The sequence below is a fragment of the Nitrosopumilus sp. S4 genome (assembly GCF_054515835.1).
The window spans coordinates 230,686-288,356 of sequence record NZ_CM137258.1 but is presented as its reverse complement, the minus strand read 5'-3'; the positions used below and the strand labels follow the sequence as shown (position 1 = coordinate 288,356).

The 57,671-nt window shown below is 33.1% G+C and carries 45 protein-coding genes and 1 tRNA gene (2 of these 46 only partly in view); 10 read left to right on the top strand and 36 right to left on the bottom strand.

The window, feature by feature from the left end; genetic code table 11:
* Positions 1–333, bottom strand: the 5' portion of a protein-coding gene (locus tag ACX119_RS01450) for a redox-regulated ATPase YchF (protein WP_459351387.1). 855 nt of this gene lie to the left of the window's left edge; only the first 333 of its 1,188 coding nucleotides appear in the window; its start codon is at positions 331–333; the stop codon falls past the left edge of the window.
* A 73-nt stretch (positions 334–406) separates the two neighbouring features.
* On the opposite strand from ACX119_RS01450, the gene ACX119_RS01445 reads away from it, so the two are divergent.
* Positions 407–955, top strand: coding sequence for an adenylate kinase family protein (locus ACX119_RS01445; protein WP_459351386.1), 549 nt, complete (start codon positions 407–409; stop codon positions 953–955).
* Between the two features lie 31 nt (positions 956–986).
* Positions 987–2,498, top strand: a complete 1,512-nt coding sequence (tgtA, locus tag ACX119_RS01440; protein ID WP_459351385.1) for a tRNA guanosine(15) transglycosylase TgtA — start codon at positions 987–989, stop codon at positions 2,496–2,498.
* Between the two features lie 38 nt (positions 2,499–2,536).
* On the opposite strand, the gene ACX119_RS01435 is transcribed toward tgtA, so the two are convergent.
* Positions 2,537–2,839, bottom strand: coding sequence for an ATP-binding protein (locus tag ACX119_RS01435; protein ID WP_007403030.1), 303 nt, complete (start codon positions 2,837–2,839; stop codon positions 2,537–2,539).
* Between the two features lie 140 nt (positions 2,840–2,979).
* The gene (locus ACX119_RS01430; protein ID WP_459351384.1) at positions 2,980–3,192 is read right to left on the bottom strand and encodes a hypothetical protein; all 213 of its coding nucleotides are present in this window, start codon (positions 3,190–3,192) and stop codon (positions 2,980–2,982) included.
* Between the two features lie 113 nt (positions 3,193–3,305).
* Here ACX119_RS01430 and ACX119_RS01425 point away from each other — a divergent pair, with 113 nt between their 5' ends.
* The 4 genes from ACX119_RS01425 to ACX119_RS01410 all read left to right on the top strand — a co-directional run bounded on the left by ACX119_RS01425 (position 3,306) and on the right by ACX119_RS01410 (position 5,914).
* Complete coding sequence (locus tag ACX119_RS01425) at positions 3,306–4,571, top strand: MBL fold metallo-hydrolase (RefSeq protein ID WP_459351383.1); 1,266 nt, start codon at positions 3,306–3,308, stop codon at positions 4,569–4,571.
* 1 nt (position 4,572) lies between these two features.
* Positions 4,573–5,415, top strand: a complete 843-nt coding sequence (locus ACX119_RS01420; protein ID WP_459351382.1) for a DNA-3-methyladenine glycosylase 2 — start codon at positions 4,573–4,575, stop codon at positions 5,413–5,415.
* 33 nt (positions 5,416–5,448) lie between these two features.
* Positions 5,449–5,523: transfer RNA gene (locus tag ACX119_RS01415), tRNA-Arg, on the top strand.
* A gap of 40 nt (positions 5,524–5,563) precedes the next feature.
* Entirely contained in the window at positions 5,564–5,914 is a 351-nt protein-coding gene (locus tag ACX119_RS01410; protein WP_459351381.1) for a hypothetical protein, read from the top strand.
* On the opposite strand, the gene ACX119_RS01405 is transcribed toward ACX119_RS01410, so the two are convergent.
* The 6 genes from ACX119_RS01405 to ACX119_RS01380 form a co-directional block, all read right to left on the bottom strand.
* Positions 5,911–6,372 (bottom strand): cupredoxin domain-containing protein, encoded by a 462-nt coding sequence (locus ACX119_RS01405; RefSeq protein WP_459351380.1) that lies wholly within the window; start codon positions 6,370–6,372, stop codon positions 5,911–5,913. The genes ACX119_RS01410 and ACX119_RS01405 overlap by 4 nt on opposite strands.
* 51 nt (positions 6,373–6,423) lie before the next feature.
* Positions 6,424–8,010: a cytochrome b gene (locus ACX119_RS01400; protein WP_459351379.1), complete on the bottom strand. Its 1,587-nt coding sequence runs from the start codon at positions 8,008–8,010 to the stop codon at positions 6,424–6,426.
* Positions 7,994–8,599 (bottom strand): twin-arginine translocation signal domain-containing protein, encoded by a 606-nt coding sequence (locus ACX119_RS01395; protein ID WP_459351378.1) that lies wholly within the window; start codon positions 8,597–8,599, stop codon positions 7,994–7,996. Before ACX119_RS01395 ends, ACX119_RS01400 begins: the two co-directional genes overlap by 17 nt.
* 46 nt (positions 8,600–8,645) lie before the next feature.
* The gene (locus ACX119_RS01390) at positions 8,646–12,440 is read right to left on the bottom strand and encodes a S8 family serine peptidase (protein WP_459351377.1); all 3,795 of its coding nucleotides are present in this window, start codon (positions 12,438–12,440) and stop codon (positions 8,646–8,648) included.
* A 31-nt stretch (positions 12,441–12,471) separates the two neighbouring features.
* A complete protein-coding gene (locus ACX119_RS01385) occupies positions 12,472–13,440 on the bottom strand; it encodes a methyl-accepting chemotaxis protein (RefSeq protein WP_459351376.1) in 969 nt (322 codons plus the stop codon).
* A 108-nt stretch (positions 13,441–13,548) separates the two neighbouring features.
* A complete protein-coding gene (locus ACX119_RS01380; protein ID WP_459351375.1) occupies positions 13,549–18,630 on the bottom strand; it encodes a hypothetical protein in 5,082 nt (1,693 codons plus the stop codon).
* Between the two features lie 281 nt (positions 18,631–18,911).
* Here ACX119_RS01380 and ACX119_RS01375 point away from each other — a divergent pair, with 281 nt between their 5' ends.
* A complete protein-coding gene (locus tag ACX119_RS01375; RefSeq protein ID WP_459351374.1) occupies positions 18,912–19,799 on the top strand; it encodes an NAD-dependent epimerase/dehydratase family protein in 888 nt (295 codons plus the stop codon).
* Here ACX119_RS01375 and ACX119_RS01370 read toward each other — a convergent pair.
* On the bottom strand, positions 19,783–20,673 hold the full coding sequence (locus tag ACX119_RS01370) for a glycosyltransferase family 2 protein (RefSeq protein WP_459351373.1): 891 nt from the start codon (positions 20,671–20,673) through the stop codon (positions 19,783–19,785). The genes ACX119_RS01375 and ACX119_RS01370 overlap by 17 nt on opposite strands.
* Before the next feature lie 123 nt (positions 20,674–20,796).
* Here ACX119_RS01370 and ACX119_RS01365 point away from each other — a divergent pair, with 123 nt between their 5' ends.
* Positions 20,797–21,312, top strand: coding sequence for a stage II sporulation protein M (locus ACX119_RS01365; protein ID WP_459351372.1), 516 nt, complete (start codon positions 20,797–20,799; stop codon positions 21,310–21,312).
* A gap of 5 nt (positions 21,313–21,317) precedes the next feature.
* Here the strand turns inward: ACX119_RS01365 and ACX119_RS01360 are convergent, their stop codons facing one another.
* The 20 genes from ACX119_RS01360 to ACX119_RS01265 form a co-directional block, all read right to left on the bottom strand.
* On the bottom strand, positions 21,318–21,662 hold the full coding sequence (locus ACX119_RS01360; protein WP_459351371.1) for a P-II family nitrogen regulator: 345 nt from the start codon (positions 21,660–21,662) through the stop codon (positions 21,318–21,320).
* A gap of 55 nt (positions 21,663–21,717) precedes the next feature.
* Positions 21,718–22,521, bottom strand: a complete 804-nt coding sequence (locus ACX119_RS01355; RefSeq protein ID WP_459351370.1) for a helix-turn-helix transcriptional regulator — start codon at positions 22,519–22,521, stop codon at positions 21,718–21,720.
* A gap of 42 nt (positions 22,522–22,563) precedes the next feature.
* Positions 22,564–23,172, bottom strand: coding sequence for an adenylate/guanylate cyclase domain-containing protein (locus tag ACX119_RS01350; RefSeq protein ID WP_459351369.1), 609 nt, complete (start codon positions 23,170–23,172; stop codon positions 22,564–22,566).
* 331 nt (positions 23,173–23,503) lie between these two features.
* Positions 23,504–24,085: a hypothetical protein gene (locus tag ACX119_RS01345; protein WP_459351368.1), complete on the bottom strand. Its 582-nt coding sequence runs from the start codon at positions 24,083–24,085 to the stop codon at positions 23,504–23,506.
* 100 nt (positions 24,086–24,185) lie between these two features.
* Positions 24,186–25,628, bottom strand: coding sequence for a nucleotidyl cyclase domain-containing protein (locus tag ACX119_RS01340; protein WP_459351367.1), 1,443 nt, complete (start codon positions 25,626–25,628; stop codon positions 24,186–24,188).
* A gap of 78 nt (positions 25,629–25,706) precedes the next feature.
* Positions 25,707–26,822, bottom strand: coding sequence for a hypothetical protein (locus ACX119_RS01335; RefSeq protein ID WP_459351366.1), 1,116 nt, complete (start codon positions 26,820–26,822; stop codon positions 25,707–25,709).
* Positions 26,815–28,596: a hypothetical protein gene (locus ACX119_RS01330; RefSeq protein ID WP_459351365.1), complete on the bottom strand. Its 1,782-nt coding sequence runs from the start codon at positions 28,594–28,596 to the stop codon at positions 26,815–26,817. Before ACX119_RS01330 ends, ACX119_RS01335 begins: the two co-directional genes overlap by 8 nt.
* A gap of 93 nt (positions 28,597–28,689) precedes the next feature.
* Entirely contained in the window at positions 28,690–29,325 is a 636-nt protein-coding gene (locus ACX119_RS01325; RefSeq protein WP_459351364.1) for a hypothetical protein, read from the bottom strand.
* Between the two features lie 10 nt (positions 29,326–29,335).
* A complete protein-coding gene (locus tag ACX119_RS01320; RefSeq protein WP_459351363.1) occupies positions 29,336–36,346 on the bottom strand; it encodes a LamG-like jellyroll fold domain-containing protein in 7,011 nt (2,336 codons plus the stop codon).
* A gap of 193 nt (positions 36,347–36,539) precedes the next feature.
* Positions 36,540–37,613: a glucose-1-phosphate thymidylyltransferase gene (locus ACX119_RS01315; protein WP_459351362.1), complete on the bottom strand. Its 1,074-nt coding sequence runs from the start codon at positions 37,611–37,613 to the stop codon at positions 36,540–36,542.
* A 347-nt stretch (positions 37,614–37,960) separates the two neighbouring features.
* The gene (gene rfbB / locus ACX119_RS01310) at positions 37,961–38,962 is read right to left on the bottom strand and encodes a dTDP-glucose 4,6-dehydratase (protein WP_459351361.1); all 1,002 of its coding nucleotides are present in this window, start codon (positions 38,960–38,962) and stop codon (positions 37,961–37,963) included.
* A gap of 58 nt (positions 38,963–39,020) precedes the next feature.
* On the bottom strand, positions 39,021–40,271 hold the full coding sequence (locus tag ACX119_RS01305) for a class I SAM-dependent methyltransferase (protein WP_459351360.1): 1,251 nt from the start codon (positions 40,269–40,271) through the stop codon (positions 39,021–39,023).
* Positions 40,272–40,347: 76 nt separating this feature from the next.
* Positions 40,348–41,055, bottom strand: coding sequence for a sugar nucleotide-binding protein (locus ACX119_RS01300; RefSeq protein WP_459351359.1), 708 nt, complete (start codon positions 41,053–41,055; stop codon positions 40,348–40,350).
* A 45-nt stretch (positions 41,056–41,100) separates the two neighbouring features.
* Positions 41,101–41,655 carry a dTDP-4-dehydrorhamnose 3,5-epimerase gene (gene rfbC, locus ACX119_RS01295; protein WP_459351358.1) on the bottom strand — a complete coding sequence of 185 codons (555 nt, stop codon included), beginning with the start codon at positions 41,653–41,655 and terminating at the stop codon, positions 41,101–41,103.
* Between the two features lie 201 nt (positions 41,656–41,856).
* The gene (locus ACX119_RS01290; protein ID WP_459351357.1) at positions 41,857–43,209 is read right to left on the bottom strand and encodes an ABC transporter ATP-binding protein; all 1,353 of its coding nucleotides are present in this window, start codon (positions 43,207–43,209) and stop codon (positions 41,857–41,859) included.
* A 1-nt stretch (position 43,210) separates the two neighbouring features.
* Complete coding sequence (locus ACX119_RS01285) at positions 43,211–43,987, bottom strand: ABC transporter permease (RefSeq protein ID WP_459351356.1); 777 nt, start codon at positions 43,985–43,987, stop codon at positions 43,211–43,213.
* 24 nt (positions 43,988–44,011) lie between these two features.
* Entirely contained in the window at positions 44,012–46,828 is a 2,817-nt protein-coding gene (locus ACX119_RS01280) for a glycosyltransferase (protein WP_459351355.1), read from the bottom strand.
* Positions 46,829–47,196: 368 nt separating this feature from the next.
* Entirely contained in the window at positions 47,197–48,927 is a 1,731-nt protein-coding gene (locus ACX119_RS01275) for an ArnT family glycosyltransferase (protein ID WP_459351354.1), read from the bottom strand.
* Between the two features lie 96 nt (positions 48,928–49,023).
* The gene (locus ACX119_RS01270) at positions 49,024–49,986 is read right to left on the bottom strand and encodes a lysylphosphatidylglycerol synthase transmembrane domain-containing protein (protein ID WP_459351353.1); all 963 of its coding nucleotides are present in this window, start codon (positions 49,984–49,986) and stop codon (positions 49,024–49,026) included.
* Positions 49,987–50,000: 14 nt separating this feature from the next.
* On the bottom strand, positions 50,001–50,927 hold the full coding sequence (locus tag ACX119_RS01265; protein ID WP_459351352.1) for a glycosyltransferase family 2 protein: 927 nt from the start codon (positions 50,925–50,927) through the stop codon (positions 50,001–50,003).
* A 73-nt stretch (positions 50,928–51,000) separates the two neighbouring features.
* Between ACX119_RS01265 and ACX119_RS01260 the strand changes: the two genes are divergently transcribed.
* The gene (locus tag ACX119_RS01260; protein ID WP_459351351.1) at positions 51,001–51,894 is read left to right on the top strand and encodes an SDR family oxidoreductase; all 894 of its coding nucleotides are present in this window, start codon (positions 51,001–51,003) and stop codon (positions 51,892–51,894) included.
* Here ACX119_RS01260 and ACX119_RS01255 read toward each other — a convergent pair.
* The 6 genes from ACX119_RS01255 to ACX119_RS01230 all read right to left on the bottom strand — a co-directional run bounded on the left by ACX119_RS01255 (position 51,883) and on the right by ACX119_RS01230 (position 57,208).
* Entirely contained in the window at positions 51,883–52,995 is a 1,113-nt protein-coding gene (locus ACX119_RS01255; protein ID WP_459351350.1) for a class I SAM-dependent methyltransferase, read from the bottom strand. The two genes, ACX119_RS01260 and ACX119_RS01255, sit on opposite strands and share 12 nt — an antisense overlap.
* 110 nt (positions 52,996–53,105) lie before the next feature.
* Complete coding sequence (gene rfbC, locus ACX119_RS01250) at positions 53,106–53,636, bottom strand: dTDP-4-dehydrorhamnose 3,5-epimerase (RefSeq protein ID WP_459351349.1); 531 nt, start codon at positions 53,634–53,636, stop codon at positions 53,106–53,108.
* Positions 53,633–54,829: a methyltransferase domain-containing protein gene (locus tag ACX119_RS01245; protein WP_459351348.1), complete on the bottom strand. Its 1,197-nt coding sequence runs from the start codon at positions 54,827–54,829 to the stop codon at positions 53,633–53,635. The genes rfbC (ACX119_RS01250) and ACX119_RS01245 overlap by 4 nt, the downstream gene beginning before the upstream one ends.
* A 37-nt stretch (positions 54,830–54,866) precedes the next feature.
* Complete coding sequence (rfbG, locus tag ACX119_RS01240; RefSeq protein WP_459351347.1) at positions 54,867–55,913, bottom strand: CDP-glucose 4,6-dehydratase; 1,047 nt, start codon at positions 55,911–55,913, stop codon at positions 54,867–54,869.
* A complete protein-coding gene (gene rfbF / locus ACX119_RS01235) occupies positions 55,913–56,680 on the bottom strand; it encodes a glucose-1-phosphate cytidylyltransferase (RefSeq protein WP_459351346.1) in 768 nt (255 codons plus the stop codon). The genes rfbG and rfbF overlap by 1 nt, the downstream gene beginning before the upstream one ends.
* Before the next feature lie 36 nt (positions 56,681–56,716).
* On the bottom strand, positions 56,717–57,208 hold the full coding sequence (locus tag ACX119_RS01230; RefSeq protein WP_459351345.1) for a hypothetical protein: 492 nt from the start codon (positions 57,206–57,208) through the stop codon (positions 56,717–56,719).
* 53 nt (positions 57,209–57,261) lie between these two features.
* On the opposite strand from ACX119_RS01230, the gene ACX119_RS01225 reads away from it, so the two are divergent.
* Positions 57,262–57,671, top strand: the 5' portion of a protein-coding gene (locus ACX119_RS01225) for a sulfotransferase family protein (RefSeq protein ID WP_459351344.1). 460 nt of this gene lie beyond the right edge of the window; the window shows 410 of its 870 coding nt (coding positions 1–410); it begins with the start codon at positions 57,262–57,264; its stop codon lies off the right edge, out of view.

Below are 57,671 nucleotides of genomic sequence, written 5' to 3'. Positions count from 1 at the left end.
TCCTGCAATATCTACAACATGTATCAGCACTTCAGCTTGTCTTGCGTCATCAAGGAATTGATTTCCTAGTCCTTTTCCTTCATGTGCACCAGGAACTAATCCAGCAACATCAATTAGTTTGACTGGAATAAACCTAGTACCGTTAATACATAATGGATTTTCATGTTTTATTCCAAAATGTTTGCATGCACAATCAGACTGAACATAAGCGACACCAATATTGGGTTCGATTGTAGTAAATGGGAAATTTCCTGACGCTACAGGTGTTTCAGTTGCAGCTGAGAAAAAAGTAGATTTTCCAACATTTGCTTTACCTAATAGTCCAATTTGCAATATTCTCAAAAATTCAATTCTACTTATTAGTATTGCAGAAATCGTTTAATGTTGATTATACAATTTTTAGTTCATGTCGATTGTAATTACTGGAAATCCAGGAGTAGGAAAACATAGTATTTCAGATAAAATTGCTCAAAAATTAAATCTAGATGTAATTGACATCAACCAAATAGCAAAAGATTCGGGATTGTTTGAAGTAAATGAAAGTTCTAATGATGTAGATACTGAGAAACTAAAAAAAATCCTTAAAGAAAAAATTTCTAAAAATAGCCTAATTATAGGACATTTAGCGCCATATGTTTTAGAAAAAAATCAAGTGAAAAAGATAATCATTCTAAGAAGAAACCCCTATGATCTTCTTGAGGTGTATAAACAAAGAAAGTATAATGATAAAAAAAGTAAGGAAAACACAGGTAGTGAAATTTTAGGTATTATCACCCATGATGCAATAAAAGAATTTCAGGAGAAAGCATTTCAAATAGATACGACTGAGAAAAGTATCCAAGAAGTAACAGAAAAAGCCATTAATGTTATTTTAAACGATATCCAAACTGAAGAAGTTGATTGGCTTGATTTAGTAACAAAAAATAATGATTTTAAAAAATTTTTTGATGATTGATTAAATAACGCCTTACATTTTGATAGATTACTTGTTTGAAATATCAAAAACAGATTTAGCTGGAAGGATTGGAACCCTTTATACCAATCATGGAAAGATTGAGACACCAGCTTATGTTCCTGTAATTCATCCAGTAAAACAAACCATTCCATCAAAGAAAATTCAAGATATGGGTTTTGATCTAGTAATTACCAATGCATACATTACAAAAAATAATTATGGAGATGATGCAATTAAAAAAGGAATTCACAAAATTATTGATTTTGGCGGTGCAATCATGACAGATTCAGGTGGTTACCAGGTTTTGGAATATGGAGATCTAAAAGTTTTACCACCAGAGATGGCAAATTTTGAGAAGGGAATTTTAACAGATTTTGCAATACCACTTGACAAACCAACGGGATTCGGTTTACCAATTAAAAAAGCTGAAGCGTATGTAAAACATACTCTTAAAGTTTCAAAGCAAACCCTTGATGAAAAAGATAATAACGGTCAGATATGGATTGGTCCAATTCAGGGTGGAGAACATTTTAAACTAGTTGCAAAATCAACAAAGAGTCTAGTAGACATTGGATTTGAAATGTTGGCTTTGGGAAGTCCAGTTGAATTTATGGAGTCATACGAATATAGATTATTGGCTCAGATGATAGTAGCTGCAAAAAAGAATATGCCTCATTCAATTCCATTGCATCTTTTTGGAGCAGGGCATCCATTAACCATTCCATTTGCAGTGGCTTTGGGTTGCGATACTTTTGATTCAGCATCATACATGCTTTATGCAAAGCAATTACGATATATCACCGATGATGGTACTCGTTATTTATCAGATATTTCCACTTTCCCATGCAATTGTGAAGTCTGCACAAAATACACCCCAGATGAATTACGTCAGCTAGAATCAACGGATAAGATCAATCAGTTAGCGATTCATAATTTGTATTCAATAAAACTTGAAGTTGACAGAGTAAAACAGGCAATTCATGAGGGGAGATTATGGGAGTATGTAATGAAAAAGGCAAGGGCCCATCCCAAATTATTTGAAATGATTGAAGTGATGACCAAAAACTATGAATTTCTAAGTATAACTACTCCAAAATTTAAAGAAAAAGCAATTTTCCTTTATGGAAAAGAAGATCAATTTCGGCCAGAGGTTCAATCATATCATAATATGGTAAGACAGTTCAAATCAAAGAAAAAAAGAATAGTCATCACAAATGAGACCAACACAAAGCCAGCATATCTGTCACATCAATATGTGGGATTAAAAAGAAAAATCAAAGATTTTGAATCTTTCCAAGTTTGTCAATATAACCCAATTTTAGGATTAATTCCAATAGAAATTTCAGATATATTTCCTGCTGCACATCATGAAACTGCTAGAATTGATTTCGATCCTAAAGAATTCTCAATATTTGAGAATACTTGGAAAACATTCTTTGACAAAAATAAATTTGAAGAAATACATTATGACAAAAAGGATGAGTTTGTAAAACATTTTGTAAAAACTCTACCAAAAAAAATTAAGAAAAAATCATTTGCCTAATTAAAAATAAGAAAAAAGAATGTGCTAAAAGATTCAGCTTATAGTGCTGCGTCTTCTGCCCAACCTTTGATGAAGATACCGTTTTTGTGAAGAGGTACTGGTTGTCCAGCGGTGTAATTCATTGGTCTCATCCAAAAGATTGATTTTGTTGGGCATACACCTATGCATGCACCATCAGAAATACATCTTTCTGGGTAGAAAACAAATGCTTTACCTCTCTTCCAGCCTTCAACAGGTTTTACTCTAAGGACATCTGGACCAAGAGTTGTACAGATTTCTACACATAGTGCACATCCGATACATCTTTGTTCATCAATGTCTGGAAGTATTGCTATTGGCATTACAATTACAATACTGCTTGGAGACTATTTAAACCATGATTGAAATTCATAACCCTGTTATGAAATAGATCGACGAAAAAATGTGCCCAGAATTTAGTTACAAAAATCCAAAAAACAAAAAGATAACGTGTTTTGCACGTTTATTTTCTCATTGCATCTATTTGACCAGAAGTAACCCAGTCAAGTAATTCTGCAGAAGAAGGATTTAGGTCTGCTTTCTTATTCATCAGATTGTTAACCCAAATCCAGTTAATTTGGTTAAGGAGTGGTTTGTTTGCTTCGTCACCAGCACGTACTTTAGCGACGACGGCTTGATCTTGTTGTCCTAACCAGTCTTGGAAGCTTCTTCCCATAAGGATCGAATCTTAGCTTACACTAATTAAAGCTTTTGTAGATTCTATGACAGACATAATGATCGGCCTAATGCTAAGAAGGTTTTAACGTCGTCTTAAAATCACTTTAATTCTTGAATGTTAAAGTTTTAGGAGCTGCAAATGAAGTTGGCAGATCTGGGTTTTTAGTGGATTGTAATGGAACTAATCTGTTACTAGATTATGGAGTGTTATTTGGAAGGCGAGGAACACCTCCTCAATATCCTGTTCATGTAAAACCGAAGGATTTGGATGCAATAATTATCACACATGCACACCTTGATCATTCAGGAAATGTGCCATCTCTTTTTGTAAGCGGAAATACTGATGTTTATGCAACTCCTCCAACCTTTGATTTATCAAAATTATTAATTGAAGATATGTTAAAAATTGAAAAAAATTCACATCCTTTTGACATTCCTGAACTAAATAATATGATGAAAAACGCCAAAGAGATTGGGTTTAAAGAAAAAATTACTAAAGGAAATGCAACTTTTGAATTAAGAGAGTCAGGACATGTGATTGGAGGAAGTACAGTATTAGTGGAATCTGAAAAAAAGCGTCTGTTTTACACCGGGGATATAAAGACAAATGGTTCTAGAATGCTTCGAGAGATGGATTTGGATATTGGTGAGATTGACTTGCTAATTACAGAGAGCACTTATGCAATGACTGAGCAAAGACCTAGAAAAGAAACTGAAAAAGAATTAATTGAATTTGCAAATGAAGTAATGGACAGAAAAGGAACATTGTTTATTCCCTCGTTTTCAGTTGAACGATCTCAAGAAATCGCATGTATTTTAAAGAGTGCCAACTTTAAACATAAAATCATCATGGATGGAATGGCATTAAAAGTAAATGAAATAATGTTTAGACATCCAGATTATTTACGAGATCCTAAAGTTTTCTCAGAGGCAATCAAAAGTGCCGTATCAATCAGAGAACATAATGAAAGAAAACGTGCAATGGAAGAACCATGTGTTGTGATTTCACCAGCAGGAATGTTAGTTGGTGGGAATGCAGTGTATTATTTACAACAACTTTCATTTGATGATAAAAATGGAATTGCTCTTGTCTCATATCAGGGAGAAGGAACTCCTGGTAGAAAATTACTTGAAACTGGAAAAGTTTCCTCTAGAGGTAAAGATATCCATGTCACTGCCGAAGTAAAACAATTTGATTTTTCTGGGCATGCTGATAGAAATGAATTATTTGATATGATCAAAAAGATAAAGGGAAATCCTAAAGTGTGTACTGTTCATGGAGACACTGAATCATGTGAATTATTTGCAAAGGAAATTAATGAGAAATTTGGATTGGAGACTTTCTCACCGCAAGTAAATGATGTAATTTCAGTCTAATATGCAAAAAAAGTACACAATTAATGTAGATATTTCAATTAATAGTGGCCAAGTTTTTCTTTGGAGAAAATATCAAAATTATTGGTATGGAGTCAATGGACAGGATGTTCTAAAGATTGATGAGTCAGGTAAAATAAAATCCTATGAAAATAAATCCATTGATTTTTTTAGAAACAAAGACAATACAGAGCAAATAATAAAATCAATTTCGAGAGACAAAATAACAAAAAATTCTGTAAAAAAGTATTTTGGTTTAAGATTAATGGATCAGGATCCTTTCCAATGTTTAATTTCGTTTATTGTGTCTTCAAATTCAAATATTCCAAAAATAAAACAAAGCTTAGAATATGTTTGTGCAAAATTTGGAAATAAAATAAAATTTGATGATAAGGAATTTTTTTTATTTCCAACACCTGAAAAATTATCACAAGTATCAATAGATGAAATTCAGAAATGTGGAGTAGGGTACCGTACAAAATTTATCAAAGAAGCCGCAAAAATGATTATTTTAAAAAAAATAGATTTTGAGGAATTAAGAAAAACAAACTACTCGGAGGCTAAAAAAGAAATTTGCAAAATTCCAGGAGTTGGAAACAAAGTGGCTGATTGTGTACTATTATTCTCATTAAACAAACTAGAATCTTTTCCATTGGATAGATGGATGATTAAAATTTTAGAGAGATATTATTCGGATGAATTTAAAATTAATACAAAAACTATTACAGAAAAACAATATGAAATATTACATGAAAAGATTGTAAAATATTTTGGTCCCTATGCAGGTTATGCACAACAATTTCTCTTTAAAATGGAAAGAGAGAATTACAAAAAAAAGTGGCTGTAAACCCTTAAAATGGCAATTATTTGCTATGTTTTTGGGCCTATAGCTCAGCATGGATAGAGTGTTGGACTTCTAATCCAATGGTCAAGGGATCGAAGCCCTTTGGGCCCGTTTAACAAAATTATTTATTCTAAATTAATCAGGTATTTTCGTGAAGGATATAGATTTTAAATTAAATTCTACGGATATTCATCCAAATTCAGAGATAAAGGGGATAATTTCTGTATCTTATCCAGGAAGATATGACGGAGTTGTAATTAATACTCAAATTTCAGATTCAAATGAGCACATAATTTACAAGTCATATAATGGAAAAAACATATCTCAAAATGTTTCAAGATTATTTATCAACAAAGATGTAATGCCTGACAATACTGCAGAATTTACTGCATTAATTAAATTTGAACCAAAGCAAGAACATGAGGTAAAATTTAGAGCATCAATTATTGAGCAACACAAAGAGATTGAGAGTCAGATAATTTTTGCAAAATATTCTATCTAGAATCTACTCTTTTCTACAACAACAGAACCAGTCATCCAAGGATGTGGTTGACAGTGGTAATGAACTTCTTGTGGTTCTGTAAACAGGAATTCGTATGTATCACCAGGTTTGAGAACACCTGAAGAACCAAAGTCACCACTATAGGTATCTGCGTGTCTGTGATCAGGAGTTACAGTATGTGCTGTATCATCCAAGTTTTCCCAAATCACTTTATTATTGATTGTCAATAAGACTTCGGCTTTATTTGGAACATAATTTTCATTTCCCTCAATTACTGCACCTGGAACTATTTGAATAATCAAATCTTTTTCTGGATGTAAAATGTGATCATCAACTGAAGGTTTTGCAAGGGATTCTGGAAGATAGAACGAAGTGTAAAAAACTACAGTAGCAGACATCCCAATAATTAGTGCAATAACTCCAATCCCATATGCGTGACTGGATGTAGGCGCACTCATAATTTTTTTAGTCTCTCAAGTTCTTATAAAGCTTGTTTAGGATTTTTGAAATCATGGTTTTGGAATATCATTTGATCCTAAATTTGGATTAGTACTTGCACCAGTTCCTAGATCTGCTTGTGTTTTTGGGACTGAAACCTCCGGAGCTAATTCTTTTAGTTCCGGTTTTGTTTCTGAGCCAGATTTTCCTTCGGGTAATTTACTTGGTTCAGATGAAGCAGTTGGCTCGGTAAGTTTTGGTTTTTCATCTTGGGTTGGTACTGGTGGAGGTGGAGGTGCATTCTTTTGCTGACTCATTGCATATCTGTAGACATGGAAGAATGCAGCAAACACTAGAAGTATAATTCCAATAAAGAATAGTGAAACGTTCTTCATTCCAGTCAGTGCTGCATTGTAAGCTGCAATGTTTAAGAATACTTGGAATGCCAATAATGCAACTAGTACCCAGTTTATCCATTTTTCTGAGAGATTGATTGTTGCAACCTTCTTTGGACCAGTACTTTTTGCAAGTTTTGATTTTCTTTCAGCTTCATTTGCAAGTTTGATCATCATATAGGTAAATCCGAATCCCAATGGAACCATCAAGATCATAGTAGAGTAGAAGAATATTGGATCAATAACCAAACGCTCTACTAGTGGAACTGAGATATCTGGTGAGATATAGAATCCCCAGTATGTGGTAACCATAATTTGTGCAAGACTAGTTATTCCAAATGCAGTAATAATTGGTCTATCTCTCCAAGAGAATTTCTTGTATCTGTCAATAAATGGAATCAATACAAATGATATGATAAACAGTAATGGCCAAAGTAGTCCTGTGACAAATTTATCGTATTGAGTTCTCATAAATGCATAGATTCCTGTAAGATACCATTCAGGAACTGTAACTCCAGGCGGTACAGTAGGCTCAAACTTGAAGCCCAAATCAATAGGGAAGACACCACCAGTAATTAGAATTGCACCGCCAATTGCCATCACCATTGGAACATCAAAGACTAAGAATCGTGGGAAGTGAACTGCCATCAATCCTAGCATTACTACTGGAAGTAAGAACACATGTTGTGCATAAAATCTCAATACAAAGTCTGAAAATCCACTTCCAAGCGCCGCGTCACGAATTGTCGGTCCTGCAATCGGTATAGATGTAGTTAATGATGCAGCTATACTAATTGCTAGTTCTGCTCTTTCACTAAAAATAACATCATATCCAGTAAAGGCTTCAAGAATTGTTACAACTCCAAGAATGACACCAGTCATCCACAAGACTTCATTTCTTATTTTGTATCGTCCACTAAAGTACTGATAGTACATGTGAAGAACAGCTAAAAGTACCATTGCATTAGAACCATGATAGTGAATGTTTCTAATGTGAAAGCCAAATGGAACTTCATCATTAATGAATTGAACACTATCCCAAGCTCTATCTAATATCGGTTGATAGTAAAACATGAGAAGAGCTCCAGAAACGCCTAGAATAATGAATACAATAAAAGTAAGCATTCCCAAGAATCCAAACGGACTTACAAATCTAGCTGGAAATGAAAACTTGATTCCGGTAAAGATGGTTCTATCTACCCCATCCCATAACCAGTAGAAGAAACCTACAGCTCCTGTTCTTCGTTTAAGCGAAACGGCCATATCCTATAACTCCATTTTCATATGCATCAAACTTTGGTGGTAAAATAAAAACAAATCCATCTGAATCAATCTCCAAAGTTAATTTAGCTAATGTGTTTGATGGTGCAGCTTGTACTGATGCAGGTCCGATAAAAGCTGTTCCAGTAACAGGATCATACATGCTTCCATGACAAGGACACTCACCTCTTTTTCTTCCCTCATCTGGCCAATATTTCCATAGACACCAAAGATGTAAACAAATCATACTATAAGCTCTTAATGCACTAGTATCTTTTTTTGCACCACCCAATTCTTCTGGAAGTCTAATGAACTGCCATTTACGGAATGCTTCTGCATCAAGTGCAGCATCGCCAGTTGAAGGATATGTAATTACTTCAGCATGATTAACAGGATAAGTGTTGATATTTGCCTGAGTTCCATCAGGTAAAATTACAGGAACTTTTTCTAATGAAGCCTGGTTTGGATTTGGCATGAAATTGCCAAATGGGACAAATGGTGCAAAAGCTAAGCCAGTACCTGCAGCACCAATTAGTTTTAGAAAGTCTCTACGCGATAATCCGCCAGACTTTTTTGTCCCCAGCTCTGACATTCAAGCTGACGTACTCGCCAAATTGCTTATAAACCTTGTTCAACATTCAAGGAGATTTTTGTCTAATGATAAAAACACAAACAATTCCGATCGCAATTCCAATGACTAGACCAATTGCAATACCTGTGATAAGTGAAGAACTAGAGGTTTCAACGGTAATTGGTTGTGGAGATAATATTTTTGTTTCAGAAATCATATCAGAATCGTCAACAGTAGAATTTATTGATACTAATTCTACTTTACTAGGTTCTAGTGAAATTATCATTTCAGGTGAGATATTGGTAAATTTTGCCGCTAATGTAATTGGTTCAGTTGTAGAATTTCCACCAAACAATGTTGAATGAGTTAAAATTGTATATGTTCCAGTTTGGTTAATTGGGATATACAACACTGTTGAAGTATCATCTTTATTTTTTACAGGAAAGAATCCACCGCCTTGACTAAAAATAGAATTTCCTAACCAATCAAGTGATGCCCAACCAAGAAAATGACCAAATACACCAGAAGGAACATTTGTTTGGATAATTTCTCCTGTTGGATCCATAACAAAAACTGCTAGATTAGTATCATCATGTTTCCATGAAAGCTCAATTGATGCAGAATTAACAGATTCATTTTGAACATCAAAATAAAATTGACGCCAATCACCTGCCATGTATCTATTAACCATATCAAATGCGCCTTTTGTGTATCCATTTCCATAAAGAATATCATCGCTTTGTTTTCCTTTTATCAAAACTACAGAGTCATTTTCAGTAATTGGGTGCTTGACAACAATTGATACTGGAGTATTCACAGAATGTTTGTCACTTTCAAATTTTAAAAATCCCTGATAGATACCTGTCTGCAGATCATTAGGAACAACAAGTGTAACATCAACGTTTAGAGTATCTTTTGGTGGAACTTTAACAGCCTGAGAGTCTGGCCAAATCATTGACCATTTTTGTTTTTGATAGTAACTAGCTGAAATTGTATAATCCATTGAAGTTGAATTTTGTTTTGTATCACCTAGCCAGTAAGAATATCTAGTTGGTACAGGATATACACCAACTAAGGGTGTTCCTTCAAATTTTTCTGAAGGATCTGAAACTCTTAATTCTTGAACAGTTCCCCAAGAACCAGCTCTATTAACTAGAGATAATTCAGAACTTGTAATTTTTGTATCATTGTTACTATCAATCCAATCATAGAGATATAATGAAGAAATTTTGATATCATCTGCATACACCTTTGCAGTCTCATTCATGAATTGACTAAATGGAAAATTTACATTTAATATCATCAAAGATGATTCTTCAAGAGTAGGATTCTCTTTGTTGTAATAATCTCCAAGTTTCGTAGTATTTTTGACATCAGATAATTTAACATAGTTTGGGATAAAAGCATCAGTTTTATTTAAAATTGAATCTTGCTGACGAACTATAGTTGTTCCATTATATTGTGTTTTTTTAATTAATGAAAGCATTTCTGATTTTACATCAATTGTTAATGTTTCATTTGTTGGATTTTTTATTGTAAATGTAGCTGTAGTTCTTTCTCCAGGTAACAGTTGCCCTGCAAACCAACTAGTCATAGGAAAAGATTTCTCTGAAAGTTGGAATTTATCAAATCCTAAAGAAGTAGCATTGAATTTATCAATTGCAGGTTCAAGGATTTTTTTAATATTCTCATATGATTGATGATTATATACAATAAATTTTCCATCAGTACCATGAACATAATTTAATGCTGATTCAATATTTGCAAGACCAGACCCTTGAGTAAAAGGATCATTATTAAGATCAGTAGCAGTCGACATTAGAATATTTTTTATCATAAAAGAATCATAATCTTGGGATTCCTTTTTCATTTCTTCCATTATAATTGCAGTTATTCCGGATACAATAGGGGCTGCCATGCTTGTACCACCAAATAACGAAAAAGATTCAGCCTTTGAGTCTTTGTTAACCTTGATTACATTTGATGGTGTAAATCCATGTGCTCCAATGCTCATCACGTCAGGCTTTGGATCTCCAATTGTTCCTGGACCTCTACTTGAAAAATCAACTACATGATTGTAATGAGATGTATCATTGCCAAATCGTGGTTGATCTTTGAAGGGGCCATAACCTACAAACACGTTATTAGTTGTTGCACCAACTGCTATTCCAAATGGCGATGCATTTGGCAATCCAATCGTTCCATATCCATGTCCAGAATTTCCAGCACTTGAAATTATTGTGATGCCAGGATAATTTTCATCCAAAGAGTTTGGAGTTGCAAGTACACTTAGAATCAAAGACAAAACATCCATTCCAGGTGATGCCTTAAATGATGGAAAATTTGAAACTCCCCAGCTATTTGAGATAATATCTACTCGTGGTTTTCCTGAAAATTTCCATTCATGGTTTTTGTTTTCAAATCCTGCAGCCCACAACCATCCGTATACAGTATCACCAAACCAAAGTGCTTTGATAGGAACAATTTTTGCATCAGGAGCTACGCCCGTTATAGAATATTTTTTAGAGTTATTGTAAATATCATAAGTCTCATGACCACGTGAAGCAATAGATGCTGCACTTGATGTTCCATGACCCATAAAATCAGCCATTACTCCAAAAAATTCTCCATCAGGATCTAATGCAGGAAGCAATGTGCCATTAACTGCCTTTAGGACATCATCAACATCAGTAGAGTTATTTCTAATTACCCCATAAACATCAAGAACTTGTGCACCAAGTGTTCCTGCACTGTAATCATTTTTTCCATCTTTGTTAGAATCATAAACAAAAAATTCTTTTCCACTACCCAATACAATTGGTTTTTCATCAGTAAAATCAAAATCATAGTTAGGTTTTTGACCAGATTTTAAATCAAATCTAGTATAATCTTCCCAGGAAGTACTAAGATCAGGAATTACAGTATCATAAACTCCTGCAATAAAAGAATCTACTACAAGGACAGGTACAACTTGTATTCTAGCTAATGGTCCTTGTAAACCTCCTTGATAAATTACTCCAAGATGATAATTTCCACTTTTTGATTTAATATAGTTTCTATTATCATGACCAATTTTCATATCCTCGGTAAGAGTACCATTAAAAATTACTGTCGAGCCAAATTGAGGATAAAATGAATTATAAATTGGAATTTGGCTTCCTTTACCACCTTTAGAAACATCAAGAAAAACACCATCTTTTGTAACATATGCTTTTGAAGTCATATCTGATGGTATTGGCTTAGAGTAATTTCTGATGATTTCATTTTTGTCAATAAACGCAAAAAAAGTTGCATTTGTTAGAACAATTCCTTGTCCATCAGGATCTAGCATTATTGGATGATTAATTTTATCTCTGGCAAGTGAATGTTGAATATCAGGATTTGAAAAATCAACTCCAGTATCAACAATACCAATTAGAATGTCTTTTCCAGTTGCACCATATTTTTTGTTTGATTCACTTGAACCTGTAATCATGCCAATTCTTGACGCATCTTGAATAGTTTGGTTTGATGAATGGTAATCTAATTTAAAATCTTCAACTACATGATAACCTTGAGAGACTAAAGACGAAGCAGTTTTTTCTGAAAGAACGGAAATGTAAAAAAACCCATTATCAGAATTAATTCCTGTAATTGATTTATTTTTTATATAATCATCTACATCACCACTCCCAAAAATCAGATATCTTTTAAGATTATTTTCAGTAAAAAAATTGGAATCGATGTTAATAATACCTGTATCAAACATCATAGAATTTTGCATATCATTGACTTGGACTAAATCACCAGGAATAGATGCAAAAGAATTTGAGAATACAGAAGAGAAAAGAAGAATAAAAAAGAATAAAGCCGCTTTGGGCATTAGTTAATTTTTATTTCCAGCATTATTATAACTATCTTCTTCTAGCAATTATTGTTATTTGTAGTGCAACTATAATTCCAATTGAAGCAATAATCGGAAACAATAATGAGTTTAGTTGTGATGATGCCTCACTGATAAATTCCACAGATGTAGAAATTGTTCCAGTACTCTCATCAATTTTATCACTTGCTTTTGCCAGAGTATTGTCAAATCCTTCAATTTCTAATTTTAATACATCAAGTTCACTAGATGTCTCATCAAGAATTGAATTTAGTTTAATAATTTGTTCTGAAATTCCTCCTAAATCTTGACTAAGTACATTAGTTGCAGCAGATCCATGAGATGTTGTTCCCTGACTAAATGCAACTACATGAAATACATGTGTTCCAACTTCCCTAGGAGTATAATCCACAAAATACAATCCCTGATGTAAAGTCTTAAAGGAGCTTGATAGTGGTACAGATATTCCTGATGGAAGATGAACATGTGTAGTTCCAAGTAATTTTGTTGGCTCATTTCCAATTAACAATCCATCACTTGTTGTCTGCACAAAAACTCTAATTGGTTGATTTATTGCTGCAGTTTCTGGAGCAAAAACTAGTGTACTTACAAATCGCTCAACTGGTACATCCAGTAGTTCAGTAGTTGATGAAAACTTTACATCAATTTTTTGAGATAACCCATTTTGTTCAGTGCTAATTACCTCAACAGTATATGTCCCAAATGGAAAATTTGTAGATGGTTGGGGCCATGTAAGTATATTGTAATTGTATGAACCATCTTTTTGAGTTGTGATTTGATCAAACTTTGCAATTGTCTCATCAGGTGCAAAAAGTCGAATTATCAGATTTTCTTCAGGTAATCCTTTTCCATAAACTTGTAGATTATGCGAAGGTGCGTAAACTTTACTGTTTGTAGTCAAGTCCAGTTCTGAAAACGAATATGGCGTATTAACAATCATTAAAACAACTAACAGAGAAAATAAAATTTGTAATTTCAATTTATTTAATTCTCATAGTTCTCCTAGATATTACTTCTGGAAAAATTGTCTATAACTTACGTTAAGAGGTATTCAAAAAAAGAAAAAAAGGGTAATGTGAACTAGTTTTTAACTTACAGTAATTGTTGTGCTGACTGGTGGTGATAATGCCGTTGGATTATCAACAGACTCCCAAACAAATGCAGTTGCACTATAAGTGCCTGCTTGAGTTGGAATCCATGATAATGCTGGGCTGAATGATTGACCAGCTGACAATGAACCTGTAATCCATGCTAGTGAGACTGTAACACCGTTACCATCCTGGATCTGTACCAAGTATGCAAATTGTTGCTCTCTATCCTGACCATTTGCTAAGTCTGCACTGATTTGCACCTGTTGATCTACTTTAACAGTGCTTAGACTGTTACCGAAGGCATCAACGGTTCTCAAGTTAGCAGCTGGTGCTCTCTCGAGAGGTGGTACAACAGTACCGATTAGTGAAGTGGCAGTGATATCAAGTTCATCTGCAGTTGTGTATGGATCAGGTAGTGTATTGTCCTCATATTCTGCGGTGACAGTGTCACCTTCTGCGACTCTGAGTCTGTGACCAGAAGATTCATCAGTTACTGTGAAGAACACAGTTCCCTCGAATATTCCAGTTGCCTCATTAGTCTCAGTTACAGTAAGGTCAATACCTCCGGCATCGGAGTCAGACCACACATCGACATCGAAGTTGTCGACGGATTCTGGATCTAAGTTCATGTCTGGATCAATTATTCTTACAACACCTGTACCGCTAGCTGGATAGCTTGCTTCAAGCCACTGAACCTCACCGATGTTCCATCTAATTAATGATGAACCGACTACAGTTTCATCCTCTGAGAATTCAAAGGATACTGTAATACCGTCATCATCAGAAGATTGGATGAATCCGCTAGTTGGACCAGAACCTGTGGTTCTTGGATTAGTATCCTGTCCTGCGGAATTACCGGTTGATGATTTACCATCTGCGTCATGCAAGAAACCAGTAAGGATAACCTCACCAGTAAAGATGCCGGTGTCAGTACCAGTTTCTACAAGTTTGTAGTTATTTAGTTTGTGGCCTCTAGTTGAGATCTTTATAGGATCTTCAGCTGAGTTTCCAATTTCGTCAACTAAGTTACTATCAAAGTTGTGATCTGGTGCGACGATGGTAATGTATACTTTATCAGTCCATGAGTAGACTTTTTGGTCAAGCTCTACAGTTGCTCCGAAGTTTGAAGTAAAGATTGTCAAGTTGACATCTTCGTCTTCATCACCTACAAAGTCAGATCCGGATGGACCCCAGTCGGTATACTCGAGGACAATTTCTTCTCCTCTTTCTAACTTGTCACCAGCTAATATCTGAGGAATCTCGATAACAACCTGGAAGATACCAGTGCTGTCACCTGTTTCTCTGAAATTAAATGGCTCTGGATCGAATTGAGTTGATTGACCGCCCTTTGTACCCATAGATACAGTTGCGGCATCAGAATCCCATTCGATTAAGTCCAATGAGTATGTCTCAGCCTGGTCATTGTCCAAATCAAGGTCTGGCTCAATGAGGGTCAAGATCATATCAGATCCGATAATATACACAGATTTGTCAGATTGCAATACACCGTTTCTTAGGTCAAATGTAGCAGAGTCTGTAACAGTATTGACATCACCGGATGCATCGGCTGGATCAGTGTATTCTACTTGGAGAATATCTCCTTGTAAGATACAATAATCAGTTCCTGCTGCTGGTAATTGGTCAAATCTCTTCAAGACATCTGTTCCTGCTGTACCGCCAATTGACACATATGATGTAGTGTCTGGGCATGTGGCACTTGCTGGACCATCGGTATATCTAATGAGTATGTCAGCTTCGAATATTCCTGCGTCTGGTGCAATTTCATCCATTGGACCAAATTGTCTGATGTTTGTAGACTTGGTAGCATTGTTGTTTCCAACATCTATCTCGCCTGCAACTACAGATGGACCGCCGGCATAACCTAGTACGACTACTGATGAACCTCTGATAACAGAGATTTTAACAGGTCCTACTGGATCTGTGCTTGCGGTATTTTGTGCAATGGAGTCCTCACCACTTGCGGATATATCGAAGTCTGGGTCATTGACTCTAACGTGGACAGTTAGACCACCTTTTGCTAAGAATTCACCAGTTGTCAATCCACCTGTACCGTCCATGCCGGATTGGTGTATTGGGAAGACGGATCTTCCAGAAGGTGTTTCTAAAGTAGCAGAAGGTAATCCTACAAATCTATCTGGAATACCAAATGGTACTGGATAGACTGTTCTGTCTAGACTAACTGAACCGGTGTTTGCGCGTACTCCTGCGCCATCACCGACTTTGATGATTTCACCAGATGCGTCTCTAAAGTCAACATAGTCAACTTCAATATCGAGACCAGTGACAGATTCAGCTGCTAAAGCAGTTGATCTGCACCATGCTGATGGAATTTGGAAGTCACCAACAAAGATACCAGTTTCTGTACCGGTCTCAACTAGAGTAAATCCAGTTGCGGCAAGTCCTGTATCAACTCCTGCAGGTAATGTACAGGAGCCACCTACGTTGGCAGCACTCCAAACTATTCCATCAAATGATACATCTAACAATCTTCCTAGGTGTTCACCATTAGATAATGGAATAGATAATGTGCCATTGGCAAGATTACCTACAATATCTCTGTTGGGATCACCAGATGCGGAGACTGTGGTGTAAATATCAATAAGATCAGAGTCTACGTTAAGGTCTGCGTCTTCTAGTGTAATTGTAACTGTGTCAGCATTCTTGTAACTGGATTTATCAAATGATACAATACCAGAGTGGGATGGGGCTTCTACTTGATCAGCTACTTGTGTTGATACACCATCGGCACCTAAGTCAAGATAATTGACTCTTGGAGAGTCCTCATCTGTTAGGTCTTCAATTACGATGAAACTTGGATCATCGGCAATTGGAGAAATGCCTAGGTATGTACTTGGATCAAGTATGTTAAGCTGATTGATCATGATATACTCCAAGCTACCTACAAAGGTACTTGTGTTATCACCGGTCTCTTCAAGTTCCAATCTGATGATCTGGTTGGCAACTCTTTCAGTTGATTCCGTTCCATCATTTGTGAAACCGAAGCTAAAGAAGTCTACAACGACTGCATCATTAGCATTTGGTTCTCCACCAGTTGTTGCCTTTATAGCAAGTCCAATACGATCCGTGGATGTAAGGGACTGTATATGGTCAATTGTACTGTTGGATAACTGTGTGAGTGATTGAGATGATACGCCAGATGCAATTAGATATGCAAATGTTGTTGATGTCAAATTACCAGTAGCATCAGAGATGACATCAGTACCAGCAGAGCTGTTTAGCAAGTAAACACTGTATGGTCCTGTCATGTTTAGACTTCTAACATCTAAGTTAAGGAAGCTAAATCCACGAAGTTCATCTTTGTCTAATACGGTACTTTGTAAGTCAGCTGCGTCAGTCTCAATATCAAATGCTAATGTATCAACTACTGTACTACTTGTTGAGTTAACTAATGCTCTTTGGCTGAATGCCTGTACTGTTACATCTGCTGCAACTGCATCAGATGGTGTATTTACTAAAGTTCCATGGTGTAATGTACTGTTAGTGGCATTTGCAAAGTATACAGCTTTTGCGACAGTGTCAGAACCTGTTCCTACTTCTCCAATTGTAAATGGATCACCAGTTCTAAGAGCTGGGATCAAATCTACTGCTGGGTTGTTAAGATCAAGGTCTTCATCTGCGCGGCTGTTTTTGTTAGCATCACTGTCAACAAGAACGACTGGCATCTCTTCACCAGAGTTCCATTCGTCATCAGTTGGTTGCATATCGATTGTTGCGAATCCGAATCCTACAAGAATTGTAACTGGGCTTTCGTTGTAATCAATAGATGCAGATTTACCCCTTGGGGCTGTTTCTGCTACTTTGATTGCAGATGTATCTGACTCATCATAAGTTCCGAATACACCACTGTTTGGTCCTTGTTCAACTACGGTAATTGGAAGAGAACCTGCTGCGATTCCGTTTGTGGAAGCAGTAGCTGGGTTCTCTGAACCACCTTCTATAATTGAATCATCGTTATCTTGAATGGTAACGATTGCAGAACCTGTGGATTGTACGTCTGGATTTAGTATGAGTACACAATTGTCTTCACACATCAAGTTTGATAATTGTGATGTGATGTCGATGGTACCGCCTTGTACGGCATTACCGGCATCACCACCATTTTCATCAAAGACTTGATAGAATGTGGTAGAGTTTGTGCTAGATGCACCCCATGTCCAAGAGTCCTCATCTGTTGGGTCAATGTTGAGCCAAAGATCAGTAATCGTGGCATGGACTTGGGAACCTTGTGGATAAATTGCTCTATCTAAGCTTAGTCCGGCAAAGTTGTCAACAGTGTCAAATGTGAGTGTTGTTGTTTGAGCACCACCACCTTTGTTGTACTGTATGACTACGTTACCAGTTGGGTTTAGATTGTATAGTTGAACGAATGGCCATAGATTTTGTTGACCACCAATCTGTCCAGTTGGAATACCGGAAGCAGTTGATGGTGTGTTCATAGCTTTTTGCTCTCTGACAACATTCATGTTATCAATTAAAGCATTTCCTGAGGTTACAGCACCACATGAAGCAGTGATTGTTCCACTGAATGGAACACCAACACCGCCACCGTTAGCACCTAAACCTTTTGGTTCATCAATAGCAACACCAACTGTCTCGGTGAATGTTATTGGTCCACCGTTAGTGTTGTTGCTTGAAATTGTTAATCCATTGCTACAAAACGTACCAAAGTCTAATCCTTGTCCTGCGACTGTTGTTGTAGAGTCTGCACGGACTGCCATGTTTCTATCTGCAAAGTATCCATACCAGTTACCGTCTACGGCTTGAATCATTCTGAGTTTCTTGCCGTTTACAGTAACGTCTGGTTCACCTTTTGCCTCATTGGTATCATTGATATCACTATCAATGATTACGACCTCAATTACTTGAGGTCCTGACATATAGTTATCAAACTGTGAGTTTTCTGCGGATACAAAGAGGTTGGCGTTGGCAGCATGTGCAGCTGGCATTACACCAGGAATTGCAAATGTCATACCACCGGCAACCATAATTGTCATTAATGTAAGACTAGTTATTTTACGTCCTAATTCGTTGTTCATGTTATTGACCTTTTTCTTGAAAGTTTGTATTTAAGCCTAATGGACGAATTGTCCACAAATTGAGTTATTTTTGAAGTTTTTTCATGCCTATTGGGATTTTCATGTAATTTATTGATCGCTTGATGTAATTTTTACATTTTTGATATTTTTTGGGTAGCAATATCCATAAAAATTCATCAATTATTACTCATATTATGCAAATATTATAAAGTATTTCGTAGTTTTGCTACGTCTGATCTGCCATAGAAAGTAAGATAATTGTCTATTCTATGTCAAATGCATTGAAGATTCTCATAACTGGAGGTGCTGGATTTATCGGAAGGCACTTAATTGATTTTTTGAAGAAAAACCACACAGTCCTAGTCTATGACAACTTATCAAATTCTGATAAACTGCCTGATGGGAAAAACGTAAAGTTTCTCAGGGGAGATGTTTTGGACTTTGAAAAACTCGCAGAATTCTCAAATGGTACAGATGCAGTAATTCATCTTGCTGCAATTAGTAATGTTGTCCAATCAATTAGTCAGCCAGACATTACAAGAAGAGTAAACGTTGATGGAACTGCAAATGTTTTGCAGTGTTGTGCAAAAAATAAAATAAAAAAAATAATCTTTGCGTCCTCTGCTGCAGTGTATGGTGATTATAAAGATATAATCACAGAAGAAACTAAAACAAATCCGTTATCACCATATGGTAAAAGCAAGCTTGAAGCTGAAAAGATGATTGTTGATTTTTCCAAAGAAAACAAAATTGAACATATCATATTTAGAATGTTTAACGTTTATGGAAAGGGTCAAAACAAAGACTATGCTGGAGTGGTTGACAAGTTTTTGAAAAATATTTCAGAAGATAAACCAATTTCTATTTATGGGAATGGTGAACAGACAAGGGACTTTGTAAGTATTAGTGATGTAGTTGATGCATTTGACTTGGCAATAAAATCAGACAGATCAGATACATACAACATTGCAAGCGGCAAATCAATTTCAATTAATGAATTGGCTAAAAATATTTTTGATGTGTTAGGGAAAAAAGTTGAGATAAAATATTTTGATAAACAAATAGAAGACATTCAAAACAGCATTGCAGATGTTTCTTTAGCTAAAAAATATCTTGAGTTTGTTGCAAAGAGAAAATTAAAAGACGAGATACCTAGTATCTATCCCTAATCAGATTTGCCATTGAGAACAAAATCACTGAAGTTACAGACAAAATAGCACCAAGCAAAAACATTACAACTGATGCCAATAGAGATCCATAAAAGACAGTTTGCTGGTAAAGATATGCATCAAGAAATATTCCACCTGAAATCAATCCAGCTACAATTAGTACAATTCCTGGAATACCATAAAATGGCAAAGGGTGTTTGATTGACACATACTTTAGTGTGTTTACAAGAACTGATATTCCATGAGAAACAGGATTGTGAACTGATGTATTCTCTCCATATGATATTGTGATTGGAACTTCAGCTAGCGATAGTCCTTTGTTTGATATCTTTAGTAGTATCTCAGTTGATACTGACATTCCTTCTTCAGTTGGATGAATTGCATCAATTGCATTTTTTGAGTATGCCCGAAATCCAGATTGTGAATCAGATACTTTAAGATCTGCACCATAATTTGCAGCTGATGTAATAATCTTAATTCCTCTCTTCCTATATCCTGGTGCTTGTGTGTTATTGTTTAGAAACCTAGAGCCAATTACAACATCAACGTTGTGATCAGTTAGGGTGTTTAGTAGTAGCGGTATCTGTTGCGGATCGTGTTGTCCGTCTCCATCAAGTGTAATCATGATTTGTGCATTGCTGTTTCTTGCATATTCAAATAGTGAAATGATGGCAGAACCATACCCCTGATTTGTCTTGTGTGAGATCACAGTAGCTCCTGCTTTTTTTGCAAGAGATGCAGTATTATCAGTTGAACCATCATCGCAAACAACTACCTTATCCACATGATTCTTTGCTTGATTTACTAAGTCCTCAATGTGTGATTCCTCATTATATGCAGGAATACAGACTAGTCTCATTGTGACTTTTGTCATTAACAGATATGTAAATAGTTAGTTTTTCAAGATTATAAAATCAGCCTTACACTGTTAGTGTATGTACAATAATTTCATTCATTGCATCAATAACCTCAAATAATATCTTAAGCAGATGCTAACGTGTTAAAAATTCGAATAATTACATTTTTTATCTTTTTGGGATTATTTTCACTTTCCTTTCAAATTGGAGCAATGTATGATATTAGTGATGAAGAGGCAAATGCATTTGTTCAAGACTTTCTCTCAAATACTAATAAAATAGATGGCATTGGAATTTTTGTAAATAACATTAAAGCCTCACTTCCAATGTTTGTTCCTGGATTTGGAATCATCTGGGGGGCATATACTGCATGGTCTACGGGTTTTGGTTTTGCAGCAATACAAACAATGGCACCAGCACTTGCAGATATGATTCCACTATCTATTCTTTATCAATCGCCGTTTGGATTAATGGAGCTTGTTGCATATTCAATTGCAATGTCACGAAGTTTTCACATTTTAATGTCATTGGTAAAAAGAACCAATCTAAAAAATCTCACAAAGCCAACTTTAATCGAGGTTGGAATTGTAGTCATCATATTACTAGTTGCAGGATTCCTAGAAGAGTATATGATTAACTCATCATCAGGATTGTAATTAGTTTATATTTTTGCAGAAGAGTTTTCAGCAGTACTGATCTTTATTACATTTTTTACATCATAAGTGAAGATTTTTCCATCACCAGGATTACCAGTGTATGCATTTGCAACAATAGAGTTTGTAATCTTGTTTACTTCTTCTTCAATGCAAACAATTTCAATCTTCATTTTTGGTACAAGATCATCAGTTGTATAGTCCTTTGAATCACCACCAGTTCTAAGAATTCCCACTTGTTCACCTCTTCCTCGAACTTCATATGCTGTCAAACCACGAACTCCCAGCTTTGTGAGTTTTGCTTTTACTTTTTGAAACTTTGTTTCACGGATTATGGCTTCTATTTTTATCATATAGAATCATGGATTGTCAAATTAAAAAAAGATTTTTTTCAGATATTATAATCTGTTAATTTTTCTCTAGTTTTCTATCTACAAATGGATGGGAATTATACCACGAATAATTAAAGTAATCAAAGCACCATTGATGAAATAATGGATCTTCGCTTGTAAAAGCAAATCCAGCATCAAGTTTTCCATCATTATTAGGAAAAATCAGGCATGCCTGTTTTTCATTTAGTATTACAGCAGCACCTACATTTTTAGTCATCATTCTTTGAATATCTCCATTATCAATGAATTTCTTGAACTTTTTGAGTACATCATTTCTTGAATCTGTAACTAATGCCTTTTCATAAAATATTGATTTTACTTTGATACCTTGTGAAAGTTTGTTATGTATCGGGTTTACAAATTCATCAAAGTATGGCACCTCATATAGTATATTGTAGATGTATTCTTGTGAATTTTTGTAGATGTCTTTCCAATACTCAAAGACTTTGACATAGCTTGAAACCAGTTTTGACTCAAATAGATCCCCCATTCTTGATACGAACTTTTGAGGAAGTGAGTTTATGGGATGGCGTAAAAAATATTTTTTGTTTTTAATAATGAAACCCAAATTTGGAGAAATTCCCAAAATCATTTGTCCCAAAGTCGTTAAAACAAAACGACCAGTAGAATTTTTTATTATAAATCCAGACTTTTCCAATCTTTCCAAATTTCTGTGTACTTCAGGAGTTGTCGCATCGAGTTTTTTAGCTAATTCAGTTAATTTGTATTCTTTTTCATTGATTAATTCAATAATTTTTAGTCGCTGTTCACTTGATACTTCAAGAAAATATTTTGCATACTCTTCTATATTATTTATCACTGTTCTTAATATGATAAAGTAATACTAAAGAATTTTCAATGGTTATTTGGCAGAATAAACAGTATAGTCATGTTTTAGTGCAGACTGAAATTCAGCTACTTTATCAAAGTTAAAGCTAGTTGATTTTTTGATGATTTGATACAGGTCAGCACCTATTACTAGTTGATCTGGTTTTGCAAGATGATTAATCTTTGCGCACAAATTTACTGTTGAACCAAAAACATCCTTACATGAAGACGTTGCATATTTTGCAATCATTACAGGACCATAATCTAGGCTTACCCTATAGTGCATTGCGGGAATTTTCTTCTTCTTTAGGATGTTATTTATCATTTCAGTGGCCTCCAAAATTTTTGTGCCACATTTTAGAGGAAGATCACCAGTTATTGCTATGTTTGGAAAATAAAATAAAATTCCATCTCCAGTATTTTTAACAACTTTTCCCCCATTATTTTCAATAATGTATCCTACAGTATTTAGAAAAACTGAATAAAATGAGCATGCCTGCTCCTTGGACAACCTTGCTATTTTTTGGGTTGAGTTTACCACATCAACAACACCAATGCAGTAGTTCTCAGATATACCATCAAATGATATCATATTGTTTGTAGGACTAATCTCTAAATCACCAGTATCTTGCCTCAACATCATCGATATACAATAGGTAATTTAGCACATAAGTGATAGTTAGCTGCAAAGCTAATATCCTGACATTTTTGTTAACAGAACATTATATATCAAAATTGCCAATTATTATCATGAAACAGCATTTCATAGTTTGCTATAGCTGCGACAAATCCTCAGCAATGAGATATTGGGATAGTAAATACAATGGCTATAGAGGATTGTGTAAGTTGTGTGATGGGAATTGGCCAGAATCATGATGACTAAAAATGGGCAATATATCCAAAGTTATTTTGAAGAACTTGTTCTGAGTCTTCTAGCTACGAATTATCATAGCAAAAAAAGATTCTTACAATAATTAATCTAATGTTGGCTGTGGATAATCAAGCCACATTTCTTTATGCACAAAAGTTTGATTATTTTTGTTATAATCACTAATACTGCCATAGCCATTTGATCCTGTCAATGATGGGTATTCAAAATATAGTGCAACATAAAGCGAGTCAGAACCATTAGAAATTTTCTCCCACATTTCAGGTTCGATAAAAAACCAATAGCTTTTTTCCATGTGAGGTAAAATAGGTCCAAGATTAAATTCAGACAGTGATTCTTTTAGAGAATCTTTTGAAAGTGGTTTTAATGATACTAGTGATTTAGCTTTAACATGAGATGCTGGAAGATCTCCAAAGTTTTTAATTGTAATTGAGAATTGAATCTGTCCATTAATGGATGATTCCATTCTTTGGATTCCTGACGTCGGTCCAATCCAAGGTCTTAGCCTATATTCAGTTTCAATCTTACTCATCCTAGTTGAGGCCTCAAGATGTTTGAATGTTCTAAACAAGGCAATTGCAAGAACTATAGTTCCAACCCCAGTTAACCAGTGAGCAACTCCTACCCAAAATTCTAATGCATGTTCAGAAAATAAATCAGATTCCAATGAATTTAAGAAAATAACATTATATTCATACTTTTTGTTATCAAAATAATATGTTTACAAATTAACCAAAAAATTTTTTAAGAAATAGTAAATTAAGAGATCACCAATCAAATTTGTAAGCATCAAAGGCTTTGAGATTTTTTCCTTGCCATGTAATCTGAGTTGAGTCTTTCATGTACTTGATAGTAGCAGGTGGATCAGCATTCCATTTGTATCCTAGCTCAGTATCTACCTTTAAGACCCTGTTTTTGATTTCAGTTCCATTTGGGATGTTAAACTTGTATGTGAAATCTTTGCAATCAGTAGGTATTTTGTAAAAGAATGTACGTTCTGGCTCTTCCCAGTCATACTCTATTGTCACATATCTTTTTCTTTGTCTTGGCTTGATTGGCTTTTTCAGCTTTACGCTAAACTCTTTGTGTGTTGGCTTGTTTTCAGTAAGACTAAGAATGTCTGCCTCCACTCCTTCCTCATCATATACTCGCACATTCATATCTGGAAAGTCCTTTGGCGAATCCCCATCAAGATAGTAAAAGATCTCATCTTTTGGCGAATCTGAAATGTTTACAAGATTCCATCTCCACAAATGATGTGTCAGCATTGTTTTTGGTTCTAGCACATCAAGATTGATATCAATAGTGTTAAACAAAAAGGCTGTTTTGGATTTAAGAGTCTGCTCAAATGTCTCTGTTTTTTGAGTGATCTTTTTCTTTCTTGGAGTAATTTTTTCTCCAAATCCTTCACCATAAATATTGTAGATGTTAAGCTGCTCACCGTGCTTTATGGAGTAATCCCCTATTGGATGCATGATCTCTTTGTATTCAGGAGATAGTACACGAACATCTTCGGCAAATCTTGATGAGCAGAAAATGTTTTGATCACCGGCCAAATCCATTACACGTCTTGTAAGAATAATTCCAGGACCCCAGACATTATCCTGACCATTAAGGTCTTTGATAATATACACTGGTCCGATGTCAATTCCTATTCGAAGCAATACCTTGTCATCTTTTCTTTTCTTGGTCTTGTTGTATTCATTTAGAATTTTGTGTAATTGTATTGATAGTCGTAATGGATACTCTGGACTATCAGAGAAACCAATTGCCATTCCATCCCCTGTTGGCAATATTACAGTAGAGTTTGGATCTCTGTTTTGAAATATTTCAGTTCTCTGGATTAGTTCATTTAAAACAACTACCTTTCTTGCCTGCTCCTTTGTGGGAATGGTTGGATTGGAACCTGCAACAATATCTGTGAAAAACCAAAAGAATGTTCTTGTAAAAGCATTGATATCGCCAATATCATCAATATCACGGCCCTTTAGGGAATCAAGTAGGTGGTTTAGAAAGTCATCAGGACAAGAGTTTAGTATTTGAAATGTATTCATTGATAATTTAATTGGAATTTTAAGTGATTTTTTCTTTATCTGTCTTTTGATCCATTCCTTTGTTTTGTGTGATTCTTCCATTAATGATAGAATCTCTGCCTCCTTTGTAATGCGCTCAAGTTTTTTGGAATCAGAGAGAGAATCGTACTTTTGCATTCATATTATTATTATCTTAAATGCTTTTCAAGATTTCTATTGGTATAAGTAAGAATTTAATCAAATCGTACAAGCATATTACTCATCAAGATGATGTTGACGGATTATTCCTGCATCCTTTAGGTACTTTACGCTCCTGACAAACTCTTCATCAGATATTTTATCATCTGCCCAATATTTTGCTGTATTTTTAAACCAGTATGGAAGTCCAGAAAAATCAGTTTTCTGAAATTCTTGCTTGTCAATCTTCATTTTTTCTTTGACTTTTTCCATCACATCTATTTTGTTTTCATCTGAACCATCTGCTAAGAGAACATCCTCCCATGTTACAACATCAGCAGAAACTGGTCCATCCTTGAATAATACATTGTATTTTTCCTGTTTCATCTCTTGATTCTCAATTGCCAACAACCCTACAGCGTTAGAGTAATCTCCTTCTGAGATCTTTCCTGCAGTCCACCACTTTGTAATTACTTTGCCTAGTTCTGAGAGAGTCTTTGATATCTCTACATTATTGCTCTTAATTTGACTAATTCCAATTGCATCCTGATATGGTGGCATTACAGAAAACGAATATGCCATCTGCTCCACTGAGAGTTTTGTAAAAACAGATTCACAGGAGTCATCATAATTTTTTCTGCATTGATCATACTTGTCATCATACTGATGAACTAGGTCTTCAATCACATGAATGTCAAACTCGAGAAAATACAAAACAAAGTGAGAAAGCTCGTGTGTTAGAATCCACACAGGATCTGAGTAGTAAAAGTTAGGGCAGTCACAGATAATTATTGCATTGTTGAATTTTTTGTCTTCTCCTGCATGCATGAATAGGCCGCCCATCTTTTCTGAATGCAATTCCACTTGGCCAAGATTCTTTGAATATACTAGTACCAGCAAATCAAGATCTTCGGGTATCTCATACATTGTATCATATTGATTGTGATTAACACATAGCGGATTATACTTTGTATTCTCAAATTGATATAGTCCAAAGTATTTTTCTGTAATTTCATCAAACTTTACTGTAGACTGGTAATCATAATTGCTGCATACTGGAGTATCAGTTACGTAAACTAGCTGCCACTTTGTGTCCTCAGAGAAATGTGTGGCAAATGATTCACCAATGACCATAGCACCCAAAGCTAAAATTGCAATTGTAAACATTACAAAGAGGTTTTTTACGCTAGTCAATTCTAATCACTCCATTAACTACAAGCCATTGCATGGCATTTACAAAGTCATCATCAGATATATGATCATCTGCCCACCACCCGGCATTGTTTCTAATCCAGTCTGGGATTTCAGACACAGATGATGTTGCCGTAATTTCATTTGGAACATAAATCATGCCTTTGTTAATCAGATACTCTATTCCTTTGATAAATGACTCATCATCAATTTCATTATCAACCCACCACTCTGCATTGTTTTTAATCCATTTTGGAATTTTTTCTAGTTTAAATTCCTGAATTTGAACTTCTTCTTGTGTCTCTGGAAGAGGATTGAATTTTGGTTCTGATGACTCTACTTGAATTGCATTTAAGATATGAGTATCACGAGAAAAGAGGTTTGGATCCCAGGTTCTAGTAATTATATGAGTGGTATCCATTTCCTTTGCAAAAGTTAACTCTAATACGACTTGTTTTACTGGTGAGTCATCTTTTTCAAGAATTGTGACTGTAGCGTTTGCAAAAAATCCGTTTGGATCTTTGATTTGAAGTGGTTTGCCATCATTGTATAGTATTTGGGTATCACTTTCAGGAATAGAATCGCTGATTCCTCTAAGATTTGTGTATAGTGAAAAGTGCTGTATCTTTTGGGCTTCATAAACAGTGAATTTCATTGTTACTGGAGTATTTGTTTTAAGGGTATGAGTCTGCAATGTGTTTGTAAATCCGCCAAGCACATATCCTTTATCATCAATTACAAGTGGAAAATCAAAGTCCTCAAAGGAATTAGGATCCATTGAAAGTATTGGTATTGAGGAGTCATGATTTAGTACCATATGTTCGATTTCAGCGGGGATACTAATCACAGAACTAGTTATAATATTGTCAAGTGATGTAACAGGAGCAGAACCTCCACTTCCGCCACCGCCAAGAACGCTGCCAATGCCTGCAAGTGCATTAACTACAAGCCCAGGACTTACAAGTCCTCCACCTCCACCACCTGGAATTCCAGTGTTAATAGCTAAAACATAAGCACCTTGACCATCAGTACCTGAAAATCCTCCACCAGAAGGATCACTAGTAATTGTTTTTGCAGAATTATCAAAGAATGTGCATGCAAGTAAAAGTGCAATTCTAGTATTACATGAGTCAGTAATCTTTTCCCAGTTTTGTCCTGCTGCTTTGTGCCACATTTCTAAATCTAAAACATCAATTCCACCTGTAAGATTAGCATTTGCAAAGGATAACTTTACAGTTGGAACGCTACTAAATGATGCACCATTTGTAAGGGTTACATTAATTGCTCCAATTACAGGTTTTATTCCAAGGTTTGTAATTTCTGTTTGATCAAATGACAAATCACCCAAAATAACATTGCCGCTAGAACTTAATGGAAAATTAATTTCTGCTCTTGCAGCTCCTTTAGGATCAGGTGTATAATCAATCGAGATAGTATTACCTGCGACAAAACTTCCAGTGAAGATTCCAGTATTTCCACCTGTCTCAGTTAGAGTCAGAGAGCTTCCACTTACTGTTGCAGTAGCAAAATCAATTGCACTTATGTCAAGATCTGCATTAGTATCATTAAGTGTTATAATGACAGTTTCGCCAAGACGATAAACTGATTTGTCAAGGGATAATGTAGGATCAGGAGTTTGTTCTAGATTTGTAATATCCCTAAAGTTTTCAGTAGCTCCATTTGATATAGATTTTGTAATTTCTCCTGCATAAGCAGGTGTAATAAGCAATGTTAGAGCCAGAATTGAAAAGAATACAGAGTATTTTATGTAATTCATTTTCTCACTTTTATGATTATGTTAATCTCATATTAAAAGTAATTAAGAGATCAGCTAAATTATTATAATAATTGATAACAGGATATGGCATTATTAGAAATTAGCACATTGGCCTTTCTTGTTTCCATTTACTGTGTTAGGTCCAAATACTGCATTAACAGGTGCTGGTTGATTATCTTTACAATCCAAATTGCCGCCTACAGTGTTTCCAGCAAAATTGTTGTATAACCCAGATTCATAAATACTGGTGTTCCTATCTATCTGAAGATTTCCATCAATAATGCTATTAACTACACTATAGTGATGTTCGTTTTTATCAAGTTGGAGATTTCCTTGGACTGTAACTGAGGATATTGTAACTCCAGATTCTGCATTTTTAATCTGAATGTTTCCATTTACTGCTATTCCATTTAGTGTGACTTTATCAGCATCATCTGCTTTGATGTTTCCACCAACTGTAAAGGATTCTCCATATGCTACCATGTGAAGTGTACCTCCTTCTTCTACTACAACATCACCATCAATTGTTATCGAACCACTAGAAGAGTACATGTTGCATGTTGCATTAATTGGGACTTCGATCTTTTCAAATGTGCCTTCTTCAATTAATGAATCACAAATTGTGGTTTCAGCTGCTGTTGCAATAGGCAATGCAGGTGCAACTAAACCAAGTAATAAAATTCCAAACAATCCAACTATTTCAGTTTTGTTTAATGTTTTATTTTTCATATCATTCTCCTTATTTGAACTCCACCAGTACTGTAACTCCCACTCCTGCTACTTGATGAGGTGTTGGATTAATAGAAATTGGAATGATTAGTACTCTTTCTTCAAATATATCATCAGTTGATTCTAAAACTGGAGTGAATGGATCATCGATTATTCCATCTGGTCCCTCTTGAATCAATATCTCAACTACATACTGTACACCTATTGTTTCCTGTGAGTAATCTCTTACCGTATCCCAGTTCAAGTGGTATTGTGTATCAACAAATGGGAAATAACCAATTGTTGTAAATTCTGGAGTACCATTAACATCTCTTACCTCAACTGCCTTTACTCTAGCATCAGTAATTTCTACAGGTGTTTCACCCTCAGCTGCCTTTTCAAACATCTGGAATTTCAATGGAATAGTACGTCCTGCCTTTACATATTCAGTTCCGTCAATTTCCAGTGGAGGATTAATGGTAAAGTCAGAGCTAGATAACTTTAAGATCTTGTTCATTGCACCTGTGTTTTCTCCAATTAGTACAGGTTTGAATCCATCAAATTGTCCTGATGCAGTATCTTTAAAGTTAAAGTTAAAGTTGTCAGGCTCATTAAATGTCTCATAACTTTGTCCTGGACTTGATTGGCATCCAGCAATACCCAAGTCATTTAGATCATAATTACCTGAATCAAGTGTATCTAGATCGCCATTCCAATCAAGAGGATTTCCATCAGCAATTCCAGTCAAGAAATTACCAAATGAAGAGGTAGGAGTTCCCCAAACAATTAATGGTGAACCTGGAATTGTTACGCCATTACTTTCAGTCAAGCCATTCTCAGATAATGTACCAGCATTTTCATTAAATGCCAAAGACCAATCACTTCCAAGGAATCCTGGAAGTTGACCAGTATAGGACATGATACTTTTCTGGATTGGCACACAGTTGAAAACAGTTGATACCAGACTAGTTTCAGGATCATCGATCAAGAATGCAGGACCTCCGTGTTGCATATTTAGTAGGTGTCCTAGTTCATGCATGTAGGTTCCTGAAAGCTCAGATACACTACCTTCAGTTCCTGCATGTGTTGGATCAGTTTCTGCAAATCCTTCACCCAATGATATAATTGCATCATTACCTAATAGTTCTGCTTGGCCTGAAGAGCCGCCAATACTGTGTGCAAATACAACATAGCGGTATGCTTGTGCTTTTGCATTAAGTAGTGTGCTAGTTACAGTAGGATCATCTCTAAGTGTTACTGTATTAATTAGACTATCTGATGTTAATGGTACTTTGATAGTACCAACGTCAGCTGATGTTTTTGCTGTACTAGTTATTACTGGAGATGATACTGCAAGAATATTTTGGTTATTGTTAATTGGGTGTTTAATGGTAGATACTGTAGCATCATTTTGATTTAGTTCAAAGTTTGTGCTATCAAGTGAAAGATTTGCATTGATATCACCGTTTAAAGCAGAGTCAGTAGCATGTGTAACATCGAATTTCATACTAATAATTGCCTCAGTTGCACCTCCAGTGTCAGGTGTAAGAGTATTTGGAGTAGTCAAGTTAATTCCTGAAATCTCTAACATAGATTGTAAATCAGTATTTACACTAACTATGTTATCTACTTGATCTTCAGTTAATTCAAAGTCGTAAACTCTAATATCATCCATCTGTCCTGTAAAGTAGAAACTAGTGTTGGATCTTTGATTTCCAATAACAAGTGCTTCATTATTGGCAGTGTTACCAATTGGCTTATTGGAAATAATTTTAGTTGGTGCTATCGTACCATCTATATAGAAATTAACTCCAGATGCAGAACCAGAGCCATCATAAGTAATGGCTACATGATGGAATTGATTATCTCGTAAAATAACACCTACTGTATCCAAAATAGCAAAAGAGCTTCCACTCCCTAATCTAAATCGTAATTGGTTATCTGATTTTAAAAATAATTGATAACCATTACCAGAAGAATCAATCTTACCTATTAGTAGATCATTTTGACCAGTTACACTGGTCTTATACCACATAGACAAAGTAAATGGATGATTATCTGCAAAGTCAAATGGATCATCAGCAGTTACAATGTGTGTCGAACCGTTAAAGTCAAAGGCTTGTCCTATTTTTCCATTAGAATCAAATGCAGGAATCCCAGTATTAACAGTACCATCGTTTACTCCAACAATATCATCAAGATCACCTTCAAATTGGTAATTAGATAAAGCGCCTGAAACAAAGGAATCAAATATGCCTGTAACTTGTCCAGTAACAAGTTCATAATCATAAACTCTAACATCATCCATCTGTCCTGTAAAGTAGAAACTAGTGTTGGATCTTTGATTTCCAATAACAAGTGCTTCATTATTGGCAGTGTTACCAATTGGCTTATTGGAAATAATTTTAGTTGGTGCTATCGTACCATCTATATAGAAATTAACTCCAGATGCAGAACCAGAGCCATCATAAGTAATGGCTACATGAGTCCATTCATTGTTTCGCAAGCTTGTAATAGGATCTACAAAGGATGTATCAACAAGAGCAAATGAAGAAGAACTACCTAATCTTAGTCTAAGTTGATCAGTAGTACTTGATAAAAATAATTGATAACCATTACCAGAAGAATCAAGCTTACCTATTAGTAGATCATCTTCACCAGTTACACTGGTCTTATACCACATAGACAAAGTAAATGGATGATTATCTGCAAAGTCAAATGGATCATCAGCAGTTACAATGTGTGTCGAACCGTTAAAGTCAAAGGCTTTTCCATCTGGACCTGAAATGTAAATTGCGCTTCCACCAGTATTTAGATTTCCATTATTATTATTATTAGTACCATCTGTAAGTACATCTTCAAATGAGAGTAATAGTTTCTGAGAACCAATATTTGTAGTCAATCCTGAAGCATCAAAAGAGAGTCTCTGATCAGATGAACCAAAGAATTCAGATTTTATCTCATTAAATCCACTCCAAAGTTGAAGTGTATCTTGATGAGGAAGAGAATCATCAACTGTTTGAATCAAATTAACTGTATTTGGTGCAGGGATATTTGAAAATGCATTTTTAACATTAGTTAATACTTGTGCACTTGGTGCATGAGAGAATCCGCTAACAGGATCCACCATTGCATCAATCTCAACTATCAAATCTTTATTTGCAACAGTTGTTCCTGGAAGTGGCAAGAAAAATTCTTGAGTTCCCACAGTAAATGGAATACCTGCAGTTGTTTGTGCAGTTCCAGTATAGTCTGCTTCCCATTCTTGGCAAATTGCATCACCATCTGTATCTCCATCTTTACATGAGAAAGGAATGATTCCAACTCCAATGTCAGGCAAGATTGCAGCAGGGTTAGATACGCCTGATGCACCAGCTGTAATTGATTCAGGCTGGAATGTTGTATCAAATGGATTTGAAACTATGTTAGATGGACCATAATCATCATCCCCTGCAAAAGAAGCAGTTACTTTGAATGGCAATTCTTTATCAGATTCGTCAATTGGTGTTATTCCAGTGGAATCAAAGTTGGTGACAAATTTCAAAGAATCAAATTCACCATCAACTAAGAATTTTGCACTAGATGTTCGAATATCTTCTCGATTTTTTTGTTCAATTTCTGAGATTAAACATGAATCAGTAGATTCTTCAACTGCAATACGTTTTATTCCATCTGGATTAATAATTGGAATTTTCTGTCTTTCAGCTCCTTCATTTAATACTCTTAGAGGAATGGAGCGTTCATTAGAATCAACTATTCGTAGTTTACATTCATCATTACCCATAGGTTCAAGTGTCAAAGAAACTATTTCTTTTGGAGATTTAAACAATATAGAATCATCTTGTTTCAAACGTAAAATTCCACTGTCAACTAATAATTTCTCTTTAGATGCAATCAAGATAGGACCGCTAGTTTCAGTCGGATCAATTGTGAATGGCTCTCCTTGTACTACATCAAATGTAATTGGTTTCCTTTCTACAGTTTCACCATTTACATTATCAATTAAAGATCCAATAACAGTTACAGTAGTACCAGCAGTAACAGACTTGACATCAAGTAATGAAAGAGTTGTAGGATGGATCAAAGTACTGTAATTATCTACATCATCAGGTGCAGGCTCATAGAGATCATCACCGGAGTAGGATAGTATTATTGGAACAGTGTCAGGTGCAGTAACAGTTTTTGTAATAGTATTTCCTGATTCTGTGAATGTTCCATCAGTATTAGTTGTGAAATCAAATTCAAAGGATCCCATACCATCACCGCTTATCTCGACTAATGCGTTTGGAACACCAGTACCAATATGAGTATCAAGTAACGTGCCAGATTTTGTTGCCGATGCTCCCCATGGTTGATTATTTGGCATTAATGAAACATTCTGGAATGCAGTTGGGTGTTTAAGATTCTCAAATGTGTCAACATCATCAATAGGGGCTGCCTCATAGAACTGGTTTGTTGCAAAACTTGTAGTCATACTTAGTCCTGCAGCAATTACTGGAGAAATACCAGTTACAGTAAATACACCATTTTCATCAGTATCAGCAGTCAATGGTAAGTCATGCACTCCATCATTATCAGTATCAATTGCATCACCGTCAATGTTTACAGTAGAAGTCAATGCTACACCAGTTTGTGCAAATGTATCAAACAGCGTTCCAGACTTTGTTACAGGATCAGCCCAAAAGATATCTAGTTGATCATTTACACCTTGGAATTCTACAGGATGTTTTTGTATACTGGCAATTTGGGAATCAGTTGTAGCAAATGTCGGATTGCTAAACAATTCTACAGATATAGTTTGGTCAGTTGCAGATGTTCCACTAGTAAAGGAATGGGTTGAGCTCCACAGATATCCTGCATCAGGATCAGAGCCTGCAGGAATTGCAAATTCTGTTGGTCCATCATCACCATAAGTTACTCTAATTTGCTCTCCATCTAGGAATCCATAAACAGTTCCAGTGGTTGTGATTTCTTCATCCCACAATGGTGTAGTGTTAACCAAAGTATCAAAGAAGATCTCAGATACTATAAAGTCATTATCAGCAGTATCAGTATCAACATCAGCAGGTTCTGTTGGATCCTCTGGAGTCACATTACTGCCATCATCAGCAGTACATGTAATCGTTGTAATTCCCAAGCCAAATGTAACTGCTACGTTTGATTGTCCACCAAGTGCATTGACATGGGTAACTGCATCTTCATCAACACATGTTACATTAGGCAATGTTGTTCTTGGGGAATCAGTTGCAGTTGCACTAAACAGGAAGTCTCCTTGTTGGGTTTCATCTGCTTCTACTCTATCAGCACCAACGATTGTAAATGTGAGTACAGGTGGTGTGGTATCTCTAACCGTGACAGTTCTTGTTTCAGTTGAAGTGTTACCACTTGGATCAGTTGCAGTGTATGTTACAGTAAGTGTAGCAGGATCTTCAGTAACAATTAGGGATGAATCATCAGATAATGAAGGAGGAGCTTCTGGATTGTTATCAGTTGCAGTTGCTCCTGCATCAGTATATGGCGTTCCTGCCTCATATGGATCATTTGGATCTGCATTAATTGTAATTACTGGTGGAATTGTATCAATTACTGTAATTGTTTGAGTGTGAGATGTAGGGTTTCCTGATGCGTCAGTTGTACTCCATGTTCTAGTTAGTGTATAATCGCCTTGGCCAAATGCAGCGCCAGTTCTAACTTCATCAAGTGTTACTGCCGGAGTTGCATCTTCTGGATTGTTATCAGTTGCAGTAATTACTGGAGCAGTTGGAACTGCATCTGGTTCTACTGTTACATCAGCTGGAGTTGCAGATAGTACAGGTGGAATTGTATCAATTACTGTAATTGTTTGAGTGTGAGATGTAGGGTTTCCTGATGCGTCAGTTGTACTCCATGTTCTAGTTAGTGTATAATCGCCTTGGCCAAATGCAGCGCCAGTTCTAACTTCATCAAGTGTTACTGCCGGAGTTGCATCTTCTGGATTGTTATCAGTTGCAGTAATTACTGGAGCAGTTGGAACTGCATCTGGTTCTACTGTTACATCAGCTGGAGTTGCAGATAGTACAGGTGGAATTGTATCAATTACTGTAATTGTTTGAGTGTGAGATGTAGGGTTTCCTGATGCGTCAGTTGTACTCCATGTTCTAGTTAGTGTATAATCGCCTTGGCCAAATGCAGCGCCAGTTCTAACTTCATCAAGTGTTACTGCCGGAGTTGCATCTTCTGGATTGTTATCAGTTGCAGTAATTACTGGAGCAGTTGGAACTGCATCTGGTTCTACTGTTACATCAGCTGGAGTTGCAGATAGTACAGGTGGAATTGTATCAATTACTGTAATTGTTTGAGTGTGAGAATCACTAAGACCTCCTGAATCAGTAACATCCCATGTTCTCTCTAGAGTATATGTTCCAGATAAGAGAGTGCCTAAAGTTACTACCTCTGAAAAGTTTACTGTTGGATCAGGATCATCTTCGGCATCAGTTGCAGTGATTACTGGAGCAGTTGGAACTGCATCTGGTTCTACTGTAATATCAGCTGGTTTTAGAGATAATGTAGGAGGGGTATTAGACACTACTACAGGTACAATATCAAAGAAATGGCTAACAGAAGTATTATGAGATGGATCTCCACCTGAATCTACACCGTCTTGCCAAACACATCCTGCCAAATATTTTTGTGCAGTAAAAGTAGATGTATCAGAAATATCAAAAGTGTGAGATAATACACTTGGACCACTAGTTATTTCAAATGATTGTGAGGCAAGTAATACTCTAGGAGAGTCACTGAATATTTGTAATCTAGGAGTATCAAGACTTGGTGGGACATTTCCAGCTACTGTATTTGGTACATCACAGGAAACAAAAATTCCACCAGCATCTCCAAGTGTAAATTCTGTAGCCTTGACTCCCGTAACTGAACCTACAGTTGTAATAACAGGATTAACATGAGATGCAAATGCATTTTCTGAGGAAAATGTTGTACTGCTAACTAATAAAATAGACAATAATGAAATTCCGATAATACCAAACTTACGTTTACTACCAACCATACCTGCATAAATTCATAATTGCGTATATTATAAAGATGATCTTTGTAATAAAAAAACTGTATGAAAAAAATCATACAACGATTATCGGATCAAGTTTTGAAAAAAATACAATATCAAAAAAGATTATTCAAAAATTATAAAAATTAATTTTAAAATATTACAACATTGATTTTAATAAATTGATTTTCAAAATTCAAAGTTTCAGATGAGAGCGCTCACCTAACAAAAACTCGTGTTTCTTTGGCGAGTCATTATCCTCAATTTCAGAACCATGTGCAATAATACTTGATGTCAAATCTACTTTGGAATCAATTATACAATCATTCATTATGATAGAGTTTTCAACATTACAGTTTTTTAAAGTGCAGTTATCACCAATGCTCACATATGGTCCAATTCGAACTGCAGGGCCAATCTTGCAGTTTTTTCCAATAATTACAGGTCCAGTCACAAAAGAGTCTCGGGATATCTCAGTACCTTTTCCAATTACAACATTCTCTTTGATTTTAGAGTCATTATCAATTAGAAACTGATTTTCAGTCCCTATGGAATCAAGAACTAGTTTGTTTGCATGAATGATATCCTCAGGTGTCCCTGTATCTTTCCACCACCCAGTCACTGTATCATATTCTATCTTGTTACCCTGATTCATAAGCATATCAAGTGCATCAGTAATTTCTAGCTCTCCACGCCATGAAGGCTTTAGATTATCAATTACATCAAATATTTTAGGACTAAGAAAGTAAATTCCAATTACTGCTAGATTTGATGGTGGATCTTTTGGTTTTTCCATTATTTTTTTTATCTTGCCAGAGTTTTCTTTGTCTAATTCTGCAATGCCAAATCTTTTTGGATCATCTACCTCACATAGTAAAATCATTGCATCCGAATCAGAAGCTTGGAATTTTTTTGTGTAATCTGTAAGATCTTTTCTTAATACATTATCTCCTAGATATACAATGAATCTATCATTTCCGATAAAGTCCTTGCATAGTCTTATTGCATGTGAGATTCCTTTAGGTGTATCTTGATAGATATAAGAAATTTTTACTCCAAACTCTGTGCCATTACCATAGTATTCTTTTACTTTTTCAGGATACACATCACCAATAATAATTCCAATTTCAGTAACTCCTGCTTTTTTTAGATCTTCAAGAGCATATTGTGACATGGGTTTGTTAGCAATTGGAAGTAATTGCTTTGGTCCTGTATGGGTAAGTGGTCGTAATCTAGTTCCATGACCGCCATGTAAAATAATTCCTTTCAATTTATGGAATCTCTAATTAGAGTAATATAAAACCGATCACAATCTTTGAAAAAAGAATTCTAGGCTTGTTGAATTGTCTGCGGTTTTTCATAGAATAATTCAGTTACTAGTGAGACATCAAGGGAGGAATCTTTTTGCCTTCCAGTTCATATCAGACATACTTGCTAGGAGTAAGAATTTTTTATCCAAATTAAGTCTCTCAAATAGGTTAGTCAAATCAAGATGTGTTGTAATTACATGTTGTGGTTTTGATTAAGAATAGCAGGAACACGCCTCAATATTTTGTTTAGAAAGATCTTTTACTATTTGAGATTTCAATAGTCCAGCTGAACCAGTTACAAGTATTTTCATTTCCAGGAGAGAGTCCATGGTTGTGGATGTAATGTATTTTCATTTACTAAAGGTTCCCACCAAGAAGGATTTTCTAAATACCAATTTACAGTTTGTTTTAAAGCATAATCAAGATCATATTTTGGCTTCCACCCTGTTTGATTTTCAATTTTAGAACAGTCAATGGAATAACGTTTGTCATGTCCTGGCCTATCCCCTACATATTCTATCATATCATATGATTGTCCCAGGATATCCAATATCTTCTCCACTATGATTTTGTTTGTGATTTCCTCATAAGCTGTAATGTTATATACTTGACCAGGTTTTCCTTTTGAAATTAGTGATTCGATTGCCTGCACATGATCATAGACGTATATCCAGCTTCGAATCTGTGAACCATCTCCATAGAGTGGAACTTTGAGATTCTTTAGTAATCTAATAATGGTTTTGGGGATTAGTTTTTCTGGGAATTGATTTGCACCAAAATTGTTAGTACATCGTGTTGTAATACAGTTTATCCCATATGTTCTGTGGTATGATGCCACTAGATTATCTGCTGCTGCTTTTGTAGCTGCATATGGATTACTAGGGTTAATTTGGGAATCTTCATTAAAAGATTCTTTACCATGTGCATCGCCATAAATTTCATCAGTTGAGACATGAATAAACTGTTTGTCATGCAGTCTTATTGCTTCCAATATAGAATATGTTCCAAGAATGTTTGTTTCAATGAATGGTTTTGGATTTGCAATACTTCTATCAACATGCGATTCTGCTGCAAAATTTACTACTATATCTACATCTTTAACCAGATTATTGATTACAGATTCATTTTTAATATCATCTTTAAGAAAATTGTAGTTTGGATTATTTTCTATATCTTTTAGGTTTTCAAGATTTGAACCAATAGTTAAGACATCAAGATTTATAATTTTAGAATCAGTATTATTTTGTAGATAATTCCTGATAAATGCACTTCCAATAAAACCAGCACCACCACATACAAGTAATTTCATATACTAAGATGGAAAATTTTTGTTTACATAAAAGTATGTGTTTTTGCAGTATTTGAATTTACACTATCTGTATTTTTGGAATTGGAATTATGTATTTCCCTCCATTTGATTTGAAATCCCTTGTTTTTTCCATTATCTCATCAACAAAATTCCATGCAAGTATTAAGAGATAATCAGGGGGGTCGCTTTCAAGATTTGTGATAGGGACTATTGGGATATGACTTTTAGGTGTAACAAGTCCTTGCTTAGTAGGCGTTTGATCAACGATATACTTGATAGAATTAGAATCAATATCGCAATAATTTAATAGTGTATTTCCCTTTGCTGATGCTGCAAATCCGGCAATTTTTTTTCCTTGTTTTTTTAAATCAGAAATTAGATGATTAAGATTTTTTTTGATATCTTGAACTTCTTTTGCAAAATTTAAGTAAGATTTTTCATCATAGTATCCAAGATTCTTTTCAACAATTATATAATCATCAATATTTGATTTTATATTTCTGGTTTTTCCCGTATTTTTCATAGATCTAACTTCGATAGTACCACCATGAATGGGGTACTTTTTTACATTAATTATCTTCATTCCATTTTGTTCTAGTATGTGTTGTAAAGGCTTTACAAGAAAATAGGACAAGTGTTCATGATACACAGTATCAAATTCATGTTTTTCCAAAAAATCAATAAGATATGGTACCTGAATGATAAACATTCCATCATCATTTAAAGCTGTCATGACATTTTGAACAAATCTATGAACATCATCAACATGTGCAAATACATTAAATGCAGTAATAACTTTTGCACCACCATATTCATGTACAATTTTTTTAGCAGATTCATCATTCCAAAAATCATTCAGTGTTTGAATACCATTAGAATTTGCAAGAGTTGCTAGATTTACAGCTGGCTCTATTCCGAGGGTTTTAATTTTCATCTTTTTGAATTCTTGTAAGAGACAACCATCATTGCTTGCTATATCTACAACTAGATCATTTTCATTTAATTGCAGAGTTTTAATTAGATTAATTGCAATAGAATTACAATGAACCTTGAATGTATTTGAGATAGATGACATGTAAAAATAATCATGAAATAATACTTTAGGATTTACCACTACACTAAGTTGTGAAAGTGAACAGTCTTTACAATAGCAGACAATAAGAGGAAATACAGGTTCATTTTTGCTGATATTCTCAGGTTTCACTAAACCATTTGCAAGTGGAGTGATACCAAGATCCAAGTAAGGTAGAAGATTTTTCCCTCGACAGCTCCTACAAGATAAAACAATATTAAAATTTGTTCTAGTCATGAATATGGTTGTGAATTAATGAGACTTTATTAAAGTTCATAAAAAGTGTTGAAATATTTAGATAAAAAGAACTTAATTAATTATTGGTTCCATATAGAGAGTTATATTTTGAAAGATCAAGAGAGGTATCAAAGTCAATATTATTTCCAAACTCGTTTCTAATTGCTTTTTTAACTTGTTTGTTTAGATTGCTAGCATAATTAAACATATTTTTTCGTTTAGTTCCAATGTTTAAAATTCCAGTAATATTGCTCTTAGCAGCCAATAAGATCATAGGAGCTATCACACCAACTGTATCTTTAGATGTCCACATGTCAACAAATGCTTTATCATAAGGAAATGAAGAAGGACCTATACTTGTTCTTATTATTAGTGAATTATCATATTGTCTAACAGCACATTCGCCACCTAGTTTTGACCATGCATATTTGTTTACAGGCAAGAGTTCATCATCTTCGTTATACATCCCTTTTTTACCAGAGTAAACATAATCAGTTGAAATGTAAACCAGTCTCACTTTTGTTTCTAAACAGGAAATTGTAACATTAGATGTTCCAATAATATTATCCATTATTGCTTTTTTTGGATCATTTTCCAGTTTTCTATTATCTGTAAATGCAGCTAAATGTAAAAAAACATCAGGTTTATGTAGTTTGATTTGTTCTAATACACTAGTTCGATTTGCAACATCTAATTCTTTTCGTGTTGTTGAGATTATTGAAGGATCAATTTGTTTGAGTTGCCGTCCTAGCAACCCCATACTACCAGATGTTAAAATTTTCAATATTTTTACAATTGCATATGAATATTTTAGTCTATCAAGAATTTTTTAATATTCAAAATTATTGTCTGCGTTTTGTAAAGTTGGTAATTGAAGATCCTTGGATATAATAGAAGGATTATCAATAGGCCATTTTACAATTATATCAGGATCATTCCATATAATTCCTCTCTCATGCTCTGGTGAATATTCTGAGCTTACTTTGTAAAGTATATCTGCCTCATCACTTAGAACACAAAATCCATGTGCAAACCCCTCTGGAGCATAAAGTAGATTATGGTTTTTATCAGATAGTATCGCACTAACCCATTTTCCAAAAGTTGGAGAATTTTTTCGAATGTCAACAGCTACATCAAATATTTCACCTTTTAATGCCATCATTAATTTTGCTTGTGCTTTGGGGTTTTTTTGGTAGTGTAATCCACGTATAACACCTTTTATTGAATGTGAATAATTGTCTTGGACAAATGGTGTTTTTATCCCATTTGTATGATATACAGATTCTTTATAGCCTTCCATAAAAAAACCACGTTCATCTGAAAATGTTTTAGCTTCTATAACTATTACCTCAGGTATAGATAATCTCTTGAAAGTAAATGGCATAAAAATAAGAAATCAAATTATCATAAATATGTTTAAACTATCTATTTGTGGTCACAATTATAGAAAAAATTCTTGAAACTTTTAGTTTTAAAAATATTGAAAATTTGTTTTGAGTATAATCAGTATAAAATTAAAATATATCAAATTTTAATATTGAAAAAATAATCTATAACGATATAACTCTAAAAAAATTATAATTATTTAATTATTTTTAAAGGCAAGTGTCTCATATTCTAAAGTAACTTTGTTTGGATCACCATATGATTGCAATATCCCATCATGAATCCACAATGCAGTATCACAATACTTTCTTACGATGTCAGGAGATTGTGTTACAATTACAATTGTCTTGCCATCGTTTTTGAATTTCATTATAGCATCAAAACTTTTTTGTTGGAACTTGATATCCCCTACAGCTAAAATTTCATCAAGAATAAGTATATCAGGATTTACTTGTATTGCTGTTGAAAATGCAAGTCTAACATACATTCCAGATGAAAAATGTTTTAGTTTTGTATCCAAAAATGATTCTAATTCAGCAAATTCTATAATAGATTTAATTTTATCTTTCATTTCTTTTTTGCTAAATCCCAAAATAACCCCATATTGAATAATATTATCATAAGCTGTTAATTCTCCATTAAAACCAATCCCTAATTCTATTAGAGGTATTAATTTTCCATTATTGTGTATTTTTCCACTAGAAGGATTAAATATTTTTGAAATTATTTTCAATAAAGTGGTTTTTCCACTTCCGTTAAAACCTAAAATTCCAATCATTTCACCTTTTTTAACAGAAAATGAAATGTTTTTCAAAACATGTAGTTTTTCTTTTTTATTTCCATTAAATATTGAACATAAATTGTCAAAAATGGTTTGTGGTTTTTCATGATAAAGTGTAAATGATTTACTAACATTTCTTAATTCAATAGCAGTATTGGTATTAGGATCATCAAAATTATCTTTTAATATTGCAGATCCTATTTTAAATTTTTTTGAAATATCGTGATCGTTAATTAATTCATCAAATATGTTAAAATCCCATATCCAACCAAATGGTTGAAAAAAGTTATTATCTTCACCATTATTTCCAATTTGAGTTATACTGGAATTGAGTTTGATAGTAGATTTACCAACAAATTTACCATCTAAATAAAATTCAGTTATATTTTTATCGTTATTTCCACGTGCAACTAAAAAGTGTATACCATCACTTAATGACGACATATTAAAACCAGAATCGTTTAATTGTTTATTAACTGGATCCCACACCCCTAAATGAAAATCTTTTCTTCTTACCAATACTGGCACATTATCTTTACCATCACTACAAAGACTGTTGTAATACAATGCTGTTTCAGGTAGTGGCCACTCAAACCAACATGTTATAGAATAATCTTTAGAAATTGAGATTGGATTTATTTCAAGTATACCTCCAAAATTAAACACAGCTCCGAAATCTCTGAAAACTACATTATTCTTGGGTATACCTTCAAAATTTTTTACTCTATCAACATATGTATGATCTAAAATATAATTTGATAATAAAGTCAATTTACAATTCCTCAATCAAATTTTTATCCAATTTTTTAAAAACAAAATATCCAATTAAAAAGATTGTTATGGTAGTGAAAAATATTTGTAATAATGTAAATGTTGAAGGCAGTATGTCATATAAAACAGCATTTTGTGCAGATGTAAAAATTGGGACTAGGGGATTTATTTCAAGTATACGTTGTATGTTACTAGGAAGAATATCCAAAGTATAGATAATTGGAGTTACAAAGAAACCAGCTTGTAAAACTACCCCCCAAATAAATCTGAAATCTCTAAATTTTACATTAAGTGGAGCAAGAATTAATGAGAAACCTAAAGATAAAAAGAATAAATCAATTACCAATAAGGGTAAAAGAAATGCAGTTGTAGAAGGAAAAAATTGAAATAAAATTAGAAAAGCACCAAAAACCGAAAATTCAAAGATCATCATCAAAAATGCAGTAATTGCAGAACTAACAACAATAAATTCATGCTTAATAGAAATTTTCTGAATAATGTTTGATTTGTCAATCAAGCTTGATAGCCCCATAGTAGTACTTCGTGAAAACAGATACCAAAGGATTAAACTAAGTAACAGGAATAATGCATAATTTTCAACTTGACTTTTTATTATATTTGTAAATACCAAATACAAAATAGATAAAATTAGTAAAGGTTCAAGAAATGTCCATAAAAATCCTAAAACAGAATTTCTATATCTTAATTTAATATCATTAGTTGCAAGTAGTATTATCAATGATCTATTTTCCCAAATTTCACATAGTAAATTTGACATTATAATTTTCAAATATTTCTATTATTATAAACCATTTTTATCATAGGTTAGATTAACACTATTTTCAAATTCTTCTTTAAAAAAACTAAGAATTGGTTTGGCTGGATCTGTATTTAGGCCAAATTCAAGCACCCATTTTAATAATTTTGAATAATCTCCATTTTTAACCTCAGGAAAGTGTGTTTGTAAATCTGGTCTTTCAAAATAAACATCTAATAATATTGCCATATATCTAGACAAATTTGAAAACGGTGAAATTCTATATGTACCAAATGCATGAGAAAAATTAGGATTATAGAACATATCTGTTTTCTTAACTATATGAGACCATTTTTTACGAATTAATTTTTCTTCATTTATTGGATGCAATTTACCTCGTGTAGCAGTTTCATAATGGTATAATTTTGCATAAGGAGTATACACAATATAATATCCTAAATCTCTCACACGTAAGCAAAAATCAATATCATTGTATATTGTTGCAATATTCTCATCCCATCCATTAACAGCTTCAAAAATACGTCTTTTGACTAACATACACGCACCAGTTACTGCGCTATAATTTTTTATTGTTAGATGTAAATTGAAATATGGTACATGAAGAGGTTTTGTGATAAATGCATGACATGCTAATCCATCAACTCCAAGAATTACTCCAGCATGTTGAATTGTTCCAGAATGAATTCCGGTGTTTTTAGGATATAATAAGAGACATCCCACAATACCAACATGATTAGGGTATGCAGATTCCAATAATGAATCTAACCAATCTTCATTAATTACTTCAGTGTCATTATTTAGAAAAAGTAAATATTCACCAATAGTTTTTTTTGCTGCTAAATTTGCCATTTTAGAATAATTAAACTGACCTTTGAATGAAATTACTTTATGAGATGTCAATTTAAGATAACGAATTGTTTTTGGATCGCTACTTTCATGATCAATAATTATTATTTCATAATTTTTGTATTTAGTTTTCTTTTCAATAGATGAAATACATTGTTTTAAAAGTTCTACATTATTTTTTGTTGCAATTATTATACTGACTTTAGGATTTCCAAATTTGTAATGAATTCTATAATATGCAGTTTGTTTATTATATTCGACATAACCAGGAATCTTTCTTCTTCTAAGAGTATCTTCTAACGCCTTTAAACCATTAATTCTAGCTGTAGGTTTAGCATCTAATGAAGATGCTGCGGACCCTTTAACTTTTCTCCAACCATATAAAATTTTTGGAATATGTGATATTTTTTGAGTTAATTCGGTAGCTCGTAATGCTAAATCAAAATCTTGACTTCCATCAAATTTACTACGAAATCCATTAATTTTTTTAAGAATATCTTTTCTATACATAATAAAATGAGTCATATAATGAGATGTCAAAAATAAATCAGGAGACCAATCTGGTTTAAAATAGGGTTCAATCCTGTTTCCAGCAGAATCAATTTTATCCTCATCCGAATAAATTATATCGACATCAGGTTTTTCATTTAGTCTTTTCACCATTTCAAAAAGTGCGTCTGGATAAATTACATCATCATTGTCTAATAATGCAATATATTCACCAGTAGCTAAAGAAAGAGATTCATTTGATGCACCTGCAATACCCTGATTCTTATCGAGAAATTTTATTTTGATTTTATCATTTTGCTCATACTTCTTTAAGATTTTTTTAATATGGCTTTTAGTAGATGCATCATCTGTAATACATAATTCCCAATTAGGATATATTTGCTCTTCAACTGATTTTATAGCATCTGTTAACCACTTTTCATCTACATTATAAACAGGCATAATTATACTAATTTTGGGAGAAATTTTAAATGATGTAATTTCCTTTTTAATTATTTGTTTGTTGTAATTAGTGATTTGATGATTTTGTAACCATAATTGATATTGAAGATTTAATGGATGATGTGAAAACGTATTAATTTTTTTAAAATCAAAATCGTTTAAAATTATTTCAGATGTTTCATGAGAAACAAGTTTTTGATTTAATTTCATAGATATTTTTAAAAAAAAAGAATCCATGATTCTTCGTCTTTTAGTATCGGAAGGAAAAGTTTTATTCCAAACTAGGCGGAATTTTGTCAACGCCTTATACCCTATACTATCCGAAATAGAAGCATTAAGATCATTAAGATATGTGTTCTGTTTTTGAAGTATTTCCAAGGTTTTTGTTTTATGGTCTAGTTGGTTTGTAGTTACACTCAGTTTATCTTCAAGTAGGGTGTTGGTTTTTATTGTATCGTCTAGTTTCTTTGTAGTTTCACTCAGTTTATCTTCAAGTAGGTTAGTAATTTGTTTTTTTTGATCTAATTCAGAATATAAATGACGTCGTTGACGTTTTACTTCATAAAGATATTTTTCATAATTATCTATAAGTAAATGTAGATTCGGTTGTTCTTTTTTATATAGATGTGCATGAACTGCAATATAAGATGCTTCATAATTTATTACAGGAATGAATCCATTTTTTAAAAAAAGATTATTCCAATATTCAACCCCTTGTACATTTTTATGAGTGGGTTCAGTAAAATCATCAGGACTTGCAGAAAATAATATTTGATTAGCATTGTCACATAAATTCTTGATTGCTTGTTCTGAAAAATGTTCTTCTATATGTTCTAGTGTCTCAAGACATACTATAAGATCGAATTTTTTTTGAATTGGTTCTAATATAGTTCCTTTTTTTACAAATTGTTTGATATCATCTCGAACTTGACTTATAGCGTATTCAGATATATCCATTCCATAACAGTCTACACCTAAATCACGTAAACATTCTACAAGAAATCCTTTTGCACATCCTACATCTAATACAGATTTAGGATGCAAATCATTTACAATATTTTGAGCAATTTTTCGAAATGTTTCTAGAAAGTTTTCTCGTGTATATGGTTTTCCACAATGTGAGTCAAAATATTCTTTATCATACGTAGGGAGTTGTTTGTCCAATGTTCAAAATGAATAGAATTTAGGACATATTTATTTTACTTTAATAACTACAAACAACAGTTTACTTATGAATAGAGTTTTCATAAGCATGTTTTGATTAAGAAAGCACTATTCATCAAGGTTCCAAAAAAATATTAGTAATTTACTAGCACAACATTTACAAGTTTCATTATTTCTTATAAAAATGAAAATATTATAATTATTAAAAAATATAGTATCTATCTTTAATTTAAATTTAAGATTAATTATTATTGTGAATTTTTTAAGATGTTATAATAGTATTGAATATGATCCTTAAGTAAAGGATAATTATGTTCATTTTTTATGATCCATTTTAATAGTTCTTCAATATTTTCTCCATTTTTAGCTTCAGGGAATTTTTGCTTAAGTTTTTCATCATGATAATATTCATTCATTAGTAGATAAAATGGATAGTGTATTCTAAAAGATTCATCAGCATGTTTGTACTCAATATTGTGTGATGCCCATATTAATAGTTCTGAATATTCCCCATCAAGAACATTCGGAAAAACTTTTCCAATATCAGGACGAGAACAATAAAGTTTTAGCAATTCTTCCATTGCAATATATCTTGATTCAGCTATACATTTTTTTTGATTTACTTCCAAACCCAAACCATGACCAAATTCTTCAGCCATGACAGTAATTATTTGAAAATTAACTATTATTAAAAATATTATAGGAATTAACATCAGGAATTTTAATTTTTTTCTATAGAAAAAAATAGAAAAGCCCAACGTAAATAAAATTACATATGCAGATATTCCTGGAAAAATATGTCGAGTTACTCCAGCTCCATGTGTAATATAAAAAATTACTAATCCAAGTAAAAAGAAAATACTTGTAAAAATTAAAATAAAAGAATTGTTAGAGTTTATTACAATATTTTTATTTTTTATTTTTTTTAATAGAATTAGAATTAAACCACCAAAAGAAATAATTGCTAAGATTTCTGCAAAGATAATAAAATCTTTTTCAATAAAAACATTATTCCATCCAAATCGTGACCATGCAAAATCAAAAGATCTCCAACGAATAATCTCAAAATCAAAAAACCTTTGAATAAAGTCAGAATTTTCAGGTTTAGATAATGCATTTAGTGAAAATTCATTTAAAGTATTTCCCACTATGGGAATATTACCTTTGTTGAGTATTTTATATACAAAAAACCATCCACCTGAAAAAAAAGATACAATACCAAAGAGTAAGAAATTTTTAATAAAATTAAAACTATTTGAATTAGTCTTACTATGAAAATATAATAATGTTAAAAAAATTATTGGGATAAGAACAATACCATTTATCTTTATCAAAATGGATATTCCTGCAAAAACTGATGTCAATAGTAAAAATTTATAATTTTTTTGATCATATCCATATTTCATTAGATAAAAAATACTGATAGTAACAAACGGCCATAACCAAATATCATCACTAATTATAGATGTGGACCAAACAAATCTAGGGATTAATACGACATTAATTATAACAAATAGGGATAGCCAATTATTATCATTAAAGAAGATTTTGGAAATTTTATAAATAAAAATTATTGTAATTAATCCACACAAAATTGAGATGGATCGTAGAGCATGAACAGCTAGTGCAGTTCCGGAATATGGAAATAATTCCTCAGAAGAATGAACAAATCGATTTGAGTCAGCCAGAGGAAAAAGTCCATTTGTAGGAATTTCAGTTGTGTCAGGATGTTCAATAAAATTTAAAAAAAATGCACTTACCAAATAAAAGAGAATTGCTCTCTCAGTACTATCCACTTTTAAATTACCATCATGTAAAATAGATCTTATATGCTCATAGTGAAATTGTTCATCAGGACCCTCAAATGTAGGAGTAATAAGACTATATGTAACAGATAAAATGATATAAGAAATTATTATGATGATGAAAATAATTTTAGTGATGTTTGAGTTTTGGATTATTTGATTCGTGCTTTTCATATTATTCTTGATCTTTTACTTTGATAACTTCCGTTAAAACTTATCCAACATAGAAAATTCATTTGTGAAGTTTAGGAATATTCTTTCCATTTTAATTTACAAGGTTTTTTTCATAACAAGTCTTAGTGTAATAAATCCAACAATTATGCCCAACCAAAGCGTTACTAATCTAACAAAGATTACAGTTGTTGAAGCAACTGAAAAATCCATACCAGTTTTTGTTAAAAGACCAAGAAAAGTTGCTTCGACAACAACAAGTCCACCAGGGATTAACATAAGAACACCTGCAGTCATCGAAGTAAAATAAATCTGACCAATATAGAAAAAATCAAGAGATAAGTTCATTGATTCAAAAACAAAATACACTATTCCCAAAACAGAGATCTTTGCAATAAGGGTCAATGAAATTGTTTTAATTATAATGGACTTTGAGAATAGTTTCCTACTTGATTCACCAAACTCCTGATGATTGATCGAAAATCGCTTTAGTGGTCCTAATCGTTTTGTAAATCTGTTAAGCATATGCACACTTTTAGAACTTCTGAATAAAACTATCATTGCAATGGATATCCCAAGAGCAATCCCAAATACTATTCTTGATTCTAATATATCTATCCAGAAGAAAAATAAACCAAGCAGGATAACATTTGAGATAAGATCTACCCACTTTTCATAAATTATGGTTGGAGTGGTACTAGAATATGTTCGTCCTATTTTTTTCTTAAGAATGTGAGATTTGATAGTAACACCAACACCACCCGGAGTAAGAAACATTGACATGCCAGATAAATATAAAAGGAAACTATTCTTAATACCAAGTTTTATGTTAAGCTTATCTAATATTATCTTATATCGTAAGCTTCTCAAAAAAAAGTTTACTCCAACTAGGGGAAATATTAACAAAAAATATCTAAAATCAATAAATGTAATATGCGCAGAGATTTTTGATACATCTGAAGCAAAAACTATTCCGGCATAAAATAGAATTGAAATAATTACAATCAAAAATGCTTTATTTTTTAAACACAAATCTATCTTCTTTCTCTTTTCCTTATTCATTTAAGGTTAATTAATCACTCAATTGAATTATCTTTGTTGAGTATTTTATTATTATAAATTTTTTTAAGCAAAATATTGATAATTTCTAGCAAGACAAAAAACTCACTTGCAATATTTAATACAATAAAATGATCAATGTTTTGAAAAAATAATTTTGGTTTGAGATTTTTAAAACACCATTTAGTAAGTGGGTAGTGAGGAAAAAGATATCCTATCAAGCCATAATCATTTAATTCCCTAGCTAATTTCAGATTACCTTTGGTAGATAACCCGCCATTATACTTATACAAGAAAACATCATTTTGGACTTTAATATTTCCAAATCTTAAAATATTTAGTAACCATATAACATCAGGACCTATTATGTTAATCTCAACTATACTTTTACGTAGTTCATCTATTCTGAACAAGCCATAAATAGTAACATAAGTAGATTTTTTAAAAAGAGTTCTAACTCTTTGTGCATAATTTCCTTCAATTGATTGTGATATGCTAGGACGAATTTTTTTTATTAACCCACGTTCAATATTTTTGAGTTTCTGTATTGTTGTTAATTTTTTATTAATATTTCCATAATATTCAACTTTTCCTGCACATCCTACATAATCATTATTTCTTTCTAAGAAAGCAATGTTTCTTTCTAAAAAATTTGTGGACCAATAATCATCAACAGCTGCAAATACAAAATAATTTCCAACTGCCTTACCCAACACAAAATTGAAATTCCAAATTGCACCTTTGTTTTTAGAATGTCGAAAATAACGTATTCTAGAATCCCGATCTTGAAATTTTTTGCAAATTTGGGATGTATTATCTATTGACGCATTATCAGATATAATAATTTCAAAATCTGAAAAACTTTGATCAAGTAATGAAGTAAGACATTTGTTTAAAAAATTCTCTCCATTGTAAACAGGTAAGCCAATACTAATTTTAGACAATTTGGTTAAGTTTTCTTATCTATAGTATAATGTTATCTATAAAATTATAAAATTATTGAACGAGTAGGGATAAATGAAAATTCTTGTTGTAGGTTCAAGTGGAAGGGTAGGGTATGAGTTAGTTAAGTACTTGAAAAATGAAAATATTGTTGTAGGAACGGTTTTAAAAAATAAATTTTCAGAATCACAAGTTGAACTTGTAAAAACAGATATTACAAATAGAAATGATGTAGAAAAGGTAATTAAAAATAATAAATTTGACATGGTTATTCATTGTGCGGCGTTAACCAATGTAGATTTATGTGAAACAAATCATTCCCTTGCAGATAAAATAAATATCAATGGAACTCAAAATATTGTTGATGAATGCATAAAAACAAATTGTAAAATAATATTTTTTTCAACATCATATGTTTTTGATGGTTCAAAATCAAAGTTTACAGAAAAGGATAAATGTAATCCCAATACTTATTACGGACATACAAAATCAATAGGTGAAAAAATCATTATGGAATCAGGATTAGAGCATAAAATTATTCGAATAGATCAACCATATGGATGGAAGGAAACTTGGCAGGAAGATAATTCACTAACAAGAATGTTATTAAATTTTAAAAAAGGAAAAGTGAGAGAGATCATTGATTGGTATAACAATCCCACATATCTAAAAGACATTGCAGAAGGAGTAAAAAAACTAATGGAGGTAAAAAAATCTGGAATTTATCATGTTGTAGGTCCAGATTTCATAAGCAGATTTGAATGGAGTAAAATTGTGGCCGAAGTATTTAATGAAGATCCTAATAAAATAGAACCTATTCAATCTAGTCAATTAAATTTATCAGTAAAAAGAGCTAAAGTTAATCTATCGAATAAACAGATTTGTACAGAAATTGGGATAAAAATGAGAGGGGTTAAAGACGCAATGAGAGAAATGTTGTTTGAAAAACAAAAGAATTTAGGAAATTAATTCCAAGTTAATATTTTCATTTTTTAATATTTCATAATTTTCTTGGGAATAATTTGGATTCATCAAAATAGCAGTATTTACATTTCGTTTTGATGCATCAATATAACTAACAATAGGATGTCCACTTCCAGGAATAAACCCACCTTGTTTACATGGATTTATATCAATTACACAGTCTATAATTTCATGGTTAGGATCTATAAGATTGGTAAAAGTAACACCTTTTGCACCAGCACCCCATAATGCAATTTTTCCTTTATCGGCAATATTTGAAATCTTATTTTTCCAATTTTGAATATTTGTTTTTTCATTTGATGAAAATTTCAATGCCATTTTAGATACAAGATCAGGTTTAAGATCAGTTGTTATTTTTTCATTTGAAGATGTTGCCTCAAGAAACAAATATTGACCATCAAAGATAGTTTTAACCTCATTTACATGAAACCCAGATAATTGAAATGCAGATGTTAGAGAATATGTTGAAAATAGAGAACAATGCTCATAAAAAAAATCCCAAAAAACGTTGTTTTTTAAAATCCACTCTACACTAGGAGTCTCAAAAAAGATTTTTGTTTTAGAGTTAGATGTTGATTTTTGTATTGTATTAAGTATTTTTAATGGATATTGAATGTGTTCAATAACATGCCTTGATATTATTACATCAGCTTTAATATTTGTGCAATTCTCATCATAATATTGTTTTTCAAAATTAACTCTACCTTCTAAATCAGTTTTAGGTCCTATATAGCTAGGATCAAAACCAAATCCAATGTTAGAACTTTCTTCTATCAATTTATGCAAAAAATAACCCTTACCACACCCCACTTCAATAATAGTAGAATTTGATAAATTTTTTTTATGAATTAGGTAATTTATAAGATCTGATAGATAATCACGAAAATATTGAGAGTGGTTTTGGGAGTTTTCATAATTTTGACCATATTTGACTTTTTCAGGATCAAAAGTTTCGTTAAAAACAAATCCACAATTTTTACACACTTCCATATTAAGATCACCTCTATCAATAGAAATGGCAGCATCCTGTGATTTTAGTATCAAATTTTGAAAAACTGGAACGTTTTTTCTTGTTAAAAATCTCACAGTGTTTTTAGAATTACATAAATTACAAACCAATAATAGTAAAAGATTTAATCAGTTTTATGAATATTTGGAAATTTATTTATCAAATTGATTATTGAACATATAATTTTTCAATCATTAAAAGATGGAAAATTTTTGTCTTTTTCTGACATATTAGAAACATCTAGTGGCCATTCTAAATTAAAGGCAGTGTCATTCCATAGTATCCCTTGAGCATATTCAGAGTTGTAGATTTTAGACATTTGATAAAATACTTCTGAATTATCTTCCAATGTTTGAAATCCATGTGCAAATCCTTCTGGAATGTAAAGCATTTTGTGATTAACTGCAGATAGTTCAATTGAAAACCATTTTTTATACGTATTTGAATCTTTTCTCAGATCTATTATTACATCAAATATTTTTCCTCTAGTGCATCTCACTAATTTGGTTTCAGAAAAAGGGGGTTTTTGAAAATGCATCCCCCTCAATGTTCCTTTTTTCTTGTTAAATGAAATATTACATTGGACCAAATTAGAATCAAGTCCATTTTTTTCAAAGACTTTCTTATCCCAAGAGCGAGCAAAAAAACCACGATCATCTGAAATTTTTTCGATTTCTATAACATAGCAGCCTTCAAGAGTAGTTTCTACAAAATTCAATCAAAAACCTCCAGAGATGGAATTAAGATTACAAATTTTCCACCCCATTTTCTAACAAAATCCATTTGTTGTATAATTTCATCTTTAATGTTCCAAGGCAATATCAAAAGATAATCAGGTTTTGTTTTTGATACTTCTTCTGGTGCTTTTATTGGTAGATGAGATCCAGGTAGATATTTGCCTTGCTTATGATTATTTCTATCTACCACATACTCAATTATGTCTGAACCTATACCACAGAAATTTAACAGTGTATTTCCTTTTGCAGCTGCACCATAACAAACTACAGTTTTATTCTTAATTTTCACATCATGTAAAAATGAAAGTAAATCATTTTTAACTTTAGTTACTTTGTTTGAAAAATTTGTATACGTTTCAAGATCGTCTAGTCCAAAATTTCTTTCATCATCTAAAATTCTTTTAATTGATATATCTACTGCAATATGATTTGATTCATGTGCTGCATAAATTCGAAGAGAGCCTCCATGTGTAGAGAGTTCATCTACTTTGAAGATTTTAAGATTATGTCTAGAAAAAATTTTTTTTACTACAAGTAATGAGAGATATGAAAAATGCTCGTGATATATTGTGTCAAATTGGGTATTCTTAATTAATTGTAGTAGATGAGGGAATTCCATAGTTATAATTCCGTTAGGTTTTAGAAGGTATTGTAATCCTTTTACAAAATCATTGATGTTTGGAACATGAGCTAAGACATTATTTCCAATAATCAAATCTGCCTGTTTTCCATCTTGTCGAAGTTTGGAAGCCAAGGTAGTTCCAAAGAATTCAGTTATTGTAGGAATTCCCTTTAATTCTGCATATTTTGCTACGTTTACTGCAGGCTCTATTCCTAGAACAGGAATAGAATTCTCCTTGAAGAATTGAAGTAGATATCCATCATTACTGGCAATTTCAATAACCAGCTTTTCCTTATCTATATCAAAATGTTTTAACATAAAATCAACGTATTTTTTTGCATGGTCAATCCAGCTTTTTGAAAAAGATGAAAAGTAGAGATATTCCCGAAAGATATTCTCAGGTTTTTCAAACTCAGGAATCTGAACTAGAAAGCATTTCTCACAAACATATGTACACAAAGGAAATGAATGTTCAGGTTTAAAGAGTTCATCTTGATTCAAATATGCATTAGATAGTGGTGTTTTTCCCAAGTTCACAAAGACATGCTTCAAGTGAGTTCCACAAAATCTACAATGATACTGTACCATGTTATGTCAACTCATATTTTTTAATATAGTCTAAACTTATTTTATGCATGTCTTTATTATCATAAAAGCTATGATACCAATGTGATATGGTTTTTATCGCATCATCTAATGAAATTTTGGGATTCCAATTAAGTCGAGTTTTTGCTTTTGAACTATCAAGGGCAAGATAATTAGATTCTTTTTTGAGATAATCTTGTTGAATATCATAATTTATTTTTTTATTCCGTTGTAACATATCAAGAATCCATTTTACCTGCTTTAAATTAGAGTCATCAGGTCCAAAATTCCATGCTTCTGCATATCTTCTATCATCCCACATCTTCTCAGCTAAAATGAGATATCCCTTCAATGGATCTAGAATATATTGCCATGGTCTTATTGCATCTAGATGTCTAATGATCAATTTCTTGTTTTCATATATACTTCTAATAATATCAGGAATTATTCTATCATCTGCCCAATCACCTCCACCTATCACATTTCCTGCACGGACAGATGCAATACATGGTGTAGAAGCAGAATTGAAAAAAGAATTTCTAAACGAAGAGATTGTTAGTTCGGCGCATCCTTTGCTGTTACTATAAGGATCAAATCCACCCATAGGATCATCTTCTTGGAATTTTTTATTTCCGTGAGAGTTGTCATAGCATTTGTCGCTTGTAACCATAATTGCTACTCTAGTACATGTAGAACCAATCAAGGAATTTAACACATTAACTGTACCCATTACATTAGTTTGGTATGTTGATATTGGATCATCATATGATTTTCTAACTAGAGATTGTGCAGCCAAGTGAAAAACCACATCAGGGGCAAAGTCATCTATTGTTTTTTTAATAACATTATAATTCCCAATATCACCATACACACTATTCATACCATTTTCAATTTTGGCTACTTCATACATGCTAGGTTTTGTTGGAATTGAGTCTGAAAAGCCTAATACATTAGAGCCAAGGTGTTGTAACCACATGCAAAGCCAGCTTCCCTTAAATCCAGTATGTCCAGTAACAAGAACTCTTTTTTCCTTCCAGAATGATTTATTCATTACCAGACCTTCCAGGGAGGGTTACCTTCATTCCACATTTTTTCAAGTAGTTGTTTGTCCCTAATAGTATCCATGGCGTGCCAAAATCCCATATGCTTAAACGCGGATAATTGTCCTTCTGATGACAATTTTTCTAGAGGATCTTTTTCCCAAACAGTACTGTCGTCTTTTAGGTATTGAAAAACTGTAGGTTCTAAAACAAAAAATCCACCATTTATCCAATTACCATCACCTGTAGGTTTTTCTACAAATCTATTAACACAATCATCTTTGAGTTCCAATGAACCAAATCTTCCTGGAGGACGTACTGCAGTTACAGTTGCAATCTTTTTTTGGTTGTTGTGAAATTGTATTAGGTTTTCAATATTAACATCTACTACACCATCGCCGTAGGTAAAGCAAAAAGTTTCATCTTCTACATATTCCTGTACACGTTTAAGTCTACCACCGGTCATAGTATTTGACCCAGTATCAACAAGTGTAATTTTCCATGGTTCACCTTTCTTCTTGTGTACATCCATACAATTGTTTTCAATGTCTATAGTAACATCAGAAGTGTGTAAAAAATAATTTGCAAAATATTCTTTTACCAAATATCCCTTATATCCACAACAAATAACAAAATCATTGATTCCATAGTGCGAATACGTCTTCATAATATGCCAGAGAATTGGTTTTGTTCCAATCTCAACAAGAGGTTTTGGTTTTACTACAGTCTCTTCGGAGAGTCTAGAACCAAATCCCCCTGCTAGAATTACTGCTTTCATGCTACATGCTATAAAAAACTCCTAATTAATTTTAGCTTATAATTTACACTTACTTTCTATTCTCCACTTATTGATATCATCATCAAATTTCATAACTGCAATATATGACACATTAAAATTATCCTTGAGATTTAGTTTTGTAGTTATTTTCCTTTTTTCTTCTAAAGCAAGATTTTTGTAAATTAAACTAATATGAGGTTCAAACAGATCATCACTTTGTTCAAAGTTTAAAATTTTCCAAATATTTTGTAAATGTGTATTATTTTCAATTTTTATAAATAGAGATTTCCATATGTTATCACAAAAATCAAGACCGTTGTTTCTTATTGTAAATGGATATAGATGACTTTGGCATTTTTTTATATATTCTTCAATGATATGTTTGCGAACATCAGTTAATCCTTGGATTGTTATATGTGGTTCAAATTTATGAGAATTATACTCTGATGATATATCCCGTATTATATTGAAAAGATAATCATGATCATCTTTTTCAAACATCAACCAAACAGCATGTTTTGTAGTCATAATAACTTAAAAATAAATTTAGGATTAATATTAATCCAAATTTAGGTTTTTTCATGTCAAATTGGCCTAATTTTTTTATCGTTGGTGCATCAAAAGCTGGTACCACATCACTTTATCTATATTTGGAGAAAACCAAAGGGATTTTTATGTCTCCAGTTAAAGAACCATTGTTTTTTGCTCCATCTCTAAACAAATACAAGAGATTTGCATCTATAACAAATGAAAAAGAATATCTAAATTTGTTCAAAGGTGTAAAAAATGAAAGGGTGATTGGAGAAGCTAGCACGGGTTATTTAACAGACCAAGATAGTCCTGAATTAATTCATCAAAAAATACCAAATGCAAAGATAATCATAATTCTAAGAAACCCCATCCATAGAGCATATTCATATTATTTACACAATGTACGAAATGGTTCTGAAACTATTTCTTTTAGAGAAGCAGTAAACTGTGAACAAAAAAA

What these genes read in the sequence shown, in the direction of transcription:
- ACX119_RS01320 (WP_459351363.1), bottom strand. Translation starts at nt 36,346, where the DNA reads ATGGTTGGTAGTAAACGTAAGTTTGGTATTATCGGAATTTCATTATTG.
- ACX119_RS01275 (WP_459351354.1), bottom strand. Translation starts at nt 48,927, where the DNA reads ATGAAAAGCACGAATCAAATAATCCAAAACTCAAACATCACTAAAATT.
- ACX119_RS01270 (WP_459351353.1), bottom strand. Translation starts at nt 49,986, where the DNA reads ATGAATAAGGAAAAGAGAAAGAAGATAGATTTGTGTTTAAAAAATAAA.
- ACX119_RS01405 (WP_459351380.1), bottom strand. Translation starts at nt 6,372, where the DNA reads ATGAGTGCGCCTACATCCAGTCACGCATATGGGATTGGAGTTATTGCA.
- ACX119_RS01305 (WP_459351360.1), bottom strand. Translation starts at nt 40,271, where the DNA reads ATGACTAGAACAAATTTTAATATTGTTTTATCTTGTAGGAGCTGTCGA.
- ACX119_RS01435 (WP_007403030.1), bottom strand. Translation starts at nt 2,839, where the DNA reads ATGCCAATAGCAATACTTCCAGACATTGATGAACAAAGATGTATCGGA.
- ACX119_RS01340 (WP_459351367.1), bottom strand. Translation starts at nt 25,628, where the DNA reads ATGCAAAAGTACGATTCTCTCTCTGATTCCAAAAAACTTGAGCGCATT.
- rfbF (WP_459351346.1), bottom strand. Translation starts at nt 56,680, where the DNA reads ATGAAAGCAGTAATTCTAGCAGGGGGATTTGGTTCTAGACTCTCCGAA.
- ACX119_RS01350 (WP_459351369.1), bottom strand. Translation starts at nt 23,172, where the DNA reads ATGATGTTGAGGCAAGATACTGGTGATTTAGAGATTAGTCCTACAAAC.
- ACX119_RS01370 (WP_459351373.1), bottom strand. Translation starts at nt 20,673, where the DNA reads ATGACAAAAGTCACAATGAGACTAGTCTGTATTCCTGCATATAATGAG.
- ACX119_RS01380 (WP_459351375.1), bottom strand. Translation starts at nt 18,630, where the DNA reads ATGAACAACGAATTAGGACGTAAAATAACTAGTCTTACATTAATGACA.
- ACX119_RS01325 (WP_459351364.1), bottom strand. Translation starts at nt 29,325, where the DNA reads ATGAAAAATAAAACATTAAACAAAACTGAAATAGTTGGATTGTTTGGA.
- ACX119_RS01360 (WP_459351371.1), bottom strand. Translation starts at nt 21,662, where the DNA reads ATGATAAAAATAGAAGCCATAATCCGTGAAACAAAGTTTCAAAAAGTA.
- rfbB (WP_459351361.1), bottom strand. Translation starts at nt 38,962, where the DNA reads ATGAAATTACTTGTATGTGGTGGTGCTGGTTTTATTGGAAGTGCATTT.
- rfbG (WP_459351347.1), bottom strand. Translation starts at nt 55,913, where the DNA reads ATGAATAAATCATTCTGGAAGGAAAAAAGAGTTCTTGTTACTGGACAT.
- ACX119_RS01420 (WP_459351382.1), top strand. Translation starts at nt 4,573, where the DNA reads ATGCAAAAAAAGTACACAATTAATGTAGATATTTCAATTAATAGTGGC.
- ACX119_RS01395 (WP_459351378.1), bottom strand. Translation starts at nt 8,599, where the DNA reads ATGTCAGAGCTGGGGACAAAAAAGTCTGGCGGATTATCGCGTAGAGAC.
- ACX119_RS01430 (WP_459351384.1), bottom strand. Translation starts at nt 3,192, where the DNA reads ATGGGAAGAAGCTTCCAAGACTGGTTAGGACAACAAGATCAAGCCGTC.
- ACX119_RS01230 (WP_459351345.1), bottom strand. Translation starts at nt 57,208, where the DNA reads ATGACTACAAAACATGCTGTTTGGTTGATGTTTGAAAAAGATGATCAT.
- ACX119_RS01260 (WP_459351351.1), top strand. Translation starts at nt 51,001, where the DNA reads ATGAAAATTCTTGTTGTAGGTTCAAGTGGAAGGGTAGGGTATGAGTTA.
- rfbC (WP_459351358.1), bottom strand. Translation starts at nt 41,655, where the DNA reads ATGCCATTTACTTTCAAGAGATTATCTATACCTGAGGTAATAGTTATA.
- ACX119_RS01390 (WP_459351377.1), bottom strand. Translation starts at nt 12,440, where the DNA reads ATGCCCAAAGCGGCTTTATTCTTTTTTATTCTTCTTTTCTCTTCTGTA.
- ACX119_RS01285 (WP_459351356.1), bottom strand. Translation starts at nt 43,987, where the DNA reads ATGTCAAATTTACTATGTGAAATTTGGGAAAATAGATCATTGATAATA.
- ACX119_RS01400 (WP_459351379.1), bottom strand. Translation starts at nt 8,010, where the DNA reads ATGGCCGTTTCGCTTAAACGAAGAACAGGAGCTGTAGGTTTCTTCTAC.
- ACX119_RS01445 (WP_459351386.1), top strand. Translation starts at nt 407, where the DNA reads ATGTCGATTGTAATTACTGGAAATCCAGGAGTAGGAAAACATAGTATT.
- ACX119_RS01330 (WP_459351365.1), bottom strand. Translation starts at nt 28,596, where the DNA reads ATGAATTACATAAAATACTCTGTATTCTTTTCAATTCTGGCTCTAACA.